This is a genomic window from Lwoffella lincolnii, from assembly GCF_002014765.1.
GTDB classification, from domain to species: Bacteria; Pseudomonadota; Gammaproteobacteria; order Pseudomonadales; family Moraxellaceae; genus Psychrobacter; species Psychrobacter lincolnii.
On the sequence record NZ_MUYT01000009.1, the window covers coordinates 1 to 57,671 of the forward strand.

The following is a 57,671-nucleotide window of genomic DNA, read 5'->3' on the forward strand; positions in this document are numbered from 1 at the left end:
TGATGAATGCAATTGCCATATGGTTTGGTGTAGGGTAACGGGGTGGGGGTACTGATGACAGACCTTATTGATGCAAACTGGGATCAAAGGGCTGTCCTGTTTTAATGACAACATAGCAAATGGCAAGTAACTTACGCATCACTGCCACAATCACCTGTTTTTTACATTTACCATTCGCCAGCAGTCTTTGTACAAATGGCTGAAAGGCTTTATAGCGACCAAAGCTAACCACCACCGCAGGCATATATAACACCTCACGAATGTCTGGTCTACCACCATGACCAATGGTGGTTTGTTTATTGATGCTACTGCCAGATTGATATGCCCTTGGCACAAGCCCCACAAAGCTGACCAAATGTTTAGATGACGCAAAGCGAGAACCATCACCAATCAATGCCAAGAGAGGTGGTATTGATTTTTTGCCAATACCTGGAATGCTGTGCAGCAGTGTGGCACGAACTTTTAGGTTAACATCGCTGTTTATGGTTTGCCAAATCACACAATCCAACTTTTGAATGTGTGTTTGCCAATAGTTGATGGTACTTTGAATAAAGCTTAGGGTATGGTAATTGGCAGTTTCAAGACGAGTTAATTCATTGGTCAGTTTGTGTTTGCTGTGGTGTCTTTGGCGTACAAGGCTAATCATCTTATCTTCAATGGGTGATGGTGGTTGCCAAAGTGGGGGATTTTCGTGGCGACCATAGCGGGCCAAAAGAGCAGCATCTTGTTTGTCTGTTTTATTACGAATGCCCAAACTTTTGGCGTAAGCACGGATAAAAGCAGGGTTGACGACGCTCACTAAAAATCCAGCCTGATATGCCCAAAGTGCCAATGCCTGCCAATAGATGTTGGTGGATTCCATGATAAAATGAATATTGAGACATGTTATTTTGTGTTCAGTTAGGTGGTTTGTTAGGTAATTTGATAGGTCTAAAAAACCATCATCGTGGTTGCAAAAACGGGCATAAAAAGTGCTGTTATTTTGTAAAAAGCTGATGTCAAATGAAGATTTGGCAATGTCTATGCCGATGATAAGCGAATAAAGAATAAGGGGTGAATTGTCTGTATTAAGATTGTTTTTATTAAAATCATTTTTGCTAAGCATGTAGATAAACCCAACTGCAGTAGGTAAATGTCTGACGACTCAACCTAGCTTACGGGTTTTACCCAAGATACCGACCGAGTTTAATATTAGACATTTCAATAATTTTGACACACTTAAGCGATAAATACAACTTAAGTATTTTTTATCATTTGGCGGTTATTTGCCATTAGACTGTGAATTAAGTTTATTGATGTGCTTAAAATAGGTTTAATTTTACAAAAGTTCATGGTAGGATAATCAGTTAAGAAGATTGTTTTGATATTGGTTTTTATATTCAATTGGTTTTTATATTCATTGTTAAGGATTTATGATGATGACATCAAATTTACCCAAAGAGCTTGAAAATTTTGACATTGAGCAACTGGCTGCCATCAGTAAAAATGCTCAAGCCCTTATCCAAAAAAAGCAAAAACAAAAGCTGTATGACGCATATGAGCATTTTGAGCAAATTGCCAAAGAGATGGATTGCACTGTGCAGGACATTTTAGCCGCTGGCAGTGAGCTGGAATATGAGCGTAACATCAAATACCGCCATCCTGATGACCCAAACAAAAACTGGACAGGGCGTGGGCGTATGGCGAAATGGCTAAAAGAAGAGATTGAGGGTGGTAAAGCATTAGAAGATTTTGCGGTTTGATTGTTGCGGTTTTGGTTAATCGTTGATTGATGACTGATTGATGATAAGGTCGTGTTCATTTGGTTGGATACGACCTTTTTGCAGTTTATTATCAATACTTTTTGCAGTTTATTATCAATATTTGTTGTCAATATTTGTTATCATGGCGGTCATGTGTTTGGTCGCTATGTGTTGTTATTCATTGTGCTGTTATGTTGTGAGATCCCATCGTGTCGGTGTCGTCCTTGTTATCGTCTAAAAGCAAATCTAAAAGCAAGTTTAGAGCCAAAGCAAATGACTCAGCCAACAGTCAATCATTGACGGCACGCCCAAGCGTGTTGTGGTGGTTGATTGGTTTGGTGTTGTTGTGCTTATGTGTGCTGATGCAGATGCCAGCGTCTTGGGTGGTGCAGAAGTTTTTGGGTGATGATGACCATATCCAGTGGGTCTCTGGTAATTTGTGGCAAGGTTCGCTGTCTTGGCAGATGCCCATGCAGGGCAAGCCCCCCTTGGTGGGCAGTGTTGATTGGCAATGGCAACCCAGTCAGCTGTTGTTGGCTCGGTTGGGGGCAGATGTGCAAGTGGTCTCTGGTGGCACACGTTTGCAAGGCAAGGTGGCAAGGGGCATTGGCAAATGGCGAATGGTGGACATAAATGGTCGCATCGGGGCAGATACGCTACAGACATTGGTTGCTTGGCAAGTGCCTAATGCTCCCATTGAAGTCAAGCAAGTCAGCTTGGTGTATGATAAACAGATGGGGTTTAATAAAGCTGATGGCATGATGAGTTGGGTGGGCGGTGAGCTGAGTTATCCCAGTGGTGGGCGAGTGTTTGAGATGACGTTACCTGCCATGACTGCCCAGTTGACAAGTAAAAAAACTAAGACAGATAATGTTGCCAACACAACTGCCACAAATGGCAAGCAACATGCCTTACATTTACAACTGCTTGATGAAGACAGCAAACGATTGGGGGCGTTGTTGGTGGATGCTGATGGTATGGTGGATGTCAGCTTGACCCAAAGATTGCTTGAGCATGTGCCTGATTATCAAGGGTCAGCTCCTAAAGACAGCGTGGTGGTGGCGGTCAGACAGCCGTTAATTTTGGGTGTGTTAAGCCATACGCACAACCCTGATGGCCACAACCTTGATGCCCATAGCCCTGATACGCACAACTTTGATGCGCCACCAGTAGAACAAGGTGAGGGCTTGTGATGGGCATGCTAGATAAGCTAGGCAGCAAGATAAAGGACAACTCATTTATCCCCACCAACCGACAGGCAGGCACGCTTGAGCGGGTATTTGAGCATGTGGTGGCGTGGCTCAATCGTCTGTCGCCGTTGGCGTTATTGTTGTCGCTGTTGTGGCTTTGTTGGGTATTGGCTCAACTGCTGTGGTTGTTATTATCACCCCCCACTGCTCCCAGACTGCCTGTCGTGGCATTACAACCGACTGCCATACAGACTGTGCCACAAGATACGTATATGGTGTTTGCCAATCCGATACCGCAAGTGCCTGTTAATCAGCCACCCCCAGATATTAAAGTTCAAGGGGTGATGGTGGCAACGCCTGCCCATCTTTCTTCGGCAATTTTGTTGATGAATGGTGTCAGTCAAGGTTATGGTATCAATGACCCATTGGCAAATAGTGGTTATACTTTGGCGGCGGTATTTTGGGATAAGGTTATGATTGCTGATGCCAATGGGCAGACCGTGGATATTCCCTTGCGTGAGCCGATGCAACTTGACCAACCCAATGCCTTTGCCAATCCTGCCACAGGCATGATGCCACAAACCCTGGCAACTTTGCCTACTGATGTTGATGGTTTTGATGTTGATGGTTTTGGTGATGTTGGTGGCTTTAATGGTGGTGAACATCATGATTTTGGTGGTGTAAATGCCTTTGAGCAAGCTGCTGATGAGTTGCGTCATAATCCTGCTGGATATTTAAGCCGTATGGGGGTGATGGCGGTGGGTGATGGCTATCAAGTGACTGATGCGATGCCCAGTGATATTAAAAATCGCCTAGGTCTGGAGGCAGGAGATAGGGTCATCTCAGTCAATGGTCAGAGTGTGGGTAGCAACCCCATGCAAGATGCTGATGTGATTCAGCAAGTGCAACAATCAGGCACAGCCAGTATTCAAGTACAACGAGGTGAGCAGGTCATCACCATTCGCCAGCAATTTTAGTTGGTTTTTATCGGTTTGGTCATCAAGGTTTAATCATCATATTCAATGATTGTGTTTGATGAGTTTGTCTTCAAGGGAAGTTTATATGTGTTTGTTAAAAGCCATTCATCATAAAATGAGAAACAAGATGAGGGTGGGTGCGTTGGTATTGCCATTGACGGTGGCGGTGATGTCAGCGATGATGCCACACACGGCATTGGCTGAAACTTGGAAAGTCAATCTACAAGAAGCGGACATCAAAGGCTTTATTAATGAAGTGGCGACCATCACAGGCAAGAACTTTGTCCCAGACCCACGCATCAATGGTAACATTACCGTCATCTCTCAGCGTGCCATGACTGAAGCTGAAGTGTATGATTTATTTTTGAGCGTGATGCGAGTCAATGGCATCACTGCCATTGAACGCAATGGCTTGGTTGAGCTTTTACCAGATAACGTTGCCAAACAGTCAGGCGTGGCGGTGGACATTGATGGCACTGCCCGTGGTGAGCAGATGGTGACCCGTGTCATTTATCTGTCCAGCTCACGAGCCGACGAAGTGTTGTCAGTCATTCGCCCCATCATGCCCCAGTCTGCCCACGCAGCAGCGGTTGGTAGTGTCAATGCCTTGGTGTTGTCTGATAGGGCAGATAGCCTAAACCAGTTAACAGCACTCATTCGTGATTTGGACAGCAATGTGAGTAACAGCGTGAGCGTCATTCCCCTACAACACACCGATGCTCAACGGATGCTGGAGCTGTTATCTGGGGTTACCGAGCAAGCAAGCCAAGGGCAAGACTCATTAGGCAGTCGCTTAACACTCACAGCTGACCCTGCTTCAGACCGCTTAATTGTCATGGGCAATCCTGAGCAGATTGCCAAAATTCAAGCCCTTGTGAATCGTCTTGATACTGTGCCAACACGACGATTAAGCGGTGTGCGTACTTTTCGGCTTAACTATGCTGACGCATTACAGACCGCAGAGATATTGCGAGCCTTGTTAGGTGGGCAGTCCATCAACAGTGCTGAGACGCAGTCAACCTTATCCACCGCTTCTTTATCCAATGGCAGTAGTGCCATGAACAACAGTGGCAATGCCTCTACTGGCTCTAATGGAGGTTCAAGCACAAATGCCATCAGTGGCGGTGGTGAACAAAATAACGGCAGACGTTACAGCATCATCGCCAATGAAACTCAAAACGCCATCATCGTCAATGCCCCTAATGAGCTGATGATGGAGATAGAAGACACCATCATGCAGATGGATATCAAAGAGCCACAGGTACTAATCCAAGCTGCCATCATTGAGATATCAGGCGATGATGCTCGTCAGTTGGGTGTACAATGGGCATTGGGCAGTGCCAATTCAGGCTATGGCGTGGTCAACTTTGATAATGCTGGCGTGAGTGCCACGACACTGGCAACAGCAGCATTGAGTAAAAGTGCCACCGCCGTCAGTGGGGCGGCCAGTGCCATTGCTGGGGCGTTATTGGGTTTTGGCAATAGTCGTCAACGCCATGGCTCAACAGAGTTTTATGGGGCGATATTACAAGCCCTTGACCGCACGACCAGTGCCAATCTGCTGTCTACGCCTTCCATCATGACCTTAAATAATAAAGAGGCCAAAATTTTAGTGGGGCAAAATGTGCCATTTGTTACAGGCTCTTACAATACCAACAGCAATAACAGCAATCCATTTCAAACCGTCAGCAGACAAGATGTGGGCATTCAGCTTAACGTCAAACCACGAGTGGGGCGAGATGGTACAGTACGCCTAGAAGTGTCCCAAGAAGTGTCAGCGGTTGTGCCAGGCAGTACCAACAACATCAATGGCTTGGTAACCAATAAAAGCTTTATTGACACCACCATCATGGCAAAAGATGGGCAAACGGTGGCATTGGGAGGCTTGATGCGTGATAACACCACCAACAGTGCTCAAAAAGTACCTGGATTGGGTGATATTCCGATGCTGGGGCGATTATTTCGCTCTGATGGCAAATCCAATCAAAAAAGCAATCTCATCATTTTTTTGCAGCCAACGGTGTTGTATGACAGTGCGGCGGTGGCGAGTATGACCGAAAAACGCAACAATCAGCTCATCAGCATGCAGTTGGTGATTGACAGCAATGGCACAATTAAAAAAATTCCTTTAAAGCAACCTGTCAGTCAATATCCACAAGTGCCTGTGTCCGTACCCATGCCCATCACTGTTCCTGATAAATCGGTGTTAAACAGTCTGACACATGATGACTTAATTCATGATGACTTAATTCATGATGACTTGATTGATGATAACTTGATTGATGTTACCCCCAATCAGCCAATGGCCATCACGCATCAGCAACCCATCACAGCACCAAAAACCATACAATCTGTTCAATCTGATTAAATCAAATGGCATAAATCAAATGGCATAAAGGCAGATAATTCATTGGTAAATAATTGGCAAATAATTGGCAGACATACCATGGCAAAACACGCACCCAATCAACCCAACGGCATGTTAAAACAGCACCAAAAAACGATGTGGCTTAAGCTTGGTAAGCTTAGCTTGGTGGCGGTGGGATTAATGTTTATCCCACGCTCCAGCAGTCGTAAGGCAGATTATGACAAGAAAACAGCCACAAGGTAAACAGCCACAAAACAGGTTGGGCAGGTTGGCAACATCGTCAAGGCGATGGCAATAACAATGACTGTAAAGTGGGCTGAGCAGGTCAAAATAGCCAGCCCCTATCAGCACATCTTAATCTTAGCTTATTTTAATTCAGTTTATTTTAACGCACGGTTTATCACATCCATATCATCTATGCCATCAACATCTTCAACATCTTATCCACTTTTACCTTATCAACATGCACACGCTTTGATAGACACACACACGCATTTTGATGTCAGCATTTTTGATGCTGACCGTGAGCAACAAGTGTTAAATGCAATGCAGGCAGGGGTGCGTCATTTGGTGTTGGTCGGTTATGTTGCCAAATACTTTGAGCGTATGCGTGATGTTCAACAACAAATCAACCAGCAGGTTGCAAGGCAAGTGGATAAGCAGTCAGCCACGCAAGCAGAACACAACTTGCAAGCACATGTGGCATATGGCTTGCACCCATTTTATATTCGCAGTCATGACGATGCTGATTTGGACATTTTGGCAAATGAATTGCAACATCATGATTGCCTTGCCTTGGGTGAGATAGGCCTAGATACCTTTAGTAAAACCATGAAACAACCTGAACATTATCAGCGTCAGGTGCGTTTTTTTCAGGCACAGTTACAACTGGCACAGAAACATCAACTGCCCATCATGCTACACATTCGTAAAGCCCATGCTGACGCACTAAAAATCTTAAAACAGTTCCGTCATCAACAGCGTGGCAATGGGGGGATTGCCCACAGTTTTAGCGGAGCACAGCAAGAAGCAAAGGCGTTTGTCAAACTTGGCTTTAAACTGGGTATCACAGGGCAAGTCAGTAATCCCAATGCCAAAAAATTGCACCGCGCGATTAAGGCAGCGGTGGATTATGCTGGCTTAGAGTGTTTGGTGATAGAGACCGATTGCCCTGACATGACCCCATTGCCATGTCAACGTCGCCATCATCATCACCATGATGTGAATAAGCCCAATGATGTGAATAAGCAACCAGACAGAAATGTCCCTGCCAATTTGCCTTATGTGTTGTTGGCATTGTCTGAGCTGTTGTCTGTGCCAGTGCAACTGTTGGCAGAACGGCTTTGGCAAAACAGCGTGAATGCTTTAAACTTACCTCTTTAAACTTACCCCTTTCATCTTAATGACATAACCAACCATATGACTTATCATGCCCATGACTTCTTTTAACCCTGTTACCAATGACCATCAGATTGATGCCCAATATGACCGCCGTTTTGGTGGCACAAAGACCTTATACGGTCATGACGCAATGCAACGCTTTGGCAATGCCCATGTGTATGTGATTGGTATTGGTGGTGTGGGCAGTTGGGCGGCTGAAGCACTGGCAAGAACGGCAGTCGGTGAGCTGACGTTGATTGACATGGACGTGTTGGTGGCATCAAACATCAATCGCCAACTGCCTGCACTAGACAGCAGTTTGGGGCAAAGTAAAATCGAAGCAATGGCATTACGTTTGCATCAAATTAACCCACGGTTAACGCTGAACTTATGCGATGAGTTTGTTACCCAAGACAATGTCAATCAACTGTTGCCCAGCCGTCAAGACAAAGACAAGGCACATCAAAAGGGGCGTGGTATGGTGATATTAGACTGTACCGATGACATGAGTGCTAAGGTGCATATTGCGTTGCATTGTCGGTTTAATAAATTAAAGCTGGTGTGTGCTGGTGGAGCAGGGAGCAAAACAGACCCCACTCGCATCGGCATTAGTGACTTAAAAGACACCACCCAAGACCCATTGTTGGCAAGATTACGCAACAAATTGCGTCAAGAACATGGCATCAACCGTGAATTAAAAACTAAGTTTGGCATTCGCTGTGTGTATTCTGACCAACCGCCAGAGCATAGCAAGGTGGGCAGTCAAGCTCACGGCTTGCAATGTGGCGGTTATGGCTCAGCGGTGGTGATGACCGCCAGCATGGGCATGGTGATGGCAAGTGAAGCATTACATTTGTTGGCAATACCATAAAAAACATTGGCAACCAAACTTGTCAAACCGATGAACATGTCATCAGTTGGGATTATTGGTGGTTATGCCATTGATGAATGACGATGTTCATCGTTCATCGGTGATGTGATTGGCAACATTAATCAGCTAACACGAGTTTGATATTCGCCTGTGCGAGTGTCCACACGAATGGTTTCGCCTTGTTGGACAAATAACGGCACTTTAACCACTGCCCCAGTTTCTAAAATTGCAGGTTTACTGCCACCGCTTGATGTATCACCTTTTAGCCCAGGGTCAGTTTCGGTGATTTGCAGTTCCACAAAGTTAGGAGCAGAAACGGACAAAGGCACCCCATTAAATAAGGTGATGATGCAAGTTTCGTTGCTGTTTTCTTTGAGCCACTGCTTGGCATCGCCCATGGCATTGGCATCGGCTTGCAGTTGCTCAAAGCTTTCTGGGTGCATGAAATGCCAAAACTCACCATCTGAGTACAGATAGTTCATTTCATTATCAACCACATCTGCCCCTTCTAGGCTATCGCCTGATTTGAAGGTTTGTTCAAGCACTTTGCCTGTTCTTAGGTTACGCAGTTTCACACGGTTAAAGGCTTGACCTTTACCTGGTTTAACGTATTCGTTGTCAATGATGGAGCAGGGGTTGCCATCTAGCATCACTTTAAGACCTGCTTTAAATTCGTTGGTAGAATAACTTGCCATAATGTGTTTTCCAGTTTGTTGCCATTAAAAAGTTGACGTTTATTAAGCTTAGGGGTGATTTTTAGTTGCCCATCATTAGCTGACATCAGCTGACATCGCTTACTGACATCGCTTAAATGAAGCAGACGCCCTAATATCTTGCTCAATATCAGTGAAAAAAATCTCTGCCAATGCGTCAAATGGAATATACTTTGCGTTTTATGTGCTGTTCGTTTTATGTGCTGTTCTTAAAGTTAAAACATGAATGTTAAAACCCCATGTAAACGAAGCATTGAAACTCAAACGCCAGCTAAACGCATGACACACTCGCAGATTAACCATAGAATATGATAAACCATTTGCCCCCACAAAAAAACTGGCAACAGCAAATATCTGATGCCATCACCGACCCCATGCAGTTGCTTGAGCGGTTACAGATAACCGACCCTAAGCTGTTATCTGTGTATCAAGCACACGCCCAAACGTCCAAAAAATTCGGTCTAAAAGTGCCACATGCTTTTGTGGCAAAGATGAAAGTGGGCGACAGTCAAGACCCTTTGTTACGCCAAGTTTTGCCCATGTATGGACAAGATGTCCACACACAAGGCGGTGATGATTATATGCTTGACCCATTGCAAGAGGTGCATGCCAGTCCTGTAACAGGCATGTTACACAAATACCAGTCACGCATATTATTGACCGTAACAGGAGCCTGTGCGATTCATTGTCGCTATTGTTTTCGCCAGCATTATGATTATCAGGCCAACCGCCCATCATCACAGACGCAAGTGGTGCAAGATTACATTTTGGCTCACCCCGACATCAACGAGGTGATTTTTAGTGGTGGTGACCCTTTGAGTTTGAATAACCGTCGCTTATTTGTTTGGTTAGACGCCATGGCAACCATGCCACAAATCAACACCATTCGCTTGCACACTCGCTTACCGATTGTTATCCCTGAGCGTTTAGATGATGAATTGTTGACAAAATTTGACAGTTTAACCCAAGTGATGATGGACAACGCCATCAATCTTATCATGGTGGTGCATACCAACCATGCCAACGAAATTGATGACGCCACGGCAAGACAGTTGTGGCGATTGCGACACGCAGGCGTGACCGTCATGAACCAAGCGGTGCTGTTAAAAGGCGTCAACGACAACGTAACGGCACAAGTGGCATTAAGTCAGCGTTTATTTGATGCTGGGGTATTGCCTTATTACTTGCATCTTCTTGATAAAGTCAAAGGGTCTGCCTATTTTTATGTCAGTGAAGAACAAGCAGTGGCATTGTATTGGCAGATGTTGGCGCGATTGTCTGGCTATTTATTGCCAAGATTGGTAAAAGAGTTGCCCAATTGTCCATTCAAAACCCCCATTGATATTTACAAATCAGCCAAAAATTGTCAATATATGGGTTAGTCTTTGGCTGATTGCTTTATTTAATTGATTGAATAAAAATGAGCAAACTGAAAGGATTTGGCTGAAAGGTTTAGATTAAAGAACAGAATGTAGAAAATGGAATGTAAAAAACAGGCTTTAGAGAATAATTTATGATAAGTTTTGACACCTTTGTAAAATATTTGGACACCCAATTACCCTTAAGACCGCTGAACTTTAGCCATATTGGTGACGATGGCAAACAAATTAGCCAGTGGGGGGCTAATTTGATGATTGCCAATAAATCAGAACAATGCCAACAGCTTGAAAAAGTATTGACTGAGATGATTGTGGCAGACATCTCAGACCCCAAGCGTTTGGAGCTTATGAAGCAATTAAAAGAGGTGACATTTAGGGTCGTCAATCAACTCAGAAGTGATTATATTCATGAGCCTAGCCAGCTGAGCAAATTACAACATGGCATGGTCAATCAGGTAACCTCTATTTACTATTTAACCGCCTTGGTGTTCGATGGCATGATGACAAGGCAAATGAGCCAACTGCAACCAGCTGGCAAACAGACCAACAAACGGTCTTGGTGGACGATATTGCCCATTGGACGCTCGGACAATCAGGCATGTTTACAGCAAATCATTTATCAGCTGATGTATGTGTATTTGAATTTGATGATGGAGGCTGCCATTATTTTTACCAAACCACAACAAATTCTATGGCAACAGATGAACCGACTGTACATGGTGGCTAAATCGCAAGGCGTGCTGGACATGGTGTATCATGACAAACAACACAACAGCCATGCTGACAGTATCCATGACATTTATAAACAGGCGTGCTTGTATAGTTTGTTGCGTCCAGTGTCGTTTAGAAGACAAGATGTTTTGGGTATTCATAAAGTGTTGGCAAGATGGGCAAAGTTAGTCGACATTAGTGATGACCCCGTCAGTGAAAATAAAATCTATATTGATTTAAATTCTAACCAACCGCCTGAATATCTGACCCCATACTCTCGCATTAACCCTTTTACAGAAGACAGCACAAGCCTATTTGTGAATTTAGACAAATTACATGACTATTTAACCAAAGCACAAAGCAAAGAAGGCAAGGACCATATCAGTTTTGAGATGCGTCTGGCACGTCTGGCACAATATACCCTAGAGCAACAACAATATCTACAACGTGGCGAAAAACGCATTCCCACTCGACGACATGCCACCATTGTTACAGGCTTGCACCGCATTCATTATTATCTGTCAAATAAAATGCCATTGGAACGTTTGATTTTAGCAGATGAATTGCCCAAAGGATATTACCCAAAAATCAGCAGAGTGGCAGACAAGCAAGACTATAAACACACTTTAGATGCCACCATCATGGACATGAGTAAGACAGGGTATCGCTTTAGCTTTGGCGAATTAGATGATATTGACGTTACTGACGAAAATGAACAAATGACACAAGAGTATGAAAGAAAATCCGCCATCAAGCAAGCTGTTGCCAATAGCACCACCCTTAAAGTATTGAGCATTTTTGCCTTAATGCCTGATAAAACTGATGCTGAAAGCAATTGGGAGCTTGGGGTGATTCGTTGGATAGAGAATAAAGAACGCAGTATCGAGGTAGGGGCTCGTTTGATGGGGTACGCCATCACCGCTTGTGGTGTTCGCCTTGAAAGCAAAGATGAGCGGTCGCAAGATTTTGTGGTGGCGTTGCTGGTGGCAGGCAATGAAAGTCTGGGTACGCAAACATCGCTGATTTTGCCACAATACCATTTTAAAGAAAATGACCGTGTGGTGCTAAGAATCGGTGATAAACAAACCAATCTTCGCCTTGCCAAAAACATCAATAACAGTGATGACATGCAACAATATGAGATTGTGCGATTAGCAGGATAATGATTAATCATGTATTTTGTATGATAAATTGGTTGTTTTATTTGTCATATCATTTATTATGCCTCGCCTATTTCTTGATTAATAAAAAAACAATGATACATAAATGATACATATATGAGCAAACAAATGAAAGAGTTAAACTTACTGGTTATTGATGATGATCAGCTTTATGCTGAACGCTTGGTTGAGCTATTGTCATTGTATTATGACGATGTCAATCTGGGATTTTTAGATGACAAGGAAGAATTTATCAAAACCTTACGTCGTCACTGGGATGTGTTGGTATTTGGTCAAGCTTATGACATGAATCTCTTAGATGTGATAGGCATTGTGCAGGAGCAGGGTGTCGATTTGCCCATCATTGCCTTGGTGAATAATGAGCCGTCAACCGCTGTGCAGACAGAAGTGAGCTTGCCAGACACCATTAACGCCAATCTGATTAAAGCGTTGCCCAGTGAGCAAGAAACACAAGTGGTGCTTTCCATCATTTTGCAGGCAAGTGCGTTACAAACTCGCCGTAAGGTAGTTGACCTTAAATATATTTTAAGTGAGGCTGAACAGCGTGCCAACATTCTTATCAAAAACTCCAAAAGTGCGGTCGCTTATATTGACCAAGGCATTCATATCTTTGCCAATGAACCCTATCTTAAAATGTTTGGCTATGAAAGCATGGACGAGCTGATGGGCGTGCCTGTGATTGATTTGATTGCAGGTGGGGATAAGGTGAAAGAGTTTAAGCAGTTTTTACGCCGTTTTGATAAAGGCAATCGTGAGCAGGTAGAGTTTAAGTTTCAAAGTAAACGCACAGATGGCAGCACTTTTGAAGCCAAACTCCAAGTTGCGGCTGCCACTTATGACGGTGAGCCTGTTATACAAATCATCATTCAGCAGGACAACAAAGCGGCTAACAGTGCTGAGCTTGCTAAAAAGCTGGCAATGGCGGAGCGAACTGACCGACTGACAGGGCTAGAAAACCGTGTTGGCTTTATGCAACGAGCCAATGAGATGCTTGAGCAAGTGAAGCAAACCCAAGACCACGATGCGGCATTGATTTATTTACGGATAGATAACATCGGACAGATTAACACCAGTTTGGGATTGTCTGGGGTAGACACCACCGTGAGGCATGTGGCTCACCTGCTTAATGAATTTTTTACCGAGTCGTATGTGAGCCGATTTGCTGACAGTGTGTTTACCGTGTTGGTGGCAGACACCAATGAGAAAAAACTTGAAAAGCAGATTGAGTCATTGTTACCAAAAGTGGCACAGATGCTCATTGAAGTGGGTAATCGCACCACCAACACCACCTTAACAGCAGGGGCGGTGATGATTGAACCACAAAGCCCTGATGTGGAGACACTCATTCAACGAGCATTGGAATCTCAGAATAAAGCCTTTATAGACAGTGAGCAAGTGGGCAACACTTATCACATTTATGACCCCAGTCAATACGTCAACAGCGACGATAAGGCATTGGCAGAATATTTGGCAGGTGCATTTAGCAACCACCATTATTCGTTGCTTTATCAGCCCATCTATGACATACAGACAGACAGCAGTCATTTCTTTGAAGTGTATCTGCGTTTGAAGTTATCAGATGGTCAGATGATGATGCCTAACGAGTTTATTGATGTGGCACGAGAACACAATCTGCTTGAAAAAATTGACCGTTGGGTATTGATTAACGCATGCAAGCAATTGAGTAAGGTCAGGTCAAACCACCCTGATGCACGCATTTTGGTTAATTTAACCGCCGCTTCTTTGGTGGACGCACAGTTGCCCAAGGTGATTGAACAGCTTGTCCGTGCCGTTGGAGGTAAGCAAGGATCTTTGGTGATACAGTTTAATGAGCAAGATGTGGTCAGTCATCTGGCGGTTGCCAAAAAACAGTATGATAATCTAAAAGCATTGGGTTGTGATACCTGTATTCATGGTTTTGGTATGACCACCAAAACGATTGAAACATTGGCTTATATCCACCCAACCATGGTGCGTGTGGCACACAGTTATGTTAAGGACATCGATAAACCCGATGGGCTAGACACCATTAAAACCTTGATAACATCAGCCAGTGAGCATAAGACAGATACGTTGATGCCGTATATTGAGACCGCTGCCACCATGTCGGTGTCTTGGAGCGTGGGCGCTCGCTATCTGCAAGGGCATTATTTGCAAGAACCTGCTGTCGATATGAATGTTGCTTAGTTGGGTTTGCTGAATGAATGTTGTTGAATGAATGTTGTTTGATGGAGCATGGGTTTGTTTAAAACACCTGTATCACCTGTATCGATTGTGGTTATGTTTGCCTGTCTGTCTGTGGGCTTAATGGCGTGTCAGCCGACACCGCCAGACAGTCGCCCTGAGGTTAACTTGCCTGTTTATACAGGAGGTGATGCAATGGCAGGGCAGAGTGCTTATCAAGAGTATTGTGAACAGTGTCATAAACTGCAAGCGGGACGAAATAAAAAAGGCCCTCAGCTGATGAATGTGTATGGCAATCCGTCTGCCCTGCTGGCTGATTATAAATACTCTGCCGCCATGCAAGAGGCTGGTTGGCAGTGGGACGCTGCCACACTTGATGTTTATATCGCTGACCCAGACAAAGCCCTGCCATCAGGAAAGATGCTGTCTGACCCCATATCTGATGCCAAAATCCGCCAAGACATCATCGCTTATCTGTCAACTTTGCGACAATCTGCATCCGCTCAATCCACATCAGATTAATCCACATCAAGTTGAGTCAATGGTTTTGGTTCTTAACAATTTTTAACCATTGTAATGATGTGTAACCATGACACACACATAACCATCATATGATTGTCATCAATGTGTGGTATGCTTATCAGGTTCATGGCATCAACCTCATGGCATCAACAGTGTATAAAGCACACTCAGTATAAAGCACGCCTAGATAAAACACACCCACTTTTAGACAGCATATGAAACCAGACAGCGTATGAAACAACACATGATGCAACGTATGAGCTCAGCTTCCCACCCGACAGATGACCCCTCACACGCTTTTCAAAATACGGCATCTCAAAACACGATGTCACAAAACAGCACCAGCACCCAAACAAGCATTCAGCAAGACATTCAACGTCTGATACATCAATTAAATCAGCTGATATTAGACAAGCCCAATACGGTGAAGTTGTCTGTGGTGTGCTTGCTTGCCAATGGTCATTTGTTGTTACAAGATTTACCAGGTATGGGCAAGACCACTTTGGCACATGGGCTGGCACAGCTGTTTGGTCTGTCGTTTAATCGAGTGCAATTCACCAATGACATGTTGCCTGCTGATATTTTAGGCATGAGTTTGTATAATCAAGATGAACATGCTTTTGAGTTCCGTAAGGGGGCTATTTTTAGTCAGTTATTGCTTGCCGATGAGATTAACCGCTCCAGCCCTAAAACCCAAAGTGCTTTACTTGAAGCCATGGAAGAGCGACAAGTAACCCATGATGGCACAACTTATGCCTTGCCTGAGCCATTTTTTGTCATTGCCACCCAAAACCCCACTCAGCAGTCAGGTGTGTATCCTTTGCCTGAATCGCAACTTGACCGCTTTTTGATGTGTCTGTCTCTAGGGTATCCGTCTGCCACTGCTGAAAAAGAGCTGTTACAAGGCACAGATCGTCGCCAGCTATTGACCCAATTGGAGTCGGTGCTTGATACCAATCGCATTCAACAAGCCCAAGCCATGATAAAGCAGCTGTACATGGCAGATGTGGTGGTGGATTATTTGTTGCGTTTGGTACAAAAATCTCGAGAAAGTCAAGAACACATTGGTTTATCACCAAGGGGCATGTTGGCATTAAAAGCCGCCGCTCAAGCACATGCCTTTGTGTCAGGGTATCAAGAGGTTACCCCAAGCGATGTGCAAGCGGTGTTTTCTGCTGTGGTGAATCATCGTTTGGGTCAGCCTTTTATGCCTTTTCATCATTTGGGTGGGTTGACCAAGAAACAACCCGCCACCATTGCTGAGCGAATTTTGCAGTCTGTGTCTGTTTTATAAAATCAATTTATCATGTCCATTTCTATCAAGCGTCATATTAACGAGCAACTGCGTGGCTTTTTTGCCAAACGTTCACCAAGGCAAGATGAGCTTGGTTTAAATGTGCGCAATGTGTACATTTTTTTTAGCAAGCAAGGGCTGTTGTTTGCTTTGTTGCTGGTCATCACGTTCATTGCAGGCATCAATTATGCGAATAATTTGGTGCTGGGCGTTTGTTTTTATTTGGCAAGTGTGTGGTTGATTAGTGTGCATATGACCTTTGCTCATGTGTCAGGGCTTAAGCTTAAGCTGTTATCGGTGAGTATGGCGGCAGCAGGTGAGCCTGTGTGGGTGAGCATCGAGGTGATTTCTGATTCTCGAAGTCCCAGCCGTCAGCTGAGGTTTGTTTTTGATGATGACATCTATAAGACATGGCAAGGTACGCAACAAACTGCCAATAAGGGTGATGATGTGCCAGACAATCACCGACAAGTCATTTTGCCCATGCTAAAAGGCAGTGCCGTGATACAGTTGCCTGTGTTGTCTGATAAGCGTGGTGAATTGGTGTTGCCCAGATTGGTGATAGACAGCGTGTATCCTTTGGGCATCATGCGGGCGTGGTCGTATGCGTATTTTGCAAGTACCGCTTGGGTATACCCCAAGCCTTTGCCGTTTGATTGGCAAAAATTGAATACATTCACTCAAGGGGAAGAAAATGCCTTTAGCCCCAACCAGCAAAAAGGACAAGATGACTTTGAGATGCTTGATAACCATCAGTTGGGTGAGTCGCTCACTCGGGTATCTTGGGCACATGTGGCACGAGGGCATGGTATGCTGACCAAGCACTTTTCTGACCCTGTGGGTCAAGAGCTGTTGCTTGATTATGCTGACATGCCTGCTGTCAATCATGAACAAAAGCTGTCGCAACTGAGCCATGCACTTTTGCAGATGGCAGAGCAAACCGAACCCTTTGTGATGAATTTACCGAATGATAAAGGGCAAAAGGGCATGGGCAGTGAGTTTATCCGTGCCAATCTAAAACGGTTAGCCCAAGCTCCGAAACTGACAGACACTTAAAACTGACAAACCCACAAAACTAACAAACCCACAAGGTTAACAAGCCCTAAAACTAACAAATTAAGCACAGCTTTCAATGAGTAAAATGCACCAACAATTCCCATGGGTTTGTAATTCTTAAGTGTAATATGATTAAAAATAACCTTAATAACCTTAATAGCTTTAATGAATTGGCACAAGGCAAATGGCAGGGCATGCCATCGATATGGGTAGCCCCAAAAACGCAAGGCATTTCACGTGTGCGTTATCTGCTGTCAATGCCTGCTTATTATTGGGTCATCACCTCTCAATTGTTGGTGATGCTGGTTTTTATCGGTCATCTGCCAATTTGGCTGATTGGGCTTGGGGCATTGTCTGCATTATCACAACTGCCAAGTGTCAAGCATCAAGTGGCAAATAAAATGCCACTTAAACGCCGTTATCTTTGGGTGCAGTTGGTGCTGTTTTTTGGGGGCTTAGCAGGATTATGGGTCAGTTACGGTGGTAATTATGGTGTCGATACTGGGGTGGCGTTTTTATTGTTATGCTTGATGGGTAAGCTATGGGAGGTGTACCGTAAGCGTGATGGTTATGTGGTGTTAAATTTATCGCTGTTTGCCACCGCTTCGCTGTTTTTGTTAGACCAAGGCATGTTCACCACCTTGTTGGCAATTGGGTGTGTGTTGATGGTGATGATGGCTTTTATAGCGATGAATGACGATGGCAATCAAGATGGTGATGGTCGCATTCGTACCCTTGGGCTATTGTCATTAACAGCATTGCCGTTGTTGTTGGTGTTGTTCTTATTCTTTCCACGCTTTCCGCCATTTTGGTCAATCACACTGTCCAAACCACAAGCAACCACAGGCGTGTCAGACAGCATGGCACCGGGGGATTTTGCTAACTTAGCAAAATCCACGGAGTTGGCATTTCGGGTAGAATTTGATGGGCAACGCCCCCATCGCTCACAGATGTATTGGCGAGGGCTTGTGTTTAGTGACTTCGATGGGATAACGTGGCAACCGAGTGAGCAAAAAGACAATCGCTTTTGGGTCAGTCAACAAGCTGAACCCAATTGGGTACAAAACAGCTTAACAGGACAATCACAAGGGCAGTACCAAGTCATCTTAGAACCAACACATCAGCAGTGGTTATTTGCCCTTGATTACCCAAAACCTGAGCCAAAACAAGGGCTGGGCATGACTTCAGAATACAATCTCCGCTCTTTTGACGAAGTGGCTCAGCAATACCGCTATCAAGCAGAGTACTATCCTAACGCCCGTATTGAGCCACAACTGTCTGAGCAAAACAGACAAATTAACTTGGCACTGCCCGCCACTGGCAATGAAAAAAGCCGAGCTTTTGCCAAGAAGTTATTTGCTCAAGCTGGTCATGACCCTGTGAATTACATGAATAGCGTGCAAAAACACATCACCCAAAACAACTTTCGCTACACATTATCGCCACCTTTATTGAATAAAAATCGCATTGATGAATTTTTATTTGACACACAGGCAGGGTTTTGTGAGCATTATTCATCGACCTTTACCTTTTTGATGCGAGCCGCTGGCATACCTGCCCGTGTGGTGGCAGGCTATCAAGGTGGTGAGCTTGGGCGAGATGGACTAAGCTGGGAAGTTCGACAAATGGACGCTCACGCATGGACGGAAGTGTGGCTGGCAGGGCAAGGCTGGGTACGCATTGACCCCACCGCCTTTGTTGCCCCCAATCGTGTTGAGCAAGGCATGGATTCGCTGACTGATGAGTATGGGGCATCGATGTTTGGAGATGGGGCAGGGGCAAATTTGTCGTATCAGCAGTACCGTATGTTGCAACAGATGCGTCGATTGTCTGACCAGTTAAGCTACTATTGGCAACGAGATGTGGTTGGCTATGACCAAGACAGTCAAAAAAATTCGTTGTTTAAATGGTTTAATATCACAAGCTTGACTCAACAGCTGTTTGTATTGATGGGTGCGTTTGTCTTGCTGATGACATTGGTGGTGGCTTGGTTGTTTTATAAACGGCGAAAATTTTACCATGCTGTGGATAAGCCATTTGCCAATTTATCAAAACAATTGGGCAAACAAAACCCAAGCTTGGCATGGCATGAGCAAGAAGATGTGTTGATGTGGCTTGAGCGGATTGGTGAGCATTTGGATAGGCAAGTGGCGAGTGATGTTAAAGCCCAATATCGTCAACTGCGATATTCACAAGCGTTTAATGACACTGACGGCAATCACCCAGAGACGCACAAACGACTGAAACAATTAGAACAAATGGTTAGAAAATTGGCAAAAATGAGTAAATTGCCATCAGTGAATTGACATAAACGAATATCAAAACGAACATCAAAAAAACATGACTCACATTGCGGTTATCCATACTGATGAGCAGCGACAAGCTCACATTGACAAACTGATTGTCATTGAGCCTAGGTTTGTTTCTATTTATGAACAAGTTGGCTTACCTGATTTACATCAGCAACCACAAGGGTTTGCCCAAATGGTGCGTGCCATCATTGCACAACAGATATCAGCGTCGGCAGCTCGCCGCATCTATCAACGCATTGAACAGGCAGGACTGATGACGCCCAATGCCATTCAAGTGGCTGATGATGACCATCTGCAAAAACAAGGTCTATCAAAACAAAAAATCCGCTATTTACGGTCATTGGCTGAGCATGACATTGATTATGACACATTGGCTTATTTGTCTGATGAAGCAGTGATTAAACAGCTGACAGCTGTGACGGGAGTTGGACGCTGGACGGCTCAGATGTATCTGCTTTTTAGCCTTAGGCGAGTGGACATCTTGCCAGTAGATGACCTGGCGATAAAAGTGGCGGCACAAGCGTTATTGGGGTTGGATAAGCGTCCCACTCCCAATCAATTAACCCAACTGACCAACCCTTGGTCTCCACATCGCAGTGTTGCCAGTTTATTGCTATGGACGTATTATGGGGTGCTGAAAAATCAGGCTGGCTGATGCCTTATCTAAGCACTTGTTTACAAGGTCATTTTTTGGATAATCAGACTTTTGGACAATCGGGTTGATTATCAGGATACGCATCAATAAAGGCAGGCAAGCTCATGCAATGCTGATAAATGGATTGTATGTGTGGATATGCACACAAATCACACTCAAATCGCAACGCATTATACACTTGTGGGATAAGACAACAATCTGCCAATGTTGGCGTATCGCCAAAGCAAAATTTGATGTCTGTGCCATTTTGTTGGGGCTGGTGCTGATGGGTGTTGTGGTGGTTGGCTAATTGTTGCTCAAATGCGTCAAAACCATGAACAATCCAGTGGGCATACCATGTTTGTTTTTGCTCATCATTGACAGACAATTCATGACTTAAGTATTGTAGTACCCGCAAATTGTTAAGTGGGTGCATGTCACACGCCACAATTTGAGCCAACGAATGCACAAAGGCTTTATCTTTGGCATCAGTTGGCAGTAAAGGCACATCAAAAAATCGGTCTTCCAAATACAGAATAATCGCCAGTGACTGACTGATGACAAACCCATCATCATCAAGCGTTGGGACAAGCTGTTGTGGATTGATGGCGGTATATGCGTCACTTTTTTGCTCACCACCTTGATTGAGCAGATGAATGGGCACAATGTCATATTGAATGTTTTTTAACGCCAACGCAATCCGCACCCGAAATGCCGCTGAACTGCGATAATAAGAATATAATTTCATACAAATTCCTAGGTTGATTGGATTGGCTGGCACACCAACCCAACCATGACGTGGGTGAGATTGGGCATGCCTCTAATGTGAGATGACTGATTTGGCAGGTAACTTTGTGATGGTAAATCCTGTAAATCCAAACATAATGGTTAAAAATAAGCACAAATAACAAAAGAACGCATATGGCAAATAATCCAGCACAGGCACGCCCAATTGTTGGCTGATAAACACCCCACACACACTCCAAGGCACCAATGGATTAATCACCGTGCCTGCATCTTCAATGGTGCGAGCTAAGTTTTTTGGGTGTAAATTTAACCGCTCATATTCACCTTTAAAACTCTCTCCTGCCAACAAAATGCTTAAATATTGTTCACCAATTAACACATTCACCCCCAAAGCGGTCATGGCAGCAGCAAAGGTTACTTTTCCTGCATTCACCAATTTGTGTTTAATGCTGTTTAATAACGCAGGTAAAATGCCCAAATTATGCAACAGCCCTCCCAAACTTAATGCCAAAATCACAATCGTTTGGGTAAAAAACATGCTATTTAAACCACCACGAGAAATAAGCCCACTGACAGCACCCAAGTCTAACTCTTCAGCAGGTTTATATCCTTGAAAAAAATAACCGCCAATTTGCGCCAAGCTTGGGGAACTGTGTAAAAAAGTGATGATGACAGACACAATGATTGTCATGATGATGGCATAAATGGCATTAACCTTAAATAAAATAAGCCCAACCAATAGCACAAAAGGCAACAACGCATAGCCATGCACCAAATCACTGGCAAGCAGTTGTTGCTTTAATATGGCCACTTCACTTAAATTTGCCCCAGTTGTCTGTCCTTGAAAGACCCAAAACAGGGCAACTGTCAAAATCCAAGCAGGTATGGTGGTATACATCATATTGCGGATATGCTCAAATAGGTCTATTCCTGCAACAGAAGCCGCTATGGTGCAAGTATCCGATAATGGCGACATCTTATCGCCAAAAAATGCCCCTGACACCACTGCCCCTGCCACAACCGCCACATTGGCATCAAATGCCCCAGCCATGCCAATAAATGCCACACCAATGGTGGCACAAGTGGTCAAACTGCTGCCAATCGCCACACCAATAATTGAGGTTAAAATAAAGGCAGAAATATAAAAATGCTCAGGTGATAACAACTCAAAGCCATAATACATCAAGGTGGGGATTGCCCCTGACATCATCAGAGCAGACACCATCAAACCAATAAAGAAAAATAAATAAATTGCCCCAAAACCTGACATCACTCCTTTTGCCATATAGCCTTGCATGGCATCAAACGAGATGCCTTTGAGTTTGCCAAACAAAAAAAGCCCACAAATCACCAAAAGTAATGCCAAGTGTGGTATCCAGCCCAAAGCAATCATCACCACACCCATCATGACCACCATGGCACAAGCCATTATCATGGCTATGGGCGTGTTTAAAACAGAGTTTGTCTGTGTTGACTGAGTCTGTGTTGATTTAAAATTATCACGCATCAAACATATCCTTATGTTAGTCAAATTATACGTAGTCAGATGATACGTAGTCAGATTGTGCGAGTTTAATATTGGGTATTCACAGTATTGATGATATCACCAAAAATATTGTTGCCATCTTTATCACGCATATAAATTTTTACCGTATCACCGTGGTTCATAAAGCTGGTTTGTGGTTTGCCTGTTTCGATGGTTTCATACATACGCACTTCTGCCAAACAACAATAACCCACACCACCATTTGCCACTGACGAGCCATGCAAACTATTTTGCTTGTTAGACACCGTGCCAGAGCCAATGATTGTTCCTGCTTCTAACTCACGGGTTTTTGCCAAATGGCTCACCAATCGAGCAAAACTAAAAGTCATGTCCACCCCTGCATTGGGAAAACCAAACTTGTCGCCGTTTAGCTCAACGTGTAATGGCAAATGCACTTTATCATCTTGCCACGCATCACCCAACTCATCAGGGGTAACCACAATCGGACTAAAAGCAGAAGCAGGTTTACTTTGGACAAAACCAAACCCCTTGGCAAGTTCGCTTGGGATTAAGTTGCGTAGTGACACATCATTGACCAACCCAATTAAGCGAATGTGCTGACTGGCGGTCATCTCATCTGCCCCAAATGGCACGTCATCGGTTATCACCACCACTTCAGCTTCAAAATCAATGCCCCATTCAGGCTGAGCCAAAATATCGCTTGTGGGCGTGATAAAACTGTCAGAGCCACCTTGATACATTAAAGGGTCATCATAAAAAGACGCTGGCACTTCGGCATGACGAGCCTTACGCACCAACTCAACATGATTAAGATATGCCGAGCCATCTGCCCATTGATAAGCTCTGGGCAATGGAGAATGGCAAGCGGTTTGGTCAAAGACATCACCTAAACTGTCGTCGTCATTGAGTTGTTGATATGATTTTTCTAGGGCAGGGGCATGAGTCTCCCAGTCTTCTAACACCGCTTGTAATGTTTTGGGGTTTGCTGGCACATAACGGTCTAGATTGCGACTGACGACAACCAATCGACCATCACGCCCATCTTGATTTAATGTGGCAAGTTTCATGCTTTCTCCTTGGTCATACTGATAAATTGCTAACGTGATGCTGATAAAATGACATTGGTCAAACTTATTGGCACGATGCTGCTTGATGTCAAGATGCTGATTGATGTCAAATCAAACATCAACATCAGGTGGTTCAGTGCCATCATGTATCCATCGAGCGTGTTGGGGGGCTTTTTTGGTGATTGCCCATTCATTGAGCATCTCCCATTTGACAGCATCTAGGGCTTTTTGCATTTTTGTCGTTGCCACATCACAAGCCAACTCAATGCGGTGTCCATTGGGGTCAAAAAAGTAAATGGAATGAAATAAGGTATGATTAACAGGGCCAAGCACCTCGATGCCTTCACCGATAAGTTTGTCTTTGGCACTGAATAAAGCCTCCATGCTCTCAACTTTTAAGGCCAAGTGCTGAGTCCAAACTGGGGTGTTTTCATCTCGCCCCATCTTAGGTTTGGTTGGTAATTCAAAAAATGCCAAAATATTACCACCCCCAGCGTCCATAAAAATGTGCATATAAGGGTCTGGTTCTTTGGTTGATGGCACTTGGTCTTCAGCAATGGCAAGCACAAACTCCATACCAAGGTGCTTTTGATACCATTCTACGGTTTGTTTGGCATCATTGCATCGATAAGCAACATGATGCACGCCTTGTGGGATTGGCTTGGTAGAAACGAGAGTATTCATCATGATAAGTCCTTTTAATAATTCTTTTAACAAACAGATATTAGTCAATATCAATTCACCAACATCATAAATCTTGTGGGTCTGTTGTCAATACCCCACGGCGGATTTGGTCTCGTTCAATGGATTCAAATAACGCCTTAAAATTGCCCTCACCAAAACCCTCACGATAGTCCCCTTTGCGTTGAATAAACTCAAAAAATACAGGTCCCATCACCGTCTCTGAAAAAATCTGTAACAACAATCTTGGGTGTCCGTCTTCTGTTGTGCCATCTAATAAAATACCCCGAGATTGTAGCTCTGCCACAGGCTCACCATGATTTGGCAAACGCTCATCGAGCATTTCATAATAAGTGTCTTTAGGGGCAGTCATCAATGGCACTCCTGCTTCACGCAACTTATCAATGGTGGCTAATAAATTATCACTGAGTAACGCAATGTGTTGAATGCCTTCACCATTAAATTGCAACAAAAACTCTTCAATCTGTCCGCCACCTTGTTTAGATTCTTCATTCAATGGAATGCGAATTTTGCCATCAGGAGCGGTTAACGCACGGCTAGTAAGACCTGTGTATTCACCTTTAATGTCAAAATAACGAATTTCTTGAAAATTAAAGACCTTTTGATAAAAATTGTACCAATAATCCATGCGACCACGGTAAAGGTTATGGGTGAGATGGTCAATCACCTTTAATCCATGACCAATAGGGTGCTTGTCCACATTGGGCAAATATTCAAAATCAATGTCATAAATACTGCTGCCATCTTCAAAACGGTCAATCAAATAAATCAAGCTACCACCAATGCCTTTAATGGCAGGAAGTTTGAGTTCCATGGCATTGGTGTTAAGCTCAATGGGCAAAGCCCCCATCTCGATGGCACGGTTGTGGGCGTGTTGAGCATTTTTGACACGAAATGCCATGCCACATGCACCTGCTCCATGTTCATCAGCAAAGTGAGATGCCACGCTGTTGGGTTCTTGATTTAGGATAAAATTAATATCACCTTGGCGATATAATTGCACATTTTTTGAACGGTGATTGGCAATGTGGGTAAATCCGATTTTTTCAAATAATTGTTTGAGTTGCTCTGGATTGGGTGAAGAAAACTCAAGAAATTCAAAACCTTGCAGTCCCATTGGGTTATCAAATAAATCTGTCATGTCCAGTTCCTTTTGACAATGATGGTGGTAAACAATGATGGTGATAAACAACGTGTCAACGTGTCGTGCCATAGATGCTCAGTATCTAAGCTGGCAGGTAGCTGGCAGGTGATAAAAAGTGAGCAGATGATAAAAACCAATCTTGATGACTGCTTTTTTATGACTGCTTCCTTATGGTTGCTCTGACATCATAAAACAGTTACATTTATTAGGCTATCAGTTTTTTTTAATATATTTATCGGAAAATATTATGAATATCACCATCAAACAATTACGGGCGTTTATCACAGTGGCAAAGTACCAAAACTTCACAGCAGCAGCACAACATTTGCATCTGTCTCAATCAGCACTGAGTGGTTTAATCAAAGAGCTGGAAAATACGCTTGGTTTTCAAGTATTTGACCGAACCACACGGCAATTAAACCTATCGCAGTTGGGGGAGCAATTATTGCCACAAGCCCAACGTATCATTCATGAATTGATGGTGTTTGAAAGTCAGATAACCATGTTTAATAAATTAGAGCAAGGGCAAGTGCGTATTGCGGTTTCTCAGCAGTTTGCTGCCTCGATGATGCCAATGGTGATTGCCAATTTTCAAAAAACTTATCCGCACATTCAATTCACCTTGATTGATTGTTCAGTTGAGATGGTTCTGCAAAGGGTACAGAGCATGGATGTGGATTTTGGACTTGGAGCAGAGCGGGCATTTGATGATGATATTAAAGCAGAGTTTTTGTTTGAATTGCCCTTTTTTGTGGTCATGCCCTCGCATCATCGTTTAAGCCAGCAATCACAAGTGCGATGGTTGGATTTACAAGATGAGCCAATGATTACATTACAAGGACCATTTACCAAGCATTTATTGCAAGATTTGCCTGAGACATTGGCTCAAGTATTAAAACAGCCACAATATGAAGTGAACTTTTTATCAACAGCCTTTGCTTTGACTAAACAAGGTTTGGGACTGACATTGTGCTTACCTTACGCATCAGAACGGGTGTCTCAACAAGGTTTGGTGATGAAACAGTTGATTAACCCTGTGATAAAACGGCGATTTTTTTTATACCAACGCACCCATCGCACATTATCACCTGCCATGATGGCTTTTAAAAAATTTTTAAGTGGTATGTACCCAGCATCATCAAGTCATTTTAAATAAGTAACTTTAAATAAGTAACTTTAAAATAAGCAACCTTAAATTTTTACTCATTTTGGCTTGTTTTTGTGATGTTGGTTTTATCATGTTTGCTTTTGTAATCGTAACATTCGTTCATATAGAACGTTTTTTCTGATTCCTGTGATGTCACTTGCCAGTTGGGCGGCTTTTTTTATTGATAAATCTTGCAACAGGCGTGTTAACAATTTATCATGTTTTGCCACATCATCGGTGGGTTTATTTGCCCCAGCCACCACCAGCACCATCTCACCTTTTTGTTGATGATTATCCGCTTGAATAAAATCAGATAAACCTGCAAGCGTTGTGTGATGAATGGTTTCAAAGGTTTTACTCATCTCTCGGCAAAAGGTAACTTCACGCTCCTTACCCAATACTGCCATCAAGTCTGTCACACAATCAATAATGCGATGCGGTGCTTCATAAAAAATCATGGTGGCATTCATGTTTTGAAGTTTGGTAAGCTCACTTTGTCGCCCTGAAGTTTTGGCAGGCAAAAATCCATAAAAATAAAACTTATCTGAAGGCAACCCTGCCACCGATAACGCCATGATGGCTGCACACGCTCCAGCCACAGGTGATGTTTTAATGCCATTGTCATGACACGCTTTAACCAGTCGAAACCCAGGGTCACTGATGAGCGGTGTGCCTGCATCTGAGATTAGGGCAATGGTGTTGCCTTGTTGCAAAAGTTCAATAAGTTTGCTGGTTTGGCTGTTGGCATTGTGGTCATGGTAGGCGATGGTTTTGCTGGTGATGTTAAAGTGGTTAAGCAATTTGCTTGATGTGCGGGTGTCTTCACAGGCGATGAAGTCAGCGGTTTTTAGGCAGTTGATGGCGTGAGCGGTGATGTCGCTCAGGTTGCCAATGGGTGTGGCGACGATGTAAAGTGTGCCTTGGGCTGGGATACCTTGGGTTGGGGTTTGCTGATTGGTCATTTTTTTTCTCAAACATGTGAAAATCTGATGATATTATAAACCATTTGGATATGCGGTTTGTTCAACATATGGACTGTCAGACTTTATCATAAGTCATCATGATAAAACTTCATTCCCCCAAACTTAATGTCTCTAAATAAACTTAATGCCCCTAAATTAATGCCCCGAAAAATGAAACTTAACTCCCCCAAACAACAGCAAGGCAATCACTATGAAACCCTTGCCAAACACCATCTTGAAGCTCAAGGCCTAACGTTTTTTGCTAAAAACTGGCACCATAAAAATATTGGTGAGCTTGATTTGGTGATGATTGATGATAGGGAACAATTGCCAAGCCTTGTGATTGTCGAAGTGCGTCAGCGAAACATGAGCAATTTTGGCACAGGTTTAGACAGCATCACCCCCAGCAAACAGCGTAAAATCATCAAAGCCACCCAAGCTTTTTTGCAATGCCATGAGCAGTTTGCAGATTATGATGTGCGATTTGATGTGGTGGTATTTCACGGCTCAATCAATGGCTCAACAATCAATGGCTCAACAATCAAAGATGAGCAAGTTCCATTGATTTGGCTTCAATCCGCCTTTATTGCGTAACTTCTTATTATGTATGTTAGGTTAAGTTGGGCATGGTAAAACATGTTTATGATTGATATAATCAACCTTTTTTAATCATTTTAGCTTGTTAGCTTGATGGCTAATAATCAAACCATTTGACCAAAACCATTTAGGACGTTGCCCATGACCGCTGATGATTTAATCGCTTTTTTACAGCCACATTTTCCTAACGCCACCATTGATGCTGTCAATCAAGGTAATAAGTTTGAGTTGCGTATCATTGATGATGGGTTTACTGGCAAGCGATTGGTACAACGCCAACAGGCTGTTTATGCCTTGACCAACCATTTTATCAGTAGTGGCGAAATCCACGCCCTAAATATTCACGCCTTAACCTTTGCTGAATGGCAAAATCAAGCCAATTCGTGAAATGGCCAATGGTTTAACAGCCAGTGCAACCGAACACACATCGCCACCATTTCATTATTTTTTTGATGCAATATTTTTTGACGCAATACAGACAGAAGCAATAACATGGACAAATTTTTAATCACAGGCAATGGTCGCATCGCTGGAGAAGTGGCCATTTCAGGGGCAAAAAATGCCGCATTGCCCCTATTGGCAGCGATGATTTTGGCAAAAACGCCCACCACGCTGCACAATGTCCCCAGTCTGCAAGATGTGCGTACTTTGATTAAATTGATTGGTGGCATGGGCATTGCCATTGACAAACAAGGCGATACCGTCAACTGTGATGCTAAGACCATCGATGGCTGTTTTGCCCCGTATGAATTGGTCAAAACCATGCGAGCGTCTATTTTGGTGTTAGGGCCATTATTGGCGCGCTTTGGCGAAGCTGAAGTGTCCTTGCCAGGGGGGTGTGCCATTGGCTCTCGCCCTGTTGATCAGCACCTAAAAGCATTTGAAGCGATGGGGGCAACCATCACGGTAGAAAATGGCTATGTGAAAGCTCGTGCGCCCAAAGGTGGTCGGCTTATCGGCTGTGACCATAGTTTTGATGTGGTAACGGTTGGCGGTACTGAAAATGTCATCATGGCAGCAGTGTTGGCAAAAGGGGTGACTCGCCTTGAAAATTGTGCCAGAGAGCCTGAAGTGGTTGACCTTGCCAACATGTTGGTCAAAATGGGGGCAAAAATTCATGGCATTGGCACTGCAACGATGATGATTGAAGGTGTAGATAGCTTGCACGGTTGTGAATATCGTGTCATTGCTGACCGCATTGAGACAGGCTCTTATTTGGCAGGTGCTTTGATGAGTGGGGGTGATGTGTTGACCAAAAACACATCGGCAGAGTTTTTGCACCCAGTATTACATAAATTTGAACAAATGGGCGCAACCGTCAGCACAGGCGATGATTGGATACGAGTGCAAATGACAGGTCGCCCTAAGCCTGTGGATATTCGCACCCAGCCACATCCCGGCTTTCCAACCGACATGCAAGCTCAACTGATGGCAGTGTGTTGTTTGGCTGATGGCACAAGCACCATCATCGAGAACATCTTTGAAAACCGTTACATGCACGTGCCAGAGTTAAAGCGTCTTGGGGCAGACATTCGGATTGATGGGCATACAGCGGTGGTAACAGGGGTGTCAGGCTTTACCGCAGCCCCCGTGATGGCAACTGATTTGCGAGCGTCGATGTCGCTTGTGATGGCGGCGGCGGTGGCAGATGGTCAGACGGTACTTGACCGTATTTATCACATTGACCGTGGCTATGAAAATGTGGAAAACAAATTGCATGGCTTGGGTGTCAACATTGAGCGTATTAAATAATTGAGCGTATTAAATAATGGCAAAGCCTTTCTTAAAATGGGCAGGGGGCAAAAGTAGATTTGTCCCCTTTAATCCATAACAATACCATCTAAAATTGAATGACTGAACGATATGACCGATACCCATAACGGCTTAACCCTGGCCTTATCTAAGGGACGCATTTTAAAAGAGACGTTACCTTTATTTAAGACTGCTGGTATTGAATTGCTTGAAAATCCTGACAAATCTCGCAAACTGATATTTCCCACCACGCACCCAAGCGTACGGATATTAATATTGCGAGCATCTGATGTGCCAACTTATGTAGAGCATGGGGCGGCGGACTTTGGCGTGGCAGGCAAAGATGTCTTACTTGAACACGGAGCAAAACACCTGTATGAATTGCTGGATTTGCAAATTGCCCAATGCAAGCTGATGACCGCAGGGATTAAAGGGCAGGCATTGCCCAACCGCCGTTTGCGTGTTGCCACCAAATATGTCAATGTGGCACGTAACCATTTTGCCAGTCAAGGTGAGCAAGTCGACATCATCAAGCTATACGGCTCAATGGAGCTTGCCCCTTTGGTGGGGCTGGGTGATTTGATTGTGGACGTGGTGGACACAGGCAACACCCTAAGAGCCAATGGGCTTGAACCACTTGAGCATATTTGTGATGTGTCATCACGCTTGATTGTCAATCAAGTCAGTTACAAACGTAAATTTGCTTTACTTAAGCCAATTTTGAGCAGTCTGAAATCAGCTTCTGTTTGATGTTTTTTGTCAAATTGACAGGCTTGGCACACCAATTTAGCACACAAGCCTAACATATCAACTTAGAACATAAGCTTGGCACAAACGCAAGTGTGCCATTTTTCAAACTGCCTATCCATTGTCCTTGCACGCACATATCAGCAATAAACCAGTGTTTAAAAAATGGCGTTTAAAAAACAGCGTTTGGTTTAAGAATGGGCATCAAAATTCCGCTCATTTTTGTACCACTCATACAACCCCACAAAGGCATTTATCTGATATACCATTGTCTGAATGGCAAAAATCACATTGCCACTCATTAAATTGACAATCAACCAAACAAAATTTACCGCAATCCACAACCACCAATTCAATGAATACCGCAAAATCATCATTGCTTGAGCCGTGATTGACAGTACAAACGCCAACACATTAATCCAAAAAAAGTCAATCCAGCCCAAAAACTGACTGCCATCATCTTCAACCACCACATAACCCATGTCTGCCAGCCACGCATTCACCGTTGGAAACAATGCCAGCCCCACCGCAATAAACCCAGCCGTTACCAGCAACACCCACTTATTGGCAGATTTTGGCACCATATTGCCGTCACCATCGGTATTTTTTGACCAATAAAACAGCCCATACACATGGGTAAAAAAATTAAACATCGGAGCGAGCATCAACCCCACCGACCCAGCCGTTGCCTGTACCACCACTTCACCAGCGGTTGCCGTCATGCCCAGCCCATTGCCCATCACATTTTTGCGAAACGACAAGCTCACCACACACAAAAGCCCAACGAACGATACCCCCAAATAAAACCAATCCAGCCCTGCCCGCTCAGTAAACCGCCAAAAGCCCACCGACAACGCCAACACCCCACACACAAACCACGTTATAATCCAATGTGTCGCCCACTTGCCTGTGATATTATCCAATAACTTAATTCGCATCACTTTATCCCTTAAAACTTGATTTTTTAACATTTGATTTTTTAGACAAATCAAACTACCGTCCAAAAACCACTTTATCCACAAACCTCACCGCTGCCAAATACCGCTGATGATACGTCTTGTCATCAATACAATGTGGCTCAATCCCATGCCGAGCAAAAATATCATTTAACCGCCTTTTAAAGCGATTGCGAGCATCATTACTGCCCAGTGAACGCATGCCATCAGCAACCCAAGGCGTATTGTTATCCAGCATGATGGTGTGATCCAACCGAAAGGTTTCAATACATGCTGTCAAAAACGGATGTGTTCGCCCTTCGTATTCTTCACAAAATGCTTGCGTGGTCACAAAATCTGTGTCCACAAAGGTTACAGGAGCGTCCGCCTGATTCACCGCTTCACGAATGGCTTGCTCATGGTCAGTTGCTATCCGTGGATAATCATCATACTGCATGCCCACTTCACTGCCACCCAAATCCGTCTGGACAAACAATCGACCCATCTCTAACGCATGACTTGCCCCATAATGATTAACCAACTTATGCAGTAGGGTGGTTTTCCCTGAGCTTTCACCACCGACAATCGCCACCGTCTTGGTATAACTACCACGAGCCTTCGGGTGAATGGCGTGCCAATGATGGGCAGGATTGGCGTGTATTTCTTGATGGCTGGGCTGATGGCCAGCTTTTGTCTTATTGGGCAGATGATGCACCGTCAGTCCTGCGGGGGTAACTTTAATGGTAACTTGGTCTTGAATGGTAACTTGGTCTTGGGTATCAACTTGGGGAATAACGCTGCCATGCTGAGCATCATGCTTAACATCAGTATCGGTATCAATCAATGTTTCAGCAATCACATAAACCGCCATTTGTGTCAAATCCTGCTCACAAGCGTTGTCTGTATCAGCCACCGTATCAGCCGTCATTGACAAAAAATCTGCCACAATGTCATCAATCCCATTTTTATCATCAACCTTATCACAACTGTCTGCTGCTAATACCGAGGTGCTGGTGTGAATATGAATAAACGGCAAATCAGCACAGGCCATCTGTAGCCAACGAGCCTTATCCGCCAAAGTAATGTTAAAATTGGGGTTAGGCTTGGGGTGTGTTGTGATTAACACATGCAACTTTTTGGTTTGCCCTGACAGGTCTATGATTTGTTGCATGTGCGTAAGCGTTAACGGCTCAAAGTGATCAATCAATAAGGCAGTGGGGGCAAGTGAGTGTTTATCTGTGGTCATAAGTTTGTGTTTACTGATTTTACTATGAAAATGGCTTAGTGGCAGTGGCTTTAGTGGGCGTGGCTTAGTATGATTATCATCTATTCTTAAACTTAAGCAAGCTTTGGTAGCAAAAATACACAAAGCAAGGGGCAAATGACCATGGACTTTTTATAAAAATCTCTTATACTTATCAATAAGATAAGTAAACAAACAATGCTGACTTACCAGTCAATAATTAATTTTTTATTCAATTGCTTAGATTTTTGTTTGGAATTGTAACATGGACAAACTCACCAAATTGCATCGCTCTCGTAAGCATCGTATGGTGGCAGGGGTCATGGGTGGCATTGCTGAATATTTAGGCTGGTCACCCACCATGACACGTTTATTATTCGTGATTATTTCTACCGCCAGTGCTGCGGTTCCAGGTATTTTGATTTACATTGTTTTGTGGCTACTGATGCCAAATGCCACCGCCAAATCTTATCAATAAGGCTTGAATGCCAAACTGATAAATCACAAGCGATAAATAAAATAACAGACATCAGTATAAAAAAATAAGCACGCATATTCATTGCTGATGCCATCTGTTATCAAAAAATCAATTAAAAAATCAATCAAAAACCACTTGAAAAATTAGCCAATATCCTTATTATGGTTGATTATTAATAATAATAATAAAAATAAAACCAGTGGCAAACGTTGTGGTTAATGTTGCTTATCAATGGTTATCACATGACCAGATTGTCATAGCCACCGATGTCTGACAGATGAATCATCATCCATAACAGACCATTTTCCTCCTGCCCAGATGCCCTGATACATCTGGGTATTTTTTTGTCTGAATTTTTTATTGACATTTTTTGTCAATGTACAGACATAAAAAAACCGCCATAAGGGGTATGATGGCGGTCTTGGCATAAGCCAAAAAGTGGCTCCCCAACCTGGGCTCGAACCAGGGACACACGGATTAACAGTCCGATGCTCTACCAACTGAGCTATTGGGGAATAAGTTCTGTAACTTTCATTGAGTGGGCGTATTCTACCAAAGATAATTTATTCGTCAAGACTTTTTTTATCTTTTATAAAAAAATGAGGCAATCCACATCATTTTACGCCACATCATCTCATTCATCTCACGTGCCAAACTGACTAAAAACCATGACCTGAAGCAAAACTCAGCTCCATGCGATTGGTGGCAAAATCCAGTTCGGTTTGTTTTAAAATGTCTTTATCCACATTACCTGCGGCGATTTCTCTTAGTGCCAATACCGTTGGTTTGTCATTTTCTACGGCAACGGTTGGCTCTGCAATGCCCTTGGCAAGTTGACGAGCGCGCTTGCTGGCGACCAAAATTAACTCAAAACGGTTATCCACTTTATCCAAACAATCTTCAATGGTGATGCGTGCCATGTTAAACCCTCACTTGATATCAATCGCTAAGTGTGATTGCCAATGATGACAATCAGTCAAACGGCTGATGATAGCAGAACCCATAACAATTCGCCAGTAGCAGATGTGGTTATTCCATGAAAAGGTCATTTTATGAAAAGGTCATTGTGTCAATAAATCACTGATAAGGGCTTGATGCTTGATGCTTTGTTTGGCTTGGGTCAGCCGTTGGCTGATGATGATGGCGGTCAGTTCTGCTAACGCTGTGGCAAAATCATCATTAATCACCAGATAATCAAAGTTGACATGGTTTTTCATCTCAGTGACTGCCCCTGACAGACGATTGTTAATGACGTCTTCGCTGTCTGTGGCTCTATTACACAGACGTTCACTTAAAGTGGTCTTGCTGGGTGGTAGGATAAAAATCATCACCGCATCAGGCAGAAGTTTTTTGACTTGCAATGCTCCTTGCCAGTCGATTTCTAAGATGACATCAACACCTTTAGCCAGCATGTCTTTGACGCTTTGTTCTGATGTGCCATAATAATTATCAAAGACATGAGCATGCTCTAAAAATTGTCCCTGTTCAATCCCATTTTTGAAGTCATCGGTGGTGATAAAATGATAATGCTGTCCGTCAATTTCTCCTGCTCTTGGTGAGCGTGTGGTGTGCGATATGCTCACTTTTAAGTTGTCTATGGATTTCAGCAGTGCTTTCACTAAGGAAGTTTTGCCTGTGCCTGATGCCGCCGTGATGATAAAAAGTGATCCTGACATATGACCTCACATGCAAAAAGGGTGATGAATGGTGATGACTGATTGGCTACAAATTATTACAGTGTACATATGTTAACTTTTTTATAATCATAAAGCTGTCATACTTGCTATGGCTGTTATGTTTACCATGACTTGGGTGCGATGGTTTGGGTGCGATGGTTTGGCGATTTTAAGCAGATGCTTCAGTGAGTGGTGAAAACAATCGTCTAAAAACCATCTAAAATCTAAAAACTGTCTAAAAATGAGTTAAGTGGCACATTAATCTGCCCAAAAAATCTGCCCAAAATGGTAAAAATTTGCTAATATGCTGACGTTTATTTTAGCACACAATCTGAATTTAAGGAGTATTATCATGAGTAATGATGTTGAACTACAAGTAAAATCAGCGGTTGCTGAACAGTTGGGCAAAAATATAGAAGAAATCAGCAATGATGCGTCTTTTATGGAAGACTTAGGTGCAGATTCGCTTGATTTGGTTGAGTTAATCATGACCTTTGAGAGTGATTTTGGCATCACCATTCCTGATGAAGACTCAAGCGAGCTGACCACAGTACAAAAAGCCATTGACTATGTGAAAGAAAATCTATAACGCTTTTTATAACTTTTAATCTTTTTATTCATCTTTTTATAATTTTTAATAAGGAATATGTGATGGGAATTTTTAGTTTTGCTAAAGATATTGGTGATAAGATTTTTAATCGTGATGATGCCAAACATGACGCACAAAAAGAAACCCAAGCAGATGCTGCCAAACCACCAGCCACTACTGAGCCATCTGCTCAATCGGTTGCCAATTTGTTATTAAAACGCATTCAACAACAAAATGTCAATATTGACAACTTAAAAGTGAAATACAATGGCACGACAGACACCGCAGAAATCAGTGGTACTGCCAAAACTCAAGCCGACCGTGAAAAAGCCATCATCGCTGTTGGCAATGTGCAACATGTGGCTAAAGTGGTTGATGCTATTGATGTGCAAGACAAAGCTCCTGAATCACAAATGTACACGGTGAAATCTGGCGATACTTTGTCTAAGATTGCACGTGATATGTATGGCGATGCCAACAAATACATGCAAATCTTTGAAGCCAATAAGCCCATGTTAAGCAATCCTGATAAGATTTATCCTGGTCAAGTGTTGCGTATTCCTAAAGCGTAATTTGGGCTTTTTTCTTATTCATATCATATTCATATTACGTTCATATCAAAACGTCCCTTAGCTTAAGGGACGTATTTTTTTGAGATGATAAGTAAAAACAATTAAGTTAAATTCACTTAAGTGGTTTGACCAGAGCAGTACTGGTTGAGTGCTTGTTGAATTTTATCTCGTCTTTGTTCAATGGTTTGGTCATCTAAGAACTGCTTTGAGCCATCATCGGCTTGCTCGTAGATGCGACCGCCTGAGTTTAGGCTTGCTAAGTTGTTACGCAAGCTTTGGCAACGGCGGATGTTTTCTTGTTTTTCAAGCTCGTCAATGCGTTTTTGCATGGCTTGCTTTTCTTGGTCTTGAGTTGTTGGGGCATTGTTTTGGGCGTTGGGGTCGGTTGTGCCTGCCATTTGTCCTGCATCGACTTGTCTTCCATCGCTTCTGAGTTCAACCACTTCAAATTTGCCATTGGTTGGGGGAAATTGGCTGAATCTGATTTCACCATGATTGCCAGTGGATTTATAGTAAGTAATGGCATTGCCATTGACTGCTGATAGTGCCAGCACCCCGCTGATGCTCAGTCTGAACAGCAAGTTAAGCCATTGGGTATTAAATGGAGATGATTTCATCGTTGTGTCCTATAAAAAAAGATAAAAAAAGAAGTCTAAAAACCAGATGAGACTATGATAACAAATTTGCCTAAACAATCATTCAGTTGTGTCAAGATTATTGTATAACACATTGTTTGGTCAAGTGTTCAGATTATTTTCTTGACAAGACTTAATAAATTCATGATGATTAGGGCATAGATTAGTCAGTCATCGCTGGTGTATCGTTGCGGCAGATGATTTGTAAGTCAATGACAGGCAGTATTTATCAATGCTGTTATTTATCTTTGATGAAAGGTGGTCTTGGCTTCTTTGTGATGTGGGTTGAGTGCTTGGCATTGTGATGTGTCAAACTGACTCATCATCTTGGACTTACCGGTCTACAATGACTTTATGCCATTTTTAGCTGTCAGATGTGTGTTTTTAGCATGACTTTAAGCATTCACATGACGGTAAGCATTAAATTGGTGTCATGCCATGGTAAACCGCCATCAGCCATGATTTTGTGCGTTACATTGTGTTTTGCTTTGTACTTTATTACGGTATTTTTGGCACTTATCTAAGTCCTTGATATATTTACCCCATCAATCTATTTTAATGGTCTATAAATCGTATGCGATTTTATTGGCTTTTTTGATGAAGAGGATTTGTATAAAGAGGATTTAACGGTGACGCAGACAACGCAAAGCCCAAATATGACAGGGCATACACAGACGGCAGATGCGGCAAAGGATTTTCGCCAAGACCAAGAGCGTCTTGCATCAGGGCAAGAGGTGATGCTCTCTGGTGCTGAGATACTGGTACAAGCCTTGATTGATGAGGGTGTGGAGTATATTTTTGGCTATCCTGGTGGGGCGGTGTTACACATTTATGATGCCCTATTTAAGCAAGACAAAATAGAACATATTTTGGTTCGCCACGAGCAGGCGGCAGGACACATGGCGGATGCTTATAGCCGTGTTACAGGGCGTACAGGGGTGGTGCTGGCGACATCAGGACCGGGTGCGACCAATACAGTTACCGCCATCGCCACAGCGTTTATGGACAGCATTCCCATGGTGGTGATCACAGGGCAAGTGCCATCTGGCTTGATAGGTGATGATGCCTTTCAAGAATGCGACATGATTGGGGTGTCTCGCCCTGTGGTGAAACACAGTTTTGTTGTGCGTGACCCTAAAGACATTCCCATCATTGTCAAAAAAGCATTTTATATTGCGTCTTCAGGAAGACCGGGCCCTGTTGTCATTGATGTGCCAAAAGACATGACTGCGCCAAATGAGAAGTTTGCTTATCATTTTCCTAAAACAGTGCATGTGCGATCATATCAGCCATCGGTTAAAGGTCATACAGGACAGGTCAAAAAAGCCATTGATGCTTTATTATCCGCCAAGCGTCCTGTCATCTATTCAGGTGGTGGTGTTATTTCAAGCCATGCTCACAAAGAGCTAAGACGGTTGGCACAACGCCTTAACTTACCTGTTACGACCACTTTAATGGGATTGGGGGCGTATCCTGGGTCTGACCATCAATTTTTGGGCATGCTGGGCATGCACGGCACTTATGAAGCCAACATGACCATGCACCACGCTGATGTCATCTTAGCGGTGGGGGCAAGGTTTGATGACCGTGTAACCAATAACGTCAATAAATTTTGTCTCAATGCCACCATCATTCATATTGACATTGACCCTGCGTCTATCTCAAAAACCATCAATGCCCATATACCCATCGTGGGTGATGTCAAATCCGTATTGACAGACATGTTAGAGCAGATGGGAGCTGATGCCACGCTGGATTCTCACGCCATGCAGGATTGGTGGTCGCAGATTGATGAGTGGCGTAAACGTCATGGTCTTAAATACGATACTGACACCAGTCAAGGCATCAAACCGCAACAAGTGATTGAAGCCCTTTATAAAATCACCAATGGACAAGCCATCATCACCAGTGATGTCGGTCAGCATCAGATGTTTGCAGCCTTGTATTACAAGTACGATGAGCCACGCCAATGGCTAAACTCAGGTGGGCTAGGTACGATGGGTGTGGGTTTGCCCTATGCCATGGCAGCCAAGTTGGTCTGCCCAGAGCGTGATGTGGTGTGTATCACAGGTGAAGGCTCAATTCAGATGAACATTCAAGAGCTCTCTACTTGTTTACAGTATGATTTACCTGTTAAGATTTTAAATTTAAACAACGCTCAGCTTGGTATGGTCAAGCAGTGGCAAGACATGCTTTATGAAGGCAGACACGCCCAGTCGTATATGCAGTCATTGCCTGATTTTGTCAAATTGGCAGAAAGTTATGGACATAAAGGCGTAAAAATCACCAACCCCAAAACCATGGAACAAGAGCTAAAACAAGCCCTAGAAATGGATGGTTTGGTATTTATTGATGTGTATGTGGATAGAAATGAACATGTCTACCCCATGCAAGTGGCTGGGCAATCGATGCGTGATATGTGGCTAGCAAAAGGGGAACGCACCTAATGACTCAGAATAATCAACAAAATAATCAACAGCACTTAATCTCCGTGTTAATGGAAAATGAAGCAGGGTCATTATCACGTTTGGTTGGGTTGTTTAGTCAACGTGGTTATAATATTGAAACATTAAACGTGGCTGCCACCGAAGACCCCAGCATCTCACGATTGACATTGACCACCATCACATCGCCCAGTAAAATTGAGCAAATCACCAAACAGTTACATAAGCTGATTGAAGTGGTGAAAGTCATTAACTTGACCGACAATAAGCATGTTGAACGAGAGTTGATGCTGATAAAGGTGAGAGCGATGGGTAATGTGCGTGAAGAAATCAAGCGTTCAGCAGACATCTTTAGAGCCCAAATTGTTGATGTGACTGCCAATATCTATACAGTGCAAATTGTTGGGGACGCTGCCAAGCTGGACGGCTTTATTGATGTGATTGGTCGTGAACGCATTTTAGAGGTGGTGCGAAGTGGTGTGATTGGCATTGCACGGGGTGAACGTACGCTTGCGGTGTAGCTTATGGACTGGTCTGGCTTCTTTTCATCTTTTCTTGGGGTATTAGGTGCTATTCCTATTCTAGGTTTTTTGGAAAAACTCTCTTTGCAGGAAAGACAGGCAAAAAATAACATACTGCAAGAAGAGTATAAAATATTCTTTTCTAGCAAGATGAATGCTTATATGGAATTGGTTCATTTGAGGTATAAATATTCTATTATAAGCTTGGAAAATCAGTCCAGACCTGATGATTTCTTAGATAGACTAAATCTTAAAAAATTTAGCATGATTTTTCAGATAAAATCACATATCCAAGAGAATAGAATTTATTTGTCAAAAGATTTGGTTGACATTTTTGATAAATGGTACTCTCTAATTATGCCAATTTATCAAGAAGTGGATAATGTGATTTATTCTGAATTTGATAGAATTGGTCAAGAGGCTGAACATTTAGATGAAAAAGATTGTGATTTGGCAAATATTGAATTAGCTGATAGTTTTATGGAAGAAATATCTAAAAATCCAAAGATTGAAGAGTGTTGGAATATTCTTTTGGGTAAAATTGATACAGATTTCATTGCTTTGAAAAATAAGTATGATTTATAGATATTTGCTAAGCATAAACATTGAAAATTTTAATCCAACCCAACGCCATTTATGGCAATTTTAAAGGAAACTCGTATGAGCTTAAATATCTATTATGACAAAGATTGTGATTTGTCCATCATTCAAGGCAAAAAAGTTGCCATCATTGGCTATGGCTCACAAGGTCATGCCCACGCCCTAAACCTAAAAGACAGTGGCGTTCATGTAACCGTGGGCTTACGTGCAGGTTCTGCTTCTTGGAAAAAGGCCAAAAATGCTGGTCTAAACGTTGCTGAAACTGCCGACGCTGTTGCTGGTGCGGATGTGGTGATGATTTTGACCCCAGATGAATTTCAAAAGCAATTGTACGAAAATGACATTGAACCAAACATCAAACAAGGGGCAACGCTTGCCTTTGCACATGGGTTTGCCATTCACTATAACCAAATTGTGCCACGCAAAGACTTAGATGTGATTATGGTTGCCCCAAAAGCCCCCGGTCATACCGTCCGTTCTGAATTTGTCAAAGGCGGTGGTATCCCTGACCTGATTGCCATTTGGCGTGATGCGTCAGGCAATGCCAAGCAAGTGGCTCTGTCTTATGCTGCTGGCGTGGGTGGCGGTCGCTCTGGCATCATTGAGACCAGTTTTAAAGATGAGACCGAAACCGATTTGTTTGGTGAACAAGCCGTTCTTTGTGGTGGTGCGGTAGAGCTGGTTAAAATGGGCTTTGAGACTTTGGTTGAAGCTGGTTATGCTCCTGAAATGGCGTACTTTGAGTGTTTGCATGAATTAAAACTAATCGTTGATTTGATGTATGAAGGCGGTATTGCCGATATGAACTACTCAATCTCTAACAACGCAGAATATGGCGAATACGTAACAGGTGTTGAAGTCATCAATGAGCAATCTCGTGAAGCGATGCGTCATGCGTTAAAACGCATTCAATCAGGCGAATATGCCAAGATGTTCATCGCCGAAGGTCAGCTTAACTACCCGTCAATGACGGCTCGTCGCCGTAATACTGCTGAGCATGAGATTGAAAAAACGGGGGCAAAACTTCGTGCGATGATGCCATGGATTGGTGGTAACAAAATCATTGATAAAGAGAAAAATTAGGGACATGCCCCAAGACTAAGTTCGCTTATCAAATTAATTCATCAAATTTACTCATCAGACCACACACAAGCCTTGTGTCATCATGTGATGCAGGGTTTTTTTATTGAATTTATGCACTTTATCCCAATATATTATCAGTCATTTAATCATCTAAATCCTCATTAAAACCCCCATTAAGAGACACCTTATGCCTTGGCTTGAGCAATTACAATCGCACATCACCTTAGAGCAGATGTATTTGGCACTTAGTTTGTTGGTTGCCGTGGTGATTTGGCTAGAAGGTCAAGCCCTAAAAGCCACACAAGGTAAATTGCCCGATTCAGCATGGTTTCATTGGGGGTCATTTATTGACACTTTATGGTTTTTTGTGTCGCTGGCGGTGTTATATTTCTTAAACTTACCATCTATCGCCATTGCTGTGCCTGTGGCTTATGGTATTTATACTTTATTTGGGTGGGTATATGGTACTCGCTTAATTCATAAAGAGGGCATTCCTGATTCACCTGAAGATTTGGTGATTCCCATGCCTTATGTCAGTTATAGCCAAGCATTTGCCATTACCTTTATGACTTTATGTGCTTTTGTGTTGGCATATCCCTTACTAAACATATGATGTTTAGTTGGCTCAATAAAAATGACGCCATATTGATGTTTATTTTTTAATAAACCATTTAGAATATGTATCATTATAATCTATAAAAAATGGTTATCTATTGTTTGGTATCTGTCATTTACTTGCTATACTGATTGAGATGTGGCATCAGTTTTTGCTTTTTTATTTTTTGCTGTTTCATTGTGGCAAGATATGCTACTTTAAGATGTGTTGCTTTAAGCTGGTAAAACCACCAATCAGCAAAACCACAAGTTGACAAAACCACAAGTTGACAAAATCACAAATTGACAAAACCACATTTCTATCAACCCAACAGATGTCGTGGTCAGGTTTATCAAGCTAAGAGAGAATTTTGGCTCGGCTGTTGATGGCTTTATCGACTGTTAACCACTTTAATTGATAACTTTAATAAAAGAGGACCTTATGAAAGCATTAGTCGCAGTTAAGCGTGTCATTGATTATAACGTCAAGGTACGTGTCAAGGCGGATAACTCTGGTGTTGACTTGACTAACACAAAAATGTCCATCAATCCGTTTTGTGAAATCGCTGTTGAAGAAGCGGTACGCCTAAAAGAAGCTGGCGTAATTGATGAAATCATTGTCGCCAGCATTGGTGCAAAAGAAGCTCAGGAACAAATCCGCTCTGCCTTAGCCTTGGGTGCTGACCGTGGTGTGTTGGTACAGACTGATGAAAAAGCTTACCCACTACAAGTGGCTAAAATTTTAAAAGGCATTGCTGAAGCTGAAGGGGCAGACATCATTTTATTAGGCAAACAAGCCATTGATGATGATAATAACCAAACAGGTCAAATGCTCGCCGCTCTGATGGGCATTGGGCAAGGCACATTTGCATCTGAGATTAAAGTTGATGGCGGTAAAGTCAACGTTACTCGTGAAGTGGATGGTGGCTTACAAACGGTTACCTTACCACTGCCAGCGGTGATTACCACCGATTTACGCTTAAATGAACCCCGTTTTGTTAAACTGCCTAACATCATGAAAGCCAAGAAAAAACCATTGGATGAAAAAACCCCAGCAGATTATGGCGTAGAAATGGCATCTAAGCTTGAAACCATCAAAGTTGTGCCACCTGCTGAACGCAGTGCAGGCATGACAGTTACTTCTGTTGATGAGTTGATTGAGAAATTAAGAAACGAAGCAAAGGTTATCTAAGCGTTGTTTTTTTATTTTGATGAATTGTTTTGATTAAGGATAATAATAATGGCTATTTTAGTTTATGCAGAACATGACAACGCCAGTCTAAAAAAGGCAACCCTAAGCACCGTTACCGCCGCCAGTCAAATCGGTGGGGACATTCATGTGTTGGTCGCAGGCAGTGGTTGCCAAGCGGTCGCTGATGACGTTGCTAAAGTGGCAGGTGTCAGTAAAGTTATCTTGGCTGATGATGCGGTGTATGAACATCAGCTGGCAGAGAATGTGGCATTGCTGGTTAAGGATTTGGCAAGTGATTACAGTCATATTTTGGCCCCTGCCACCACCACTGGCAAAAACTTCATGCCACGAGTGGCGGCTTTGTTGGATGTGAGCATGGTCTCTGACATCACTTCGGTGGTTGATGCCAATACTTTTGAGCGTCCCATCTATGCTGGTAACGCCACTGCCACGGTCAAATCTGGTGAAGACAAACTCATCGTTACCGTGCGTGGTACGGCATTCGACGCAGCGTCGATAGCTGGAGGCAATGCCAGTGTTGAAAGCCTTGATAACACACATGATGCAGGTAAATCTGAGTTTGTTGGTGAGCAGTTGGCGGAATCTGACCGCCCTGAGTTAACTTCTGCTGAGATTGTGGTCTCTGGTGGTCGTGCTTTAGGCAGTGGTGAAAACTTCACTAAATATATCGAGCCGTTGGCAGATAAGCTTAATGCTGCTGTTGGTGCGTCTCGTGCGGCAGTTGATGCAGGTTATGTGCCTAATGATTTGCAAGTTGGTCAAACAGGTAAGGTGGTTGCACCACAACTGTACATTGCTGTGGGCATCTCTGGTGCGATTCAGCATTTGGCAGGCATGAAAGATTCAAAAGTCATTGTGGCGATTAACAATGATTCAGATGCTCCGATTGCTAACATCGCTGATTATTTCTTAGAAGCTGATTTGTTTGACGCATTGCCTGAACTGACCAGCAAGCTGTAAAAGACACACACATAAACTGACTAAAAACCCAGTCTGAATAAACAAAGACTGGGTTTTTTTATGGCTGGGTTTTTTTTATGGCATGATGTTAATTTAATTTTAAGCAAACTGTCGCTGTCTTAGCATTTCATACAGACATAACGAGCCTGCAATGGCAACGTTTAGGCTTTCTTGCCCATTGGGTTGGGGCAGAGCGATGGGGGTGGCGTGTTGCATCAGCTCATCACACACCCCTTGTCCTTCATGTCCCATGACCCATGCCACAGGTGTTTGCAAATCAGTCTTGTAGATAATCGCATCGGTGTGTGAACTGGTTGCTAGCATGGGCGTATGAACATGAGCAAGAATATCAGCAATCAGCACATTTTCATACACCATCAAGGCAAACTGAGCGCCCATGCCCGCTCGTAGGGTCTTGGGGGACCACACTTGTGCTGTGCCTGTTGTGCAGATGACATTTGTTACCCCAACAGCGGCGGCTGTCCTAAGCAGTGTGCCAACATTACCAGCATCTTGTACGTCATTTAGGATAAGACAATCGCCACTTATTTGCCTAATGGACAACTGACGAATGGGAATGACCGCCATGATGTCGATGCCTGTGCCTAAATTGCTTAATGAACGATACAACTCATCACTAACGGTGGTCGTGGCAATGCCTTTGTGCCAAGCTGTATGCAGTAGTTGCATCACTTCAGGGTGATGTTGTTGACTGGCTGCCAATAAAATTTGCTCAATGGGATAGTCTGCTTTAAATGCAGCTGATAGCAAATGTGTGCCTTCAATAATGCTTTGTTGATGTTTGTTGCGTTGGCGGTTTGATGCCAGCAGACCTTTGGCAAGTTTTATTTGTGAATTTTGAGCTGAAGTAATGGGGTTAGATAAGTCAGGTATGGAGGGCATGGTAATAACGCTCATCATCATATTAGTCAACAACAGCAAAGCAACAGCAAAATGGACACAGGATAAATAAATCTGTTTTCATTCAGTTTTCATTCAAGTGTCCGAAAAGTAAAGTATCAGAAAGTTAAAGCGTTAAAAAATTCCCCAACAACCATTTTGCCCCTTCAGTGGCAAACGACTCTGGGTGATATTGTACCCCTTGTATTGGGTATGCTTTATGACGGATACCCATAATCTCATCACCCAACAGACTGGCTTGTTGTATGGATTTATCGGCATTATCTAAGTTAGCAACCACGCTGGTGATTTCAAGGCAATCAGGCAGACCATCTGTTGCCACCATCAATGAATGATATCGCATGATGTTGATGTTTTGTGGCAGACCTTGATACACGCCTTGTCCATCATGACGAATGGCAGATGTTTTACCGTGCATCGGTGTTTTTGCTTGCACCACCTTGCCACCAAAAAAGTGAGCAATTCCTTGCATGCCCAAGCACACACCAAGTAATGGTGTGGTTTTGCCCATTTGAGTAATCACATCGCCACACACCCCAAAATACGCTGGATTGTCTGGTGAACCTGGGCCAGGTGAGATGATGATGCGGTCAGGATTGAGTTCTTTTGCTTCGTTAAGGGTGATGTCATTGTTGCGTTTGACGATGACATTAAAATCTTGTCCGTTTTGATTGCGTTTGTCAGTGAGAATTTCGCCCACATATTGATACAGATTAAAAGTAAAGCTGTCGTAATTGTCGATGATAAGTACATTCATGATTTAGACTTCATTAAAGGGATTAAATGATTTTACAGGCGTGCCGTCAAAATAAATATTGAATGATGCGATGATTTTAGCATCGTTAAGCTATCATTAAATACGCTTATTCAAAATACCGTAACACTACCTTCATCGCTGATAATTTTCGCATAATTTCTTCATACTCATCATCAGGATTGGAATCATACACATTACCACCACAGGTTTGTGAATATGCCTTTTCACCATTGATAAACAATGAACGAATGGGAATGGCAAAAATACAATCGCCATTAAATGAGAACTGCCCCAACGCCCCACCATATGCCCCACGTCCATCAGGCTCAAGTTCATTGATGATTTTCATCGCTTCAATCTTTGGAGCACCCGACAATGTACCAGCAGGAAAATTACTGGCAAGGGCGGTGAACATGTCTTCGGCTGGGTGGATAATGCCAACAATTTCACTAGAAATGTGCTGAACGTGTGAAAAACGCTTGATGTCCATCAAATTTCGCACTTTGACTGTGCCAAACTGTGCCACTCGACCAATGTCATTGCGGTGCAAATCCACCAGCATGTTATGTTCAGCAATTTCTTTTGGGTCATTTAACAGCTGACGAGCCAACTTGCGGTCTTCGGTGATGTCTTTACCACGTTTGGTCGTGCCTGCCAGCGGAAAAGTTTCCATCTCACCATTTCGCAAACGAAACAGCAATTCTGGTGATGCTCCGATGATTTTTTGTTTACCAAATTTGACAAAATACATGTGTGGAGAGGGGTTGATGTCTCGTAATTTTGCATAAATTGGCAAGGTGTCGCCTGTGATGTGATAGTGTGATTTAAAGCCCACTTCACATTGAAAAATCAAGCCTGACTTGATGTCTTCTTTGACCTTAAGCACGGTTTTGGCGTGTTCTTCTTTACTCATGCCGTCACCGACAAAACGCACGGTTGGGGTGGTGTGAGTGGGGATTGGCATGTCAAGCAAGGTTTTGATTTCGTTAAGGCGATTTTTCTGTTGGGACGAAGGGTAATAAAAATAAAAAATCTCACCAGTCATTTTATCAAGGCTCAGTCCGTCCAGATATAGACCAAATTTAAATGGTTCACAATCATTCGAACTTTTGATGTTTAAGGTTGGCTCAAAAAAATTGACGCAGTCATAGCCCAAGAATCCAACCAATCCGCCCGTATGGTTGCGGGCAATGATGTGCTGTGGGGTGATTTGTCTAAGTAGCTGATACGGATTGTCGCAAGGGTAATCCACCGTTTGTTGTGTGTGATTGTCGGTAATGGCAAGGGTATGGCGGTTTTTGGCAAAAATGGTTTTGGCTGGAGCAAACCCAATGGCGTGATGGCGTGAAATGTGGCTGTCTTCGCCTAAAGATTCTAGCAAAAAACAGGTGTCATATTTGGCTTCTATGCGTTGAAATAATTCAAAGAAATCAATATCTTGAGCCAGCTTGATAAGCTGTGGTTTGCTGGCAAGTTCAATTTTAGGTGGTTTGTTTTGGATATTCATAACATTTCTTTAAAGGTTTTAATGTTCTAGTATGGCGATACATTATGGTTAAATTAAGTGGTGATTGGCAAACTGTTATTATACAAAGACTTCTATTGTTTAAACTCATTCAAATTTAGAAAGGTAATGCCGATATTTTTATTCGCTAACTTATGGGCGGCGGTGATAAAAATATCAGCTTGATAATAAATGGCAGTAGCAACATGCAGAGCGTCAGGGATTTTTAGTGAGTGAAAGGCTCGAAGTTCGCTACACAAGTCAAAAATTGAGCGTTGATGCTCGACCAAATGAATAAAATCATGGTCAAAAAGTGACTTAACTTGTTGTTTTAATTTCAAATTATTATCTTTGATGGGTTTAACCAATAATTCGGTCAAGGTCAAATCACCTGTGATTGCTTTAAACTGTTTTTAGTCCCAAGATAAACGTTCATTGGCAACATACGCATCGATTTCTTGGGTCGTTTTGCCGTAAGTGCCATTGGCACAACCGAACAATGCCATGATATCAAATGGTTCATTCTGTTTAAGATTATTGGGTTTTAATTGAATTATGCCATTATCATAACTGATATTGAGCGTATCACTGGGTTGGATATTGGCTTGTTTGGCGATTACAGGGGGTAGGGTAATTTGATTATGCTCATGTAAAATGACTTGTGTCATGGTCAAATCCTTTGATTTTTGTTTATTTTACCAAAACCCATAAGGTGAAATACTAAAACTTCTCTTTCAAATTCGGTAATAAATTCGCCACATCATTGACTTGATAAGCTTTTGCACCCCTTGAGACGGTCGCAATCCCCACCCCCAAACGCTCAGCAATTTCACGTTGGGGTAAGCCTTGTTGTAGTAGGGCAAAAATCTGAATGCGGTTGGCAAGTTCACTGCATTCTTTTTCAGTGAATAAGGCAGAAAATAGCCGTTGCATTTGTTTGCTGTCTTCGGTTTGACAAAATAATTGAAGTAAAATAGCTTCGGCATGTTGTCCGCTATTGGTGTGCTTGTTGGTGTGCTTGGCTGATGTGATTGAATGATGTGGCATGGTAAATTCCATCGGTTTGTTCTATTTAAATAGAACAAATATCATAAATCATTCTTGCAATGATGGCAACGGGGCAGGGTGGTTTTATTAAAATTTGGCTTTATTTGCCTTTGGCATCTGCCCAGATGATTTTATGTAGTTGTAACTGTAGACGCACAGGCAGGGCATCGCTGAGAATCCAATCGGCAAGCTGTTGGGCAAGCTGTTGAACAGGTTGGATAGGGGATTGGTCATGCTGACAGGCGGTGTCATCGCTGATGCTGATTACCTTTGGCGTGTTCACCTCAAACATCGGTGAGAACCATACCACACCCACTTTATGATGTAAGCTGTGCATGATGACTTGCTGTTTTGCCCAATCATAGTCTTTTTGATTCATAATCACAAATTTTAATTGGTCATGCTGGGTTAAGTGGGTTAGATTATCCCACAAATTTTTGGTCATCTCACCTGATGATGGGGTTTTTAAATCCATCACCTTAGACACCTGTTTAGGCACATCAGCGACTGATAACGCCCCTGATGTCTCTAGTGAGACTTCATATCCTGCATCAATAAGGTGTTGCATCAGCACAATGGCATTAGGCTGTGCTAACGGTTCGCCGCCTGTTACACAGACTCGTTGGCAAGGATATTGTTGAATGTGAGTCAAAATGTCATCTAGCCCCCACCGTTGACCACCCACAAAGGCATATTCAGTATCACAATACACGCATCGAAGCGGACAACCCGTCAGGCGAATAAAAATGGTTGGTAAGCCTGCGGTCAGCGCCTCGCCTTGCAGAGAATAAAAAATCTCCGTCAACTTTAATCCTGCCTCAGGATCGGTGGTGGGGATATGAGTGTTGCGTCGTGGCGTTTGAGTGGCACTGGTGGTTAAAAGATGGTTCAATGATGACCTCATGACAAATGGTAAATCGGAGTTAGCGTTACCATTTTAAACCAATGTTCATAAATCTTGTCATAAATTCTGTTTACGATGATGGTAGAGATATTTTATCCTCCGTTGCCTTATATCCACCGCCTTCAGGCGGTGGATATAAGGCAATTGTTAAATGTGATAAGTTTTGCTATACTCATCTGACTATATTCAATGTCTTACATTCCACAGTTAAGTTAAGACTAAATTGCGAGTACGCAGTAACTTAACTGGTAAGACGTTTCCAAACACACACTTAAGCTAATTCGTGTCTATGACAATCCTAACAGTAGGATTAGCTTAAAATAAGAACCTAAGATGTACGGTGTGTCGTACGGGCGGTTGCCACTATCTTAGGCTTGCGGTCGGGCTTGACCGTCTGGGAGCAGGAATCCCCGAACGATAGGGAGGGGAGGAAGTCAAAGCATGACTTATGAACATCATGGCTTAATACTCTACCCCATTCTTAATAGCTCATTAATGCTGGTTTTGGCTCGAGTTTGGGCATCCACTGTTTTGACAATGATGGCGGCATATAGGCTGTGACTGCCGTCTTCACTGGGAAGGCTACCGGGGACAACTACCGAACCTGCTGGCACACGTCCATAGATGATATTACCTGTCTTGCGGTCATAGATTTTAGTGGATTGTCCGATGTACACGCCCATAGAGATGACTGAGCCTTCTTCAACAATGACCCCTTCAACAATCTCACTTCTTGCTCCGATAAAGCAGTTATCTTCGATGATGGTGGGACTGGCTTGTAATGGTTCTAACACCCCTCCAATACCAACGCCACCAGACAGATGCACATTTTTACCGATTTGGGCACATGATCCAACTGTCGCCCAAGTATCGACCATTGTCCCTTGGTCAACGTATGCACCGATGTTGACATAAGAAGGCATCAGCACCACACCATCAGCGATGTAAGCACCTTGGCGAGCCACTGCTGGTGGCACAACCCGTATGCCTGCATCGATGAACTGCTCTTTTGTCCAATTGGCAAATTTGGTTGGCACTTTGTCATAAAACTGCAAATGTTCACAACTGGGCATGGGATAATTGTCATACAAACGGAACGACAGTAGGACGGCTTTTTTTGCCCATTGATTGACTTGCCAATGACCATCTATTTTTTCAGCAACTCTAAGTTTGCCACTGTCTAGGTCGTTTAGTACGCTGATGACCGCTTCACGCACGTCGGTGGGCATGGTCTCTGGGCTAAGGTTAGCACGGTTTTCAAAGGCTTGTTCGATGGTGGCTTGTAGGGTCATAACATGTCCTAATTTTAATCATTGGAATAAAAACGGTTCAATAAAAACAGTTAAAAAGTAAATTAAAGGGTAAATGAAAAAGGGAAGTTAAAAAGTAACGTCGTACGTGGTGTATTGTCGTTAATTTTTTGCAACTTGGCAAATGTTCAGGTTCATTGGTTGGTGAATGAATGATGATTGGTGAGTGCATGATGCGTTATCCAATGGGCAATGTCGTTAAATACCATGTCCGCTTGCTGTTCGTGTAGGGGTTCATGACGCATGTTGGGATACAGTCGTTTGTTGATTTGCCAAAAACCGTTATCTTGTAATCGCTGTTGTAGACGGTCAATGCCTTTACCCATGTTGCCAACGGGGTCATCTTTACCAGAGACCAATAGCAAAGGGAAATGTCTGTCAATGTCGGCATGCCAGTCTTGGTTAAGTGCCAAATCCATGATTTTAAATAATGCAAAAAAGCCATTATGGGTAAAATTAAAACCGCACAAAGGGTCAGATTCATACGCATTGATGTTGTCGGTGTTGTTACTCACCCAAGCAAAGCGTGAAGCGCTTTGTACATTGCCCAGTTTGCTGTTTAACACCTTATTCATGCTGTTGCCAGCCCAATGACAAGGACGCTTAGGACTTAAGCGGTTAAGCCCTGCAAATAGTGGGACTAGCGATTTAATCAAAGGATTTTTATCCGCTGTTCCCATGAGTATTGCCCCAGTAAAGTCATAACTGTGTTGTGACAGAACCTGCCGTACAATAAATGACCCCATAGAATGCCCCATGATAAAATGTGGTGTCTGTGGATGGCGTTGTTTTAATAGATTTGCCATACGCACCACATCTCTTAGCAACATCTGTACAGGATATGTTTTATGAACATAGCCCAGTTCTTCTTGGCAGTTGGCGGTTTTGCCATGTCCTAATTGGTCATAGGTTGCAACGGCAATGCCTTGTTCTGCCAAAAATTGCGCAAAAGCATCATAGCGTCCACCATGCTCACTCATACCGTGGACAATCAATAGGGTGGCTTTGGGCTTACTTTGACAATCAAAAAAATGATGATGCAACGTGTGAATGCCATCATTAGAAGTGATGATTTGGTTTTGATTTGAGCCATTGCCATTGCCATTGCCATTGGCATTGTTATTGGCATTGGCATTATTATTGGCATTGGCATACTGCCTGCTTTTATTAGCAGGCTGCATGGCGTACCTGCTCAGCTTTGGCTCGTTGCTCAGCTGCCACCACATTTTGACTACGCACAGGTTTGGGGCAATCTTCACCATAATATTGACGGTCAGCAAAGTAACTTGAGCGTATCATAGGCCCTGCCCAAATGCTAAAAAAGCCAATCTTCTTACCATATGCCATATAGCGTTCAAACTCATCAGGATGCACATAGCGGTCTATGGGAGCATGCTGTTTGCTTGGTTGCAGGTACTGTCCGATGGTGATGATGTCCACGTCGTGAGCTTTTAAGTCGTCAAGTAGGGCATATACTTCTTCTTCAGTTTCACCCAACCCCACCATAAAACCACATTTGGTGGGAATGTCTGGGCGACGTTGTTTATATTGTTTTAATAATTCCAGCGAATGTTGATAATCAGAACCGGGGCGTAACGCCTTATACAGCCGTGAGATGGTTTCGATGTTGTGGTTAAACACATCGGGTGCATCTTTGTCTAGGGTTTGTAATGCCACGTCCATGCGTCCACGAAAATCAGGCACGAGAATTTCTATCAGACAGTTTGGTGATAATGCTCTGGTTTCTCTGATGACTTCAGCAAAATGTCCAGCACCACCGTCTAATAAATCATCTCTGTCTACTGAGGTGATGACCGCATATTTTAACCCCATGTCCATGATGGTCTCAGCGGTGTTGCGTGGTTCGTTTTTGTCTAACTGATAGGGTCTGCCGTGTGCCACATCACAAAACGGACAACGGCGAGTACAAATATCCCCCATAATCATAAAGGTTGCCGTGCCATCGCTCCAACACTCAGGCAAATTTGGGCAAGCAGCTTCTTCACATACGGTATACAGTTTTTTGGAACGCATGGTCTTTTTAAGCTCTTCAACTTCCCCTGGTTTTGCCAGCTTAACTCGTATCCAGTCAGGTTTTTTTGGGGCGGTTTCGGTGGGAATGATTTTAATGGGAATGCGAGCAACTTTATCATAGCCCCGTAATTTTTCACCTTGGACGGCTTTTTTTGGTTGGCTGGTTTGTGAAGATTGGGGTGTGTGCGTTTGTACGGCTGATGTGGTGCTGGTGTTCATTGGCTATCACTTCCTAATCCCTTTTAATGAAAGAGACTTTTATCAAAAAGTTTTGTTAATTGTGATGAGCAGTATAACAGAAAAGTCCGTTTAAATAACCTGCCACAACCCACCATACCCGAACACGCAGTCAGACATCAATTAAAAACCAACCAAAAACCAACCAAAAACCCCATGTGCTTGCCAATATGGGGTTAATAATAAGGAATGGATAGCATTAACAGCATTAACAGCATTAACAGCATCGACGGTATTAACACAGTAAAGACAGCACGGATAATAACAGGTCTTAATCATTTGGCTTGTGGGGCGGTACTGGTTAATGGCTCTTAAAACATATGAATCAAACCAAACGCCACGATTGCCAGCAATACCAACATGGCTTGTAATAAAATAAATACCTGATGCGTGGCGATAGCAACTTTCACAGTTTGCCCTAAATCAGCGTGGTGTGGATTGGGTTTGTTGGCCTTGCCGTTGTCTTGAAAAACGTTGTCTTGAAAAATATGGTATTGAGAGATACAAAACTCGGTGAAATTATTAATTTTAGTATCACACCATTGATAAGGGGTAAATGGATAATAATGTGATTTGGCATCTTGATGATGCTTTGCCAATGCCTTTGGGGTAATAACATTCATGCACCAACTTTGACAACGACGGGCATCAATATCCCCTTCACCAATCAGCTTGATGTTGTGATGGCGAGAATCTTGTTTAATTTTAGCAAATAAAGATTGAACGATGTGTTTATCACCTTCTAAATACTGAAAAAAACACCGTGATCCATAACACAAAAAGCCACTGATATTGTGCTTACGGTTAAATTCAAGGGCTTTATTGTGTATGTCATTGAATGTATGAGGTTTCAGTAAATATGCCACCTTAATGGTGCTGATATAGGTCAAGTAATAGATGGGCGTGGTGGCAGTGTTGGGCAACATAATACGTCCTTTTATAAACTGCTCTTAGATACGGTTAATGGTGTTAGCTTTATGGTAGTCTTTTTGTTACTTTTGTACAAGTATGGTGGCTTAATCTTACTGTAAATTTTAGTTGGTATGTTTTTTATGGGTTTAGGCGGATTATTCGATGCTGATTGTCCGATAGCTGATTGTCCGATAAATGGTTACCATCGCCATTTTAGTCATTTGGTATGATGGTCATCATCATAAAGTCGATGACATTGGTCGATGATATTGAATGTTGAATGTTGAATGTTGAGTAAGGTGTCATAGTGGATTAAAAGGCTGGTATTTCTATAAGAAATGATGGATATTCTGTAATAATTGGCGGACATGTTTGGGTTTTAATTAACTTTTGCAACGTTTTAAGCTATATTATAGGCAAGTAAATTATGGGCAAGCAGTTTTGATGCTTTTTTTCATGTATTCGTAAAAGGACAATTTTATGGCATTTTTGGAAGACTACCGCAACCATGTACAAGAGCGTGCCAATCAAGGCACTGTGCCACTACCCTTATCTGACCAACAGACCGCTAAGTTGGTTGAATTGCTCAAAAACCCACCAGCAGGTGAAGAAGAGTTTTTGTTAGATTTGTTAGAAAACCGCATTCCGCCAGGTGTGGACGAAGCGGCTTATGTCAAAGCTGCTTTTTTGGCAGCAATCATCAAAAATGAAGCCAAATCTCCTTTGATTAGCAAGCAAAAAGCCATTGAAATCTTAGGCACGATGCAAGGGGGTTATAACATTGAGCCGTTGGTGAATGCGTTAGATGACAACGCATTGGCAGAACATGCCGCTAAGGCATTAAAAAACACCTTATTGGTCTTTGATGCCTTTAATGATGTAACTGATAAAGCCAAAGCTGGCAACCAAACCGCTCAAGAAGTCATCGAATCATGGGCAAATGCTGAATGGTTTACCAACCGTCCAAAAGTGCCACAAAAAGCCACCTACACGGCTTTTAAAGTGACAGGCGAGACCAACACAGATGACCTATCGCCCGCTCAAGATGCGTGGAGTCGTCCTGACATTCCTTTGCATTCACTTGCCATGCACAAAAACTCTCGTGACGGCATCACTGCTGACGAAGAAGGTGTCAAAGGTCCGATGAAGCTGATTGAAGAGCTTAAACAAAAAGGATATCCACTTGCTTATGTGGGAGATGTGGTGGGTACTGGTTCAAGCCGTAAATCTGCCACCAACTCGGTGCTGTGGTTGATGGGCGAAGACATTGCTCATGTGCCAAACAAACGTGCTGGCGGATTGGTGCTTGGTGGTAAAATTGCACCCATTTTCTTTAATACCATGGAAGATTCAGGGGCATTGCCCATTGAAGATGTCAATGTTGATGGCATTAATATGGGTGATGTGTTTGACATCTATCCCTATGATGGCAAAATCACCAAGCATGACTCAGATGAGGTGTTGTCTACTTTTGAATTAAACTCAGCGACACTGCTTGATGAAGTGCGTGCTGGTGGTCGCATTCCGCTTATCGTCGGTCGTGCCTTAACCAATCGGGCCAGAGAATATCTGGGACTTGAGCATTCGGACGTGTTTGCCATGCCAGAGCAACCCGCTGACACAGGCAAGGGCTATACCTTGGCTCAAAAAATGGTCGGTAAGGCTTGCGGATTAGACGGTGTGCGTCCAGGCATGTACTGTGAGCCAAAAATGACCACTGTGGGTAGTCAAGACACCACAGGTCCGATGACTCGTGATGAGCTTAAAGACTTAGCCTGTTTGGGCTTTCAAGCAGATTTGGTCATGCAGTCGTTCTGCCATACCGCAGCCTATCCTAAGCCTGTGGACGTTGAAACTCAACATACCTTGCCTGACTTTATCATGAACCGTGGTGGGGTCAGTTTACGCCCCGGTGATGGCATTATCCACTCTTGGCTCAACCGTATGTTATTGCCTGATACTGTGGGTACAGGTGGCGATTCACACACTCGCTTTCCGATGGGTATCTCTTTTCCAGCTGGGTCAGGATTGGTTGCATTTGCTGCTGCCACAGGCGTGATGCCATTGGATATGCCAGAGTCGGTGCGTGTCCGTTTTGTTGGTGAGCGTCAAGATGGCATTACCTTGCGTGATTTGGTACACGCCATTCCATTACAAGCCATTAAAGAAGGTCTATTAACAGTTGAGAAAAAGGGTAAAAAGAATGTCTTTAACGGACGTATCTTAGAAATTGAAGGCTTAGAAGACCTAACCGTTGAGCAAGCATTTGAACTGTCTGACGCATCAGCTGAACGCAGTGCTGCAGGTTGTACCATTACGTTGTCAGAGGCATCAGTCAAAGAGTACCTAAATTCCAACATCACCTTACTTAAATGGATGATTTCTGAAGGCTATGGCGATGCTCGCACATTAAGCCGTCGCATCGAAGCCATGCAAGAATGGTTGAACAATCCAAGCCTTATGCGTGCCGATGCTGATGCCGAATATGCCGCTGACATCACCATTGACATGAGTCAAATCAAAGAACCCATTCTTTGTTGTCCAAATGATCCAGATGATGCTAAAACTTTGGCGGACGTGGCAGGGGATAGCATTGATGAAGTGTTTATCGGTTCGTGTATGACCAACATCGGTCACTTTAGAGCGGCGGGCAAGCTACTACAAGAAGTACCAGCAGGCAGCCTAAAAACTCGCCTTTGGATTGCACCGCCCACCAAGATGGACGCTCGTGAGCTGATGGAAGAAGGTTACTACAATACCTATGCCCAAGCTGGGGCTCGTACCGAAATGCCAGGGTGCTCGTTGTGTATGGGTAACCAAGCTCGCATCGCTCCTAAATCCACTGCTGTATCAACATCAACCCGTAACTTCCCTAATCGTTTGGGTCAAGGGGCAAATGTCTATTTGGCATCAGCAGAGTTGGCAGCGGTTGCTGCTGTGCTTGGTAAACTGCCAACCAATGCAGAGTACCAAGAGTATGCAGGCAAACTTGATAGCATGAGTGATGAAGTCTATCGTTACATGAATTTTGACCGCATGACTGACTACACCAAAAAAGCCGATAAAATTGATGTGGCTCAATTGGCGTAAGTTGAAATGTCAGGTAAACCGCACCCACCCCAAAAGTGAGACAACCTTTGGGGTGTGTTGATTATTTATTATTTGGCTCTGGTGGTTATTTTGGCGGGTGTTTTGTTATGGCAGTTATCCTGTTGGTGGGTTATTTTGTTAGTACGTTGGCAAATAAATGACCCAATAACTTAACATCATTCACCCTGGCATAGTTTAATCGAGTAACAAAGGCAATGCGTCGATGTGGACCTGTTTCAGCCAATGGCACAGCAGTCATGGCCTGGTTGGCAGATTGGACTTGGTCTAACGCCATATATGGCACAAGCGTTGTCCCCATACCTGCCATCGCCATTTGAATTAAGGTATTTAAGCTGGCATCAGCAAAGTTGGACTTAAATTCATCTTTATCAAACTGACACACATCAAGCACTTGATCTGTCAGACAATGTCCTTCACCTAACAGCATAAGATTAACCTGAGTAAGCTTTTTAGCATCGATACAATCGAGTTTGGCATTGGCATCATTGGTTGGGAATACTGCAAA

At 43.2% G+C, this 57,671-nt stretch carries 57 protein-coding genes and 1 tRNA gene (1 of these 58 running past the window's edge); 32 read left to right on the plus strand and 26 right to left on the minus strand.

The genetic code is table 11. The annotated features are described in order from the left end of the window. Positions 1-64: 64 nt before the first annotated feature. Positions 65-1,105, minus strand: a complete 1,041-nt coding sequence (locus B0682_RS07170; protein ID WP_240494920.1) for an IS110 family RNA-guided transposase — start codon at positions 1,103-1,105, stop codon at positions 65-67. A gap of 310 nt (positions 1,106-1,415) precedes the next feature. Between B0682_RS07170 and B0682_RS07175 the strand changes: the two genes are divergently transcribed. From B0682_RS07175 to B0682_RS07200, 7 genes are all read left to right on the plus strand, one after another. Further along, positions 1,416-1,742, plus strand: a complete 327-nt coding sequence (locus B0682_RS07175; RefSeq protein WP_158077882.1) for an H-NS histone family protein — start codon at positions 1,416-1,418, stop codon at positions 1,740-1,742. Between the two features lie 224 nt (positions 1,743-1,966). Next, positions 1,967-2,935, plus strand: coding sequence for a type II secretion system protein N (gene gspN, locus B0682_RS07180; RefSeq protein WP_240494921.1), 969 nt, complete (start codon positions 1,967-1,969; stop codon positions 2,933-2,935). Further along, on the plus strand, positions 2,935-3,909 hold the full coding sequence (locus B0682_RS07185; protein WP_078307799.1) for a type II secretion system protein N: 975 nt from the start codon (positions 2,935-2,937) through the stop codon (positions 3,907-3,909). The genes gspN and B0682_RS07185 overlap by 1 nt, the downstream gene beginning before the upstream one ends. Positions 3,910-3,994: 85 nt before the next feature. Then, the gene (gene gspD, locus B0682_RS07190; RefSeq protein WP_078307800.1) at positions 3,995-6,277 is read left to right on the plus strand and encodes a type II secretion system secretin GspD; all 2,283 of its coding nucleotides are present in this window, start codon (positions 3,995-3,997) and stop codon (positions 6,275-6,277) included. A gap of 78 nt (positions 6,278-6,355) precedes the next feature. Next, a complete protein-coding gene (locus B0682_RS09520) occupies positions 6,356-6,520 on the plus strand; it encodes a hypothetical protein (RefSeq protein WP_158077883.1) in 165 nt (54 codons plus the stop codon). Between the two features lie 174 nt (positions 6,521-6,694). After that, entirely contained in the window at positions 6,695-7,660 is a 966-nt protein-coding gene (locus B0682_RS07195; RefSeq protein ID WP_078307935.1) for a TatD family hydrolase, read from the plus strand. A 46-nt stretch (positions 7,661-7,706) separates the two neighbouring features. Continuing rightward, entirely contained in the window at positions 7,707-8,528 is an 822-nt protein-coding gene (locus tag B0682_RS07200) for a tRNA threonylcarbamoyladenosine dehydratase (RefSeq protein WP_143823321.1), read from the plus strand. Between the two features lie 122 nt (positions 8,529-8,650). Here the strand turns inward: B0682_RS07200 and efp are convergent, their stop codons facing one another. Beyond that, on the minus strand, positions 8,651-9,223 hold the full coding sequence (gene efp, locus B0682_RS07205; protein ID WP_078307802.1) for an elongation factor P: 573 nt from the start codon (positions 9,221-9,223) through the stop codon (positions 8,651-8,653). 326 nt (positions 9,224-9,549) lie between these two features. Between efp and epmB the strand changes: the two genes are divergently transcribed. From epmB to B0682_RS07245, 8 genes are all read left to right on the plus strand, one after another. Next, positions 9,550-10,623 (plus strand): EF-P beta-lysylation protein EpmB, encoded by a 1,074-nt coding sequence (gene epmB, locus B0682_RS07210; protein ID WP_078307803.1) that lies wholly within the window; start codon positions 9,550-9,552, stop codon positions 10,621-10,623. Between the two features lie 131 nt (positions 10,624-10,754). Next, positions 10,755-12,494 carry a hypothetical protein gene (locus B0682_RS07215; protein ID WP_078307805.1) on the plus strand — a complete coding sequence of 580 codons (1,740 nt, stop codon included), beginning with the start codon at positions 10,755-10,757 and terminating at the stop codon, positions 12,492-12,494. Between the two features lie 114 nt (positions 12,495-12,608). After that, positions 12,609-14,699 carry an EAL domain-containing response regulator gene (locus tag B0682_RS07220; RefSeq protein WP_240494922.1) on the plus strand — a complete coding sequence of 697 codons (2,091 nt, stop codon included), beginning with the start codon at positions 12,609-12,611 and terminating at the stop codon, positions 14,697-14,699. Positions 14,700-14,747: 48 nt separating this feature from the next. Then, positions 14,748-15,218 (plus strand): c-type cytochrome, encoded by a 471-nt coding sequence (locus B0682_RS07225; protein WP_078307806.1) that lies wholly within the window; start codon positions 14,748-14,750, stop codon positions 15,216-15,218. A 325-nt stretch (positions 15,219-15,543) separates the two neighbouring features. Beyond that, the gene (locus B0682_RS07230) at positions 15,544-16,512 is read left to right on the plus strand and encodes an AAA family ATPase (RefSeq protein WP_078307941.1); all 969 of its coding nucleotides are present in this window, start codon (positions 15,544-15,546) and stop codon (positions 16,510-16,512) included. A gap of 12 nt (positions 16,513-16,524) precedes the next feature. Then, positions 16,525-17,568 carry a hypothetical protein gene (locus tag B0682_RS07235; protein ID WP_078307807.1) on the plus strand — a complete coding sequence of 348 codons (1,044 nt, stop codon included), beginning with the start codon at positions 16,525-16,527 and terminating at the stop codon, positions 17,566-17,568. A 128-nt stretch (positions 17,569-17,696) separates the two neighbouring features. Next, the gene (locus B0682_RS07240) at positions 17,697-19,874 is read left to right on the plus strand and encodes a transglutaminase TgpA family protein (protein ID WP_205760120.1); all 2,178 of its coding nucleotides are present in this window, start codon (positions 17,697-17,699) and stop codon (positions 19,872-19,874) included. Between the two features lie 34 nt (positions 19,875-19,908). Then, on the plus strand, positions 19,909-20,535 hold the full coding sequence (locus B0682_RS07245; RefSeq protein ID WP_078307808.1) for a DNA-3-methyladenine glycosylase family protein: 627 nt from the start codon (positions 19,909-19,911) through the stop codon (positions 20,533-20,535). Between the two features lie 43 nt (positions 20,536-20,578). Here the strand turns inward: B0682_RS07245 and maiA are convergent, their stop codons facing one another. The 5 genes from maiA to hppD all read right to left on the minus strand — a co-directional run bounded on the left by maiA (position 20,579) and on the right by hppD (position 25,678). Continuing rightward, positions 20,579-21,262 carry a maleylacetoacetate isomerase gene (maiA, locus tag B0682_RS07250; RefSeq protein ID WP_078307810.1) on the minus strand — a complete coding sequence of 228 codons (684 nt, stop codon included), beginning with the start codon at positions 21,260-21,262 and terminating at the stop codon, positions 20,579-20,581. A gap of 72 nt (positions 21,263-21,334) precedes the next feature. Then, positions 21,335-22,696 carry a Na+/H+ antiporter NhaC gene (nhaC, locus tag B0682_RS07255; RefSeq protein WP_240494929.1) on the minus strand — a complete coding sequence of 454 codons (1,362 nt, stop codon included), beginning with the start codon at positions 22,694-22,696 and terminating at the stop codon, positions 21,335-21,337. A 137-nt stretch (positions 22,697-22,833) separates the two neighbouring features. Next, on the minus strand, positions 22,834-23,835 hold the full coding sequence (locus B0682_RS07260) for a fumarylacetoacetate hydrolase family protein (protein WP_078307813.1): 1,002 nt from the start codon (positions 23,833-23,835) through the stop codon (positions 22,834-22,836). A 111-nt stretch (positions 23,836-23,946) separates the two neighbouring features. Then, the gene (locus tag B0682_RS07265; protein ID WP_078307815.1) at positions 23,947-24,519 is read right to left on the minus strand and encodes a VOC family protein; all 573 of its coding nucleotides are present in this window, start codon (positions 24,517-24,519) and stop codon (positions 23,947-23,949) included. 64 nt (positions 24,520-24,583) lie between these two features. Beyond that, the gene (gene hppD / locus B0682_RS07270) at positions 24,584-25,678 is read right to left on the minus strand and encodes a 4-hydroxyphenylpyruvate dioxygenase (RefSeq protein WP_078307945.1); all 1,095 of its coding nucleotides are present in this window, start codon (positions 25,676-25,678) and stop codon (positions 24,584-24,586) included. Between the two features lie 250 nt (positions 25,679-25,928). Between hppD and B0682_RS07275 the strand changes: the two genes are divergently transcribed. Continuing rightward, the gene (locus B0682_RS07275) at positions 25,929-26,837 is read left to right on the plus strand and encodes a LysR family transcriptional regulator (RefSeq protein WP_078307818.1); all 909 of its coding nucleotides are present in this window, start codon (positions 25,929-25,931) and stop codon (positions 26,835-26,837) included. An 80-nt stretch (positions 26,838-26,917) separates the two neighbouring features. Here the strand turns inward: B0682_RS07275 and rsmI are convergent, their stop codons facing one another. Further along, positions 26,918-27,790: a 16S rRNA (cytidine(1402)-2'-O)-methyltransferase gene (gene rsmI / locus B0682_RS07280; RefSeq protein WP_078307821.1), complete on the minus strand. Its 873-nt coding sequence runs from the start codon at positions 27,788-27,790 to the stop codon at positions 26,918-26,920. A 171-nt stretch (positions 27,791-27,961) separates the two neighbouring features. On the opposite strand from rsmI, the gene B0682_RS07285 reads away from it, so the two are divergent. The 4 genes from B0682_RS07285 to hisG all read left to right on the plus strand — a co-directional run bounded on the left by B0682_RS07285 (position 27,962) and on the right by hisG (position 30,889). Further along, a complete protein-coding gene (locus B0682_RS07285) occupies positions 27,962-28,384 on the plus strand; it encodes a YraN family protein (protein WP_078307822.1) in 423 nt (140 codons plus the stop codon). Between the two features lie 144 nt (positions 28,385-28,528). After that, entirely contained in the window at positions 28,529-28,774 is a 246-nt protein-coding gene (locus tag B0682_RS07290) for a BolA family protein (RefSeq protein WP_078307824.1), read from the plus strand. Positions 28,775-28,879: 105 nt separating this feature from the next. After that, positions 28,880-30,139 carry a UDP-N-acetylglucosamine 1-carboxyvinyltransferase gene (gene murA, locus B0682_RS07295; RefSeq protein ID WP_078307825.1) on the plus strand — a complete coding sequence of 420 codons (1,260 nt, stop codon included), beginning with the start codon at positions 28,880-28,882 and terminating at the stop codon, positions 30,137-30,139. A gap of 111 nt (positions 30,140-30,250) precedes the next feature. Beyond that, entirely contained in the window at positions 30,251-30,889 is a 639-nt protein-coding gene (hisG, locus tag B0682_RS07300) for an ATP phosphoribosyltransferase (protein WP_078307827.1), read from the plus strand. Positions 30,890-31,077: 188 nt separating this feature from the next. Here the strand turns inward: hisG and pnuC are convergent, their stop codons facing one another. Together pnuC and nadR are read right to left on the minus strand one after the other, a co-directional pair. Continuing rightward, a complete protein-coding gene (gene pnuC, locus B0682_RS07305; RefSeq protein WP_078307828.1) occupies positions 31,078-31,824 on the minus strand; it encodes a nicotinamide riboside transporter PnuC in 747 nt (248 codons plus the stop codon). A 55-nt stretch (positions 31,825-31,879) separates the two neighbouring features. Then, positions 31,880-33,067, minus strand: coding sequence for a multifunctional transcriptional regulator/nicotinamide-nucleotide adenylyltransferase/ribosylnicotinamide kinase NadR (gene nadR / locus B0682_RS07310; protein ID WP_078307830.1), 1,188 nt, complete (start codon positions 33,065-33,067; stop codon positions 31,880-31,882). Positions 33,068-33,329: 262 nt separating this feature from the next. Here nadR and B0682_RS07315 point away from each other — a divergent pair, with 262 nt between their 5' ends. Beyond that, complete coding sequence (locus tag B0682_RS07315) at positions 33,330-33,542, plus strand: PspC domain-containing protein (protein WP_078307831.1); 213 nt, start codon at positions 33,330-33,332, stop codon at positions 33,540-33,542. A gap of 439 nt (positions 33,543-33,981) precedes the next feature. Here the strand turns inward: B0682_RS07315 and B0682_RS07320 are convergent. The 3 genes from B0682_RS07320 to gmk form a co-directional block, all read right to left on the minus strand. Continuing rightward, a tRNA-Asn gene (locus tag B0682_RS07320) sits at positions 33,982-34,057 on the minus strand. A 144-nt stretch (positions 34,058-34,201) separates the two neighbouring features. Continuing rightward, complete coding sequence (rpoZ, locus tag B0682_RS07325) at positions 34,202-34,462, minus strand: DNA-directed RNA polymerase subunit omega (RefSeq protein WP_078307832.1); 261 nt, start codon at positions 34,460-34,462, stop codon at positions 34,202-34,204. Between the two features lie 141 nt (positions 34,463-34,603). Beyond that, the gene (gene gmk, locus B0682_RS07330; RefSeq protein ID WP_078307833.1) at positions 34,604-35,218 is read right to left on the minus strand and encodes a guanylate kinase; all 615 of its coding nucleotides are present in this window, start codon (positions 35,216-35,218) and stop codon (positions 34,604-34,606) included. A 352-nt stretch (positions 35,219-35,570) separates the two neighbouring features. On the opposite strand from gmk, the gene acpP reads away from it, so the two are divergent. After that, positions 35,571-35,807 (plus strand): acyl carrier protein, encoded by a 237-nt coding sequence (gene acpP, locus B0682_RS07335; protein WP_078307835.1) that lies wholly within the window; start codon positions 35,571-35,573, stop codon positions 35,805-35,807. Between the two features lie 62 nt (positions 35,808-35,869). Then, complete coding sequence (gene lysM, locus B0682_RS07340) at positions 35,870-36,379, plus strand: peptidoglycan-binding protein LysM (protein ID WP_078307836.1); 510 nt, start codon at positions 35,870-35,872, stop codon at positions 36,377-36,379. 116 nt (positions 36,380-36,495) lie between these two features. Here lysM and B0682_RS07345 read toward each other — a convergent pair whose 3' ends face one another. Next, on the minus strand, positions 36,496-36,996 hold the full coding sequence (locus tag B0682_RS07345) for a hypothetical protein (RefSeq protein ID WP_078307837.1): 501 nt from the start codon (positions 36,994-36,996) through the stop codon (positions 36,496-36,498). Between the two features lie 755 nt (positions 36,997-37,751). Here B0682_RS07345 and B0682_RS07350 point away from each other — a divergent pair. From B0682_RS07350 to B0682_RS07380, 7 genes are all read left to right on the plus strand, one after another. Then, the gene (locus tag B0682_RS07350) at positions 37,752-39,461 is read left to right on the plus strand and encodes an acetolactate synthase 3 large subunit (protein ID WP_240494930.1); all 1,710 of its coding nucleotides are present in this window, start codon (positions 37,752-37,754) and stop codon (positions 39,459-39,461) included. After that, positions 39,461-39,979 carry an acetolactate synthase small subunit gene (gene ilvN, locus B0682_RS07355; protein WP_078307839.1) on the plus strand — a complete coding sequence of 173 codons (519 nt, stop codon included), beginning with the start codon at positions 39,461-39,463 and terminating at the stop codon, positions 39,977-39,979. Before B0682_RS07350 ends, ilvN begins: the two co-directional genes overlap by 1 nt. A gap of 3 nt (positions 39,980-39,982) precedes the next feature. Beyond that, positions 39,983-40,564 carry a hypothetical protein gene (locus tag B0682_RS07360; protein ID WP_078307841.1) on the plus strand — a complete coding sequence of 194 codons (582 nt, stop codon included), beginning with the start codon at positions 39,983-39,985 and terminating at the stop codon, positions 40,562-40,564. Positions 40,565-40,639: 75 nt separating this feature from the next. Further along, positions 40,640-41,662 (plus strand): ketol-acid reductoisomerase, encoded by a 1,023-nt coding sequence (gene ilvC / locus B0682_RS07365; RefSeq protein ID WP_078307842.1) that lies wholly within the window; start codon positions 40,640-40,642, stop codon positions 41,660-41,662. A gap of 187 nt (positions 41,663-41,849) precedes the next feature. Then, positions 41,850-42,275: a hypothetical protein gene (locus B0682_RS07370; RefSeq protein WP_078307843.1), complete on the plus strand. Its 426-nt coding sequence runs from the start codon at positions 41,850-41,852 to the stop codon at positions 42,273-42,275. Positions 42,276-42,698: 423 nt separating this feature from the next. Further along, positions 42,699-43,448, plus strand: a complete 750-nt coding sequence (locus tag B0682_RS07375) for an electron transfer flavoprotein subunit beta/FixA family protein (RefSeq protein WP_078307845.1) — start codon at positions 42,699-42,701, stop codon at positions 43,446-43,448. A gap of 48 nt (positions 43,449-43,496) precedes the next feature. After that, entirely contained in the window at positions 43,497-44,429 is a 933-nt protein-coding gene (locus tag B0682_RS07380; RefSeq protein ID WP_078307846.1) for an electron transfer flavoprotein subunit alpha/FixB family protein, read from the plus strand. Positions 44,430-44,528: 99 nt separating this feature from the next. Here B0682_RS07380 and B0682_RS07385 read toward each other — a convergent pair whose 3' ends face one another. From B0682_RS07385 to lipA, 10 genes are all read right to left on the minus strand, one after another. Beyond that, a complete protein-coding gene (locus tag B0682_RS07385) occupies positions 44,529-45,332 on the minus strand; it encodes a TrmH family RNA methyltransferase (RefSeq protein ID WP_143823322.1) in 804 nt (267 codons plus the stop codon). Positions 45,333-45,456: 124 nt separating this feature from the next. Further along, entirely contained in the window at positions 45,457-46,107 is a 651-nt protein-coding gene (locus B0682_RS07390) for an anthranilate synthase component II (protein ID WP_078307849.1), read from the minus strand. Positions 46,108-46,213: 106 nt separating this feature from the next. Further along, a complete protein-coding gene (locus tag B0682_RS07395) occupies positions 46,214-47,614 on the minus strand; it encodes an anthranilate synthase component I family protein (protein ID WP_078307851.1) in 1,401 nt (466 codons plus the stop codon). A 92-nt stretch (positions 47,615-47,706) separates the two neighbouring features. After that, positions 47,707-48,009, minus strand: coding sequence for a PIN domain-containing protein (locus B0682_RS07400; protein WP_078307852.1), 303 nt, complete (start codon positions 48,007-48,009; stop codon positions 47,707-47,709). Between the two features lie 15 nt (positions 48,010-48,024). Continuing rightward, positions 48,025-48,279: an AbrB/MazE/SpoVT family DNA-binding domain-containing protein gene (locus B0682_RS07405; protein ID WP_078307854.1), complete on the minus strand. Its 255-nt coding sequence runs from the start codon at positions 48,277-48,279 to the stop codon at positions 48,025-48,027. A gap of 52 nt (positions 48,280-48,331) precedes the next feature. Then, a complete protein-coding gene (locus tag B0682_RS07410; RefSeq protein WP_078307947.1) occupies positions 48,332-48,658 on the minus strand; it encodes a Trp family transcriptional regulator in 327 nt (108 codons plus the stop codon). Positions 48,659-48,758: 100 nt separating this feature from the next. Next, on the minus strand, positions 48,759-49,550 hold the full coding sequence (locus B0682_RS07415) for a radical SAM protein (protein WP_240494923.1): 792 nt from the start codon (positions 49,548-49,550) through the stop codon (positions 48,759-48,761). 482 nt (positions 49,551-50,032) lie between these two features. Further along, a complete protein-coding gene (dapD, locus tag B0682_RS07420; RefSeq protein WP_078307857.1) occupies positions 50,033-50,854 on the minus strand; it encodes a 2,3,4,5-tetrahydropyridine-2,6-dicarboxylate N-succinyltransferase in 822 nt (273 codons plus the stop codon). A 152-nt stretch (positions 50,855-51,006) separates the two neighbouring features. Beyond that, the gene (locus B0682_RS07425) at positions 51,007-52,053 is read right to left on the minus strand and encodes an alpha/beta fold hydrolase (RefSeq protein ID WP_078307859.1); all 1,047 of its coding nucleotides are present in this window, start codon (positions 52,051-52,053) and stop codon (positions 51,007-51,009) included. Then, positions 52,040-53,125 carry a lipoyl synthase gene (gene lipA, locus B0682_RS07430; protein WP_078307860.1) on the minus strand — a complete coding sequence of 362 codons (1,086 nt, stop codon included), beginning with the start codon at positions 53,123-53,125 and terminating at the stop codon, positions 52,040-52,042. The genes B0682_RS07425 and lipA overlap by 14 nt, the downstream gene beginning before the upstream one ends. 207 nt (positions 53,126-53,332) lie before the next feature. Here lipA and B0682_RS09715 point away from each other — a divergent pair, with 207 nt between their 5' ends. Then, entirely contained in the window at positions 53,333-53,458 is a 126-nt protein-coding gene (locus B0682_RS09715; protein ID WP_276206633.1) for a hypothetical protein, read from the plus strand. Here B0682_RS09715 and B0682_RS07435 read toward each other — a convergent pair. Further along, positions 53,455-54,069, minus strand: a complete 615-nt coding sequence (locus tag B0682_RS07435; RefSeq protein WP_078307862.1) for a BLUF domain-containing protein — start codon at positions 54,067-54,069, stop codon at positions 53,455-53,457. The genes B0682_RS09715 and B0682_RS07435 overlap by 4 nt on opposite strands. Positions 54,070-54,535: 466 nt before the next feature. Between B0682_RS07435 and acnB the strand changes: the two genes are divergently transcribed. Then, the gene (gene acnB, locus B0682_RS07440) at positions 54,536-57,145 is read left to right on the plus strand and encodes a bifunctional aconitate hydratase 2/2-methylisocitrate dehydratase (RefSeq protein ID WP_078307863.1); all 2,610 of its coding nucleotides are present in this window, start codon (positions 54,536-54,538) and stop codon (positions 57,143-57,145) included. A gap of 130 nt (positions 57,146-57,275) precedes the next feature. Here the strand turns inward: acnB and B0682_RS07445 are convergent, their stop codons facing one another. Next, positions 57,276-57,671, minus strand: the end of a protein-coding gene (locus tag B0682_RS07445; protein WP_078307949.1) for a hydrogen peroxide-inducible genes activator. The gene runs 498 nt beyond the window's last position; only the last 396 of its 894 coding nucleotides appear in the window; the start codon falls outside the window, past its right edge; the stop codon is at positions 57,276-57,278.

Bases quoted from the DNA above. Each gene is read 5' to 3' on its own strand.
- B0682_RS07170 (WP_240494920.1), bottom strand. From the start codon at position 1,105: ATGCTTAGCAAAAATGATTTTAATAAAAACAATCTTAATACAGACAAT.
- B0682_RS07175 (WP_158077882.1), top strand. From the start codon at position 1,416: ATGATGACATCAAATTTACCCAAAGAGCTTGAAAATTTTGACATTGAG.
- B0682_RS07185 (WP_078307799.1), top strand. From the start codon at position 2,935: ATGGGCATGCTAGATAAGCTAGGCAGCAAGATAAAGGACAACTCATTT.
- gspD (WP_078307800.1), top strand. From the start codon at position 3,995: ATGTGTTTGTTAAAAGCCATTCATCATAAAATGAGAAACAAGATGAGG.
- B0682_RS09520 (WP_158077883.1), top strand. From the start codon at position 6,356: ATGGCAAAACACGCACCCAATCAACCCAACGGCATGTTAAAACAGCAC.
- B0682_RS07195 (WP_078307935.1), top strand. From the start codon at position 6,695: ATGCCATCAACATCTTCAACATCTTATCCACTTTTACCTTATCAACAT.
- B0682_RS07200 (WP_143823321.1), top strand. From the start codon at position 7,707: ATGCCCATGACTTCTTTTAACCCTGTTACCAATGACCATCAGATTGAT.
- efp (WP_078307802.1), bottom strand. From the start codon at position 9,223: ATGGCAAGTTATTCTACCAACGAATTTAAAGCAGGTCTTAAAGTGATG.
- epmB (WP_078307803.1), top strand. From the start codon at position 9,550: ATGATAAACCATTTGCCCCCACAAAAAAACTGGCAACAGCAAATATCT.
- B0682_RS07215 (WP_078307805.1), top strand. From the start codon at position 10,755: ATGATAAGTTTTGACACCTTTGTAAAATATTTGGACACCCAATTACCC.
- B0682_RS07220 (WP_240494922.1), top strand. From the start codon at position 12,609: ATGAGCAAACAAATGAAAGAGTTAAACTTACTGGTTATTGATGATGAT.
- B0682_RS07225 (WP_078307806.1), top strand. From the start codon at position 14,748: ATGGGTTTGTTTAAAACACCTGTATCACCTGTATCGATTGTGGTTATG.
- B0682_RS07230 (WP_078307941.1), top strand. From the start codon at position 15,544: ATGTCACAAAACAGCACCAGCACCCAAACAAGCATTCAGCAAGACATT.
- B0682_RS07235 (WP_078307807.1), top strand. From the start codon at position 16,525: ATGTCCATTTCTATCAAGCGTCATATTAACGAGCAACTGCGTGGCTTT.
- B0682_RS07240 (WP_205760120.1), top strand. From the start codon at position 17,697: ATGATTAAAAATAACCTTAATAACCTTAATAGCTTTAATGAATTGGCA.
- B0682_RS07245 (WP_078307808.1), top strand. From the start codon at position 19,909: ATGACTCACATTGCGGTTATCCATACTGATGAGCAGCGACAAGCTCAC.
- maiA (WP_078307810.1), bottom strand. From the start codon at position 21,262: ATGAAATTATATTCTTATTATCGCAGTTCAGCGGCATTTCGGGTGCGG.
- nhaC (WP_240494929.1), bottom strand. From the start codon at position 22,696: ATGATAATGGCTTGTGCCATGGTGGTCATGATGGGTGTGGTGATGATT.
- B0682_RS07260 (WP_078307813.1), bottom strand. From the start codon at position 23,835: ATGAAACTTGCCACATTAAATCAAGATGGGCGTGATGGTCGATTGGTT.
- B0682_RS07265 (WP_078307815.1), bottom strand. From the start codon at position 24,519: ATGAATACTCTCGTTTCTACCAAGCCAATCCCACAAGGCGTGCATCAT.
- hppD (WP_078307945.1), bottom strand. From the start codon at position 25,678: ATGACAGATTTATTTGATAACCCAATGGGACTGCAAGGTTTTGAATTT.
- B0682_RS07275 (WP_078307818.1), top strand. From the start codon at position 25,929: ATGAATATCACCATCAAACAATTACGGGCGTTTATCACAGTGGCAAAG.
- rsmI (WP_078307821.1), bottom strand. From the start codon at position 27,790: ATGACCAATCAGCAAACCCCAACCCAAGGTATCCCAGCCCAAGGCACA.
- B0682_RS07285 (WP_078307822.1), top strand. From the start codon at position 27,962: ATGAAACTTAACTCCCCCAAACAACAGCAAGGCAATCACTATGAAACC.
- B0682_RS07290 (WP_078307824.1), top strand. From the start codon at position 28,529: ATGACCGCTGATGATTTAATCGCTTTTTTACAGCCACATTTTCCTAAC.
- murA (WP_078307825.1), top strand. From the start codon at position 28,880: ATGGACAAATTTTTAATCACAGGCAATGGTCGCATCGCTGGAGAAGTG.
- hisG (WP_078307827.1), top strand. From the start codon at position 30,251: ATGACCGATACCCATAACGGCTTAACCCTGGCCTTATCTAAGGGACGC.
- pnuC (WP_078307828.1), bottom strand. From the start codon at position 31,824: ATGCGAATTAAGTTATTGGATAATATCACAGGCAAGTGGGCGACACAT.
- nadR (WP_078307830.1), bottom strand. From the start codon at position 33,067: ATGACCACAGATAAACACTCACTTGCCCCCACTGCCTTATTGATTGAT.
- B0682_RS07315 (WP_078307831.1), top strand. From the start codon at position 33,330: ATGGACAAACTCACCAAATTGCATCGCTCTCGTAAGCATCGTATGGTG.
- rpoZ (WP_078307832.1), bottom strand. From the start codon at position 34,462: ATGGCACGCATCACCATTGAAGATTGTTTGGATAAAGTGGATAACCGT.
- gmk (WP_078307833.1), bottom strand. From the start codon at position 35,218: ATGTCAGGATCACTTTTTATCATCACGGCGGCATCAGGCACAGGCAAA.
- acpP (WP_078307835.1), top strand. From the start codon at position 35,571: ATGAGTAATGATGTTGAACTACAAGTAAAATCAGCGGTTGCTGAACAG.
- lysM (WP_078307836.1), top strand. From the start codon at position 35,870: ATGGGAATTTTTAGTTTTGCTAAAGATATTGGTGATAAGATTTTTAAT.
- B0682_RS07345 (WP_078307837.1), bottom strand. From the start codon at position 36,996: ATGAAATCATCTCCATTTAATACCCAATGGCTTAACTTGCTGTTCAGA.
- B0682_RS07350 (WP_240494930.1), top strand. From the start codon at position 37,752: ATGCTCTCTGGTGCTGAGATACTGGTACAAGCCTTGATTGATGAGGGT.
- ilvN (WP_078307839.1), top strand. From the start codon at position 39,461: ATGACTCAGAATAATCAACAAAATAATCAACAGCACTTAATCTCCGTG.
- B0682_RS07360 (WP_078307841.1), top strand. From the start codon at position 39,983: ATGGACTGGTCTGGCTTCTTTTCATCTTTTCTTGGGGTATTAGGTGCT.
- ilvC (WP_078307842.1), top strand. From the start codon at position 40,640: ATGAGCTTAAATATCTATTATGACAAAGATTGTGATTTGTCCATCATT.
- B0682_RS07370 (WP_078307843.1), top strand. From the start codon at position 41,850: ATGCCTTGGCTTGAGCAATTACAATCGCACATCACCTTAGAGCAGATG.
- B0682_RS07375 (WP_078307845.1), top strand. From the start codon at position 42,699: ATGAAAGCATTAGTCGCAGTTAAGCGTGTCATTGATTATAACGTCAAG.
- B0682_RS07380 (WP_078307846.1), top strand. From the start codon at position 43,497: ATGGCTATTTTAGTTTATGCAGAACATGACAACGCCAGTCTAAAAAAG.
- B0682_RS07385 (WP_143823322.1), bottom strand. From the start codon at position 45,332: ATGCCCTCCATACCTGACTTATCTAACCCCATTACTTCAGCTCAAAAT.
- B0682_RS07390 (WP_078307849.1), bottom strand. From the start codon at position 46,107: ATGAATGTACTTATCATCGACAATTACGACAGCTTTACTTTTAATCTG.
- B0682_RS07395 (WP_078307851.1), bottom strand. From the start codon at position 47,614: ATGAATATCCAAAACAAACCACCTAAAATTGAACTTGCCAGCAAACCA.
- B0682_RS07405 (WP_078307854.1), bottom strand. From the start codon at position 48,279: ATGACACAAGTCATTTTACATGAGCATAATCAAATTACCCTACCCCCT.
- B0682_RS07410 (WP_078307947.1), bottom strand. From the start codon at position 48,658: ATGCCACATCATTCAATCACATCAGCCAAGCACACCAACAAGCACACC.
- dapD (WP_078307857.1), bottom strand. From the start codon at position 50,854: ATGACCCTACAAGCCACCATCGAACAAGCCTTTGAAAACCGTGCTAAC.
- B0682_RS07425 (WP_078307859.1), bottom strand. From the start codon at position 52,053: ATGCAGCCTGCTAATAAAAGCAGGCAGTATGCCAATGCCAATAATAAT.
- lipA (WP_078307860.1), bottom strand. From the start codon at position 53,125: ATGAACACCAGCACCACATCAGCCGTACAAACGCACACACCCCAATCT.
- B0682_RS09715 (WP_276206633.1), top strand. From the start codon at position 53,333: ATGGATAGCATTAACAGCATTAACAGCATTAACAGCATCGACGGTATT.
- B0682_RS07435 (WP_078307862.1), bottom strand. From the start codon at position 54,069: ATGTTGCCCAACACTGCCACCACGCCCATCTATTACTTGACCTATATC.
- acnB (WP_078307863.1), top strand. From the start codon at position 54,536: ATGGCATTTTTGGAAGACTACCGCAACCATGTACAAGAGCGTGCCAAT.